Source organism: Rhodococcus sp. 14-2470-1b, from assembly GCF_002259415.1.
Classification (GTDB): Bacteria; Actinomycetota; Actinomycetes; order Mycobacteriales; family Mycobacteriaceae; genus Rhodococcoides.
Window position 1 is genome coordinate 1 of sequence record NZ_NPFY01000034.1, and the last position, 57671, is coordinate 57671.

General features: G+C 64.5%; 51 protein-coding genes, 1 pseudogene and 1 riboswitch (1 of these 53 running past the window's edge). Of the genes and pseudogenes, 31 read left to right on the plus strand and 21 right to left on the minus strand.

What is annotated here, in order from left to right; translation table 11 throughout:
- Nucleotides 1–196 (plus strand): annotated as a pseudogene (locus tag CH293_RS28285) (hypothetical protein); the annotation flags it as partial.
- Here CH293_RS28285 and CH293_RS22835 read toward each other — a convergent pair.
- Together CH293_RS22835 and CH293_RS22840 are read right to left on the minus strand one after the other, a co-directional pair.
- On the minus strand, nucleotides 185–1339 hold the full coding sequence (locus CH293_RS22835) for an alpha/beta fold hydrolase (protein WP_094721578.1): 1155 nt from the start codon (nucleotides 1337–1339) through the stop codon (nucleotides 185–187). The pseudogene CH293_RS28285 and the gene CH293_RS22835 overlap by 12 nt on opposite strands.
- A gap of 180 nt (nucleotides 1340–1519) precedes the next feature.
- The gene (locus tag CH293_RS22840) at nucleotides 1520–2287 is read right to left on the minus strand and encodes a PIG-L family deacetylase (RefSeq protein ID WP_094721579.1); all 768 of its coding nucleotides are present in this window, start codon (nucleotides 2285–2287) and stop codon (nucleotides 1520–1522) included.
- A 199-nt stretch (nucleotides 2288–2486) separates the two neighbouring features.
- On the opposite strand from CH293_RS22840, the gene CH293_RS22845 reads away from it, so the two are divergent.
- Complete coding sequence (locus CH293_RS22845) at nucleotides 2487–2771, plus strand: DUF1490 family protein (protein WP_019667971.1); 285 nt, start codon at nucleotides 2487–2489, stop codon at nucleotides 2769–2771.
- 2 nt (nucleotides 2772–2773) lie between these two features.
- A complete protein-coding gene (locus tag CH293_RS22850) occupies nucleotides 2774–5023 on the plus strand; it encodes a cation-translocating P-type ATPase (protein WP_094721580.1) in 2250 nt (749 codons plus the stop codon).
- Nucleotides 5024–5051: 28 nt separating this feature from the next.
- Here the strand turns inward: CH293_RS22850 and CH293_RS22855 are convergent, their stop codons facing one another.
- Together CH293_RS22855 and CH293_RS22860 are read right to left on the minus strand one after the other, a co-directional pair.
- Nucleotides 5052–5348: a protealysin inhibitor emfourin gene (locus CH293_RS22855; RefSeq protein WP_019667969.1), complete on the minus strand. Its 297-nt coding sequence runs from the start codon at nucleotides 5346–5348 to the stop codon at nucleotides 5052–5054.
- Nucleotides 5349–5365: 17 nt separating this feature from the next.
- Nucleotides 5366–6553 carry a M4 family metallopeptidase gene (locus CH293_RS22860; protein ID WP_037112714.1) on the minus strand — a complete coding sequence of 396 codons (1188 nt, stop codon included), beginning with the start codon at nucleotides 6551–6553 and terminating at the stop codon, nucleotides 5366–5368.
- A 148-nt stretch (nucleotides 6554–6701) separates the two neighbouring features.
- Here CH293_RS22860 and CH293_RS22865 point away from each other — a divergent pair, with 148 nt between their 5' ends.
- From CH293_RS22865 to gcvP, 12 genes are all read left to right on the plus strand, one after another.
- A complete protein-coding gene (locus tag CH293_RS22865; RefSeq protein ID WP_217900783.1) occupies nucleotides 6702–8363 on the plus strand; it encodes an FAD-binding dehydrogenase in 1662 nt (553 codons plus the stop codon).
- Between the two features lie 138 nt (nucleotides 8364–8501).
- The gene (locus CH293_RS22870) at nucleotides 8502–8906 is read left to right on the plus strand and encodes a nitroreductase family deazaflavin-dependent oxidoreductase (RefSeq protein WP_094721582.1); all 405 of its coding nucleotides are present in this window, start codon (nucleotides 8502–8504) and stop codon (nucleotides 8904–8906) included.
- A 49-nt stretch (nucleotides 8907–8955) separates the two neighbouring features.
- Nucleotides 8956–9573 carry a CDP-alcohol phosphatidyltransferase family protein gene (locus CH293_RS22875; RefSeq protein ID WP_094721583.1) on the plus strand — a complete coding sequence of 206 codons (618 nt, stop codon included), beginning with the start codon at nucleotides 8956–8958 and terminating at the stop codon, nucleotides 9571–9573.
- A gap of 43 nt (nucleotides 9574–9616) precedes the next feature.
- Nucleotides 9617–10408, plus strand: a complete 792-nt coding sequence (locus CH293_RS22880) for a DUF881 domain-containing protein (protein ID WP_094721584.1) — start codon at nucleotides 9617–9619, stop codon at nucleotides 10406–10408.
- A 131-nt stretch (nucleotides 10409–10539) separates the two neighbouring features.
- Nucleotides 10540–10854, plus strand: coding sequence for a small basic family protein (locus CH293_RS22885; RefSeq protein WP_094653437.1), 315 nt, complete (start codon nucleotides 10540–10542; stop codon nucleotides 10852–10854).
- On the plus strand, nucleotides 10851–11621 hold the full coding sequence (locus CH293_RS22890) for a DUF881 domain-containing protein (protein ID WP_037112719.1): 771 nt from the start codon (nucleotides 10851–10853) through the stop codon (nucleotides 11619–11621). Before CH293_RS22885 ends, CH293_RS22890 begins: the two co-directional genes overlap by 4 nt.
- Before the next feature lie 51 nt (nucleotides 11622–11672).
- Nucleotides 11673–12077 (plus strand): glycine cleavage system protein GcvH, encoded by a 405-nt coding sequence (gcvH, locus tag CH293_RS22895; RefSeq protein ID WP_037112720.1) that lies wholly within the window; start codon nucleotides 11673–11675, stop codon nucleotides 12075–12077.
- 251 nt (nucleotides 12078–12328) lie between these two features.
- Complete coding sequence (gene garA / locus CH293_RS22900; protein WP_019667960.1) at nucleotides 12329–12826, plus strand: glycogen accumulation regulator GarA; 498 nt, start codon at nucleotides 12329–12331, stop codon at nucleotides 12824–12826.
- Entirely contained in the window at nucleotides 12823–13560 is a 738-nt protein-coding gene (locus tag CH293_RS22905) for a MerR family transcriptional regulator (protein WP_094721585.1), read from the plus strand. Before garA ends, CH293_RS22905 begins: the two co-directional genes overlap by 4 nt.
- A gap of 116 nt (nucleotides 13561–13676) precedes the next feature.
- Nucleotides 13677–14150: a bifunctional nuclease family protein gene (locus CH293_RS22910; protein WP_026348282.1), complete on the plus strand. Its 474-nt coding sequence runs from the start codon at nucleotides 13677–13679 to the stop codon at nucleotides 14148–14150.
- A gap of 269 nt (nucleotides 14151–14419) precedes the next feature.
- A complete protein-coding gene (locus CH293_RS22915; RefSeq protein WP_037112722.1) occupies nucleotides 14420–15136 on the plus strand; it encodes a MerR family transcriptional regulator in 717 nt (238 codons plus the stop codon).
- A gap of 12 nt (nucleotides 15137–15148) precedes the next feature.
- Nucleotides 15149–15246, plus strand: a riboswitch (glycine riboswitch).
- Nucleotides 15247–15429: 183 nt separating this feature from the next.
- On the plus strand, nucleotides 15430–18342 hold the full coding sequence (gene gcvP, locus CH293_RS22920) for an aminomethyl-transferring glycine dehydrogenase (protein WP_094721610.1): 2913 nt from the start codon (nucleotides 15430–15432) through the stop codon (nucleotides 18340–18342).
- Here gcvP and CH293_RS22925 read toward each other — a convergent pair.
- The 9 genes from CH293_RS22925 to CH293_RS22965 form a co-directional block, all read right to left on the minus strand.
- Nucleotides 18339–19478, minus strand: coding sequence for a metallophosphoesterase (locus tag CH293_RS22925; RefSeq protein WP_037112723.1), 1140 nt, complete (start codon nucleotides 19476–19478; stop codon nucleotides 18339–18341). The genes gcvP and CH293_RS22925 overlap by 4 nt on opposite strands.
- A gap of 3 nt (nucleotides 19479–19481) precedes the next feature.
- Nucleotides 19482–21224: a substrate-binding domain-containing protein gene (locus tag CH293_RS22930; protein ID WP_255122959.1), complete on the minus strand. Its 1743-nt coding sequence runs from the start codon at nucleotides 21222–21224 to the stop codon at nucleotides 19482–19484.
- A gap of 96 nt (nucleotides 21225–21320) precedes the next feature.
- A complete protein-coding gene (locus CH293_RS22935; protein WP_094721611.1) occupies nucleotides 21321–23510 on the minus strand; it encodes a malate synthase G in 2190 nt (729 codons plus the stop codon).
- A gap of 61 nt (nucleotides 23511–23571) precedes the next feature.
- Complete coding sequence (locus tag CH293_RS22940; protein WP_094721587.1) at nucleotides 23572–24471, minus strand: 3-methyladenine DNA glycosylase; 900 nt, start codon at nucleotides 24469–24471, stop codon at nucleotides 23572–23574.
- Nucleotides 24468–25574 (minus strand): hemolysin family protein, encoded by a 1107-nt coding sequence (locus tag CH293_RS22945; RefSeq protein WP_094721588.1) that lies wholly within the window; start codon nucleotides 25572–25574, stop codon nucleotides 24468–24470. The genes CH293_RS22940 and CH293_RS22945 overlap by 4 nt, the downstream gene beginning before the upstream one ends.
- Nucleotides 25567–26949, minus strand: coding sequence for a hemolysin family protein (locus tag CH293_RS22950; protein ID WP_037112727.1), 1383 nt, complete (start codon nucleotides 26947–26949; stop codon nucleotides 25567–25569). The genes CH293_RS22945 and CH293_RS22950 overlap by 8 nt, the downstream gene beginning before the upstream one ends.
- Nucleotides 26950–27255: 306 nt before the next feature.
- Nucleotides 27256–28692, minus strand: a complete 1437-nt coding sequence (locus CH293_RS22955; RefSeq protein WP_037112728.1) for a GuaB1 family IMP dehydrogenase-related protein — start codon at nucleotides 28690–28692, stop codon at nucleotides 27256–27258.
- 18 nt (nucleotides 28693–28710) lie between these two features.
- Entirely contained in the window at nucleotides 28711–29577 is an 867-nt protein-coding gene (locus CH293_RS22960; protein ID WP_037112731.1) for a DMT family transporter, read from the minus strand.
- Nucleotides 29574–30887 (minus strand): DEAD/DEAH box helicase, encoded by a 1314-nt coding sequence (locus CH293_RS22965; protein WP_094721589.1) that lies wholly within the window; start codon nucleotides 30885–30887, stop codon nucleotides 29574–29576. The genes CH293_RS22960 and CH293_RS22965 overlap by 4 nt, the downstream gene beginning before the upstream one ends.
- A 177-nt stretch (nucleotides 30888–31064) precedes the next feature.
- Here CH293_RS22965 and CH293_RS22970 point away from each other — a divergent pair, with 177 nt between their 5' ends.
- Nucleotides 31065–31589, plus strand: a complete 525-nt coding sequence (locus tag CH293_RS22970) for a DUF4262 domain-containing protein (protein WP_255122960.1) — start codon at nucleotides 31065–31067, stop codon at nucleotides 31587–31589.
- A 140-nt stretch (nucleotides 31590–31729) separates the two neighbouring features.
- Here the strand turns inward: CH293_RS22970 and gndA are convergent, their stop codons facing one another.
- From gndA to CH293_RS22990, 4 genes are all read right to left on the minus strand, one after another.
- Nucleotides 31730–33181 (minus strand): NADP-dependent phosphogluconate dehydrogenase, encoded by a 1452-nt coding sequence (gene gndA, locus CH293_RS22975; RefSeq protein WP_037112736.1) that lies wholly within the window; start codon nucleotides 33179–33181, stop codon nucleotides 31730–31732.
- 174 nt (nucleotides 33182–33355) lie between these two features.
- Nucleotides 33356–34978, minus strand: coding sequence for a DEAD/DEAH box helicase (locus tag CH293_RS22980; RefSeq protein WP_094721591.1), 1623 nt, complete (start codon nucleotides 34976–34978; stop codon nucleotides 33356–33358).
- 329 nt (nucleotides 34979–35307) lie between these two features.
- Nucleotides 35308–36270: a M56 family metallopeptidase gene (locus tag CH293_RS22985; protein WP_037110806.1), complete on the minus strand. Its 963-nt coding sequence runs from the start codon at nucleotides 36268–36270 to the stop codon at nucleotides 35308–35310.
- Nucleotides 36271–36294: 24 nt separating this feature from the next.
- Nucleotides 36295–36702, minus strand: a complete 408-nt coding sequence (locus CH293_RS22990) for a BlaI/MecI/CopY family transcriptional regulator (RefSeq protein WP_037110805.1) — start codon at nucleotides 36700–36702, stop codon at nucleotides 36295–36297.
- 173 nt (nucleotides 36703–36875) lie between these two features.
- Here CH293_RS22990 and CH293_RS22995 point away from each other — a divergent pair, with 173 nt between their 5' ends.
- Both CH293_RS22995 and CH293_RS23000 read left to right on the plus strand, forming a co-directional pair.
- Nucleotides 36876–38177: an esterase family protein gene (locus CH293_RS22995; RefSeq protein ID WP_094721612.1), complete on the plus strand. Its 1302-nt coding sequence runs from the start codon at nucleotides 36876–36878 to the stop codon at nucleotides 38175–38177.
- Nucleotides 38178–38308: 131 nt separating this feature from the next.
- Nucleotides 38309–40798, plus strand: a complete 2490-nt coding sequence (locus CH293_RS23000) for a bifunctional lysylphosphatidylglycerol flippase/synthetase MprF (protein WP_255122963.1) — start codon at nucleotides 38309–38311, stop codon at nucleotides 40796–40798.
- On the opposite strand, the gene CH293_RS23005 is transcribed toward CH293_RS23000, so the two are convergent.
- Genes CH293_RS23005 through CH293_RS23015 form a run of 3 tightly spaced genes read right to left on the minus strand, consistent with a single transcriptional unit; the run spans nucleotide 40795 to nucleotide 44242 of the window.
- Nucleotides 40795–41655 carry an ABC transporter ATP-binding protein gene (locus CH293_RS23005; RefSeq protein ID WP_037110803.1) on the minus strand — a complete coding sequence of 287 codons (861 nt, stop codon included), beginning with the start codon at nucleotides 41653–41655 and terminating at the stop codon, nucleotides 40795–40797. The two genes, CH293_RS23000 and CH293_RS23005, sit on opposite strands and share 4 nt — an antisense overlap.
- The gene (locus CH293_RS23010) at nucleotides 41652–42770 is read right to left on the minus strand and encodes an iron chelate uptake ABC transporter family permease subunit (protein ID WP_094721592.1); all 1119 of its coding nucleotides are present in this window, start codon (nucleotides 42768–42770) and stop codon (nucleotides 41652–41654) included. The genes CH293_RS23005 and CH293_RS23010 overlap by 4 nt, the downstream gene beginning before the upstream one ends.
- The gene (locus CH293_RS23015; protein WP_080732997.1) at nucleotides 42767–44242 is read right to left on the minus strand and encodes an iron chelate uptake ABC transporter family permease subunit; all 1476 of its coding nucleotides are present in this window, start codon (nucleotides 44240–44242) and stop codon (nucleotides 42767–42769) included. The genes CH293_RS23010 and CH293_RS23015 overlap by 4 nt, the downstream gene beginning before the upstream one ends.
- A 244-nt stretch (nucleotides 44243–44486) precedes the next feature.
- Here CH293_RS23015 and CH293_RS23020 point away from each other — a divergent pair, with 244 nt between their 5' ends.
- The 9 genes from CH293_RS23020 (at nucleotide 44487) to CH293_RS23060 (ending at nucleotide 52094) form a co-directional block, all read left to right on the plus strand.
- Nucleotides 44487–45203 carry a hypothetical protein gene (locus CH293_RS23020; RefSeq protein ID WP_241483807.1) on the plus strand — a complete coding sequence of 239 codons (717 nt, stop codon included), beginning with the start codon at nucleotides 44487–44489 and terminating at the stop codon, nucleotides 45201–45203.
- 257 nt (nucleotides 45204–45460) lie between these two features.
- Complete coding sequence (locus CH293_RS23025; RefSeq protein WP_255122964.1) at nucleotides 45461–45871, plus strand: PaaI family thioesterase; 411 nt, start codon at nucleotides 45461–45463, stop codon at nucleotides 45869–45871.
- A 41-nt stretch (nucleotides 45872–45912) separates the two neighbouring features.
- Nucleotides 45913–47190: an aldolase/citrate lyase family protein gene (locus CH293_RS23030; protein WP_255122961.1), complete on the plus strand. Its 1278-nt coding sequence runs from the start codon at nucleotides 45913–45915 to the stop codon at nucleotides 47188–47190.
- Between the two features lie 94 nt (nucleotides 47191–47284).
- Nucleotides 47285–47917 (plus strand): urease subunit gamma, encoded by a 633-nt coding sequence (locus CH293_RS23035; RefSeq protein ID WP_052059303.1) that lies wholly within the window; start codon nucleotides 47285–47287, stop codon nucleotides 47915–47917.
- Nucleotides 47917–49638, plus strand: a complete 1722-nt coding sequence (locus tag CH293_RS23040; RefSeq protein WP_037110712.1) for an urease subunit alpha — start codon at nucleotides 47917–47919, stop codon at nucleotides 49636–49638. The genes CH293_RS23035 and CH293_RS23040 overlap by 1 nt, the downstream gene beginning before the upstream one ends.
- Nucleotides 49639–49667: 29 nt before the next feature.
- A complete protein-coding gene (locus tag CH293_RS23045; RefSeq protein ID WP_170945337.1) occupies nucleotides 49668–50291 on the plus strand; it encodes an urease accessory protein UreF in 624 nt (207 codons plus the stop codon).
- Nucleotides 50292–50354: 63 nt separating this feature from the next.
- Entirely contained in the window at nucleotides 50355–51047 is a 693-nt protein-coding gene (gene ureG / locus CH293_RS23050; protein WP_037110716.1) for an urease accessory protein UreG, read from the plus strand.
- Entirely contained in the window at nucleotides 51037–51714 is a 678-nt protein-coding gene (locus CH293_RS23055; protein WP_037110718.1) for an urease accessory protein UreD, read from the plus strand. Before ureG ends, CH293_RS23055 begins: the two co-directional genes overlap by 11 nt.
- Nucleotides 51711–52094, plus strand: a complete 384-nt coding sequence (locus CH293_RS23060; protein WP_019667625.1) for a helix-turn-helix transcriptional regulator — start codon at nucleotides 51711–51713, stop codon at nucleotides 52092–52094. Before CH293_RS23055 ends, CH293_RS23060 begins: the two co-directional genes overlap by 4 nt.
- Before the next feature lie 77 nt (nucleotides 52095–52171).
- Here CH293_RS23060 and CH293_RS23065 read toward each other — a convergent pair whose 3' ends face one another.
- Complete coding sequence (locus CH293_RS23065; RefSeq protein ID WP_094721594.1) at nucleotides 52172–53581, minus strand: NAD(P)/FAD-dependent oxidoreductase; 1410 nt, start codon at nucleotides 53579–53581, stop codon at nucleotides 52172–52174.
- A gap of 285 nt (nucleotides 53582–53866) precedes the next feature.
- Here CH293_RS23065 and CH293_RS23070 point away from each other — a divergent pair, with 285 nt between their 5' ends.
- The 4 genes in view from CH293_RS23070 to CH293_RS23085 are tightly spaced (each overlapping or abutting the next) and all read left to right on the plus strand, a layout consistent with a single transcriptional unit that may run on beyond the window.
- Nucleotides 53867–55765 (plus strand): hypothetical protein, encoded by a 1899-nt coding sequence (locus CH293_RS23070; RefSeq protein WP_094721595.1) that lies wholly within the window; start codon nucleotides 53867–53869, stop codon nucleotides 55763–55765.
- Nucleotides 55762–55995, plus strand: a complete 234-nt coding sequence (locus tag CH293_RS23075) for a hypothetical protein (protein WP_094721596.1) — start codon at nucleotides 55762–55764, stop codon at nucleotides 55993–55995. The genes CH293_RS23070 and CH293_RS23075 overlap by 4 nt, the downstream gene beginning before the upstream one ends.
- Complete coding sequence (locus CH293_RS23080; protein ID WP_094721597.1) at nucleotides 55992–56435, plus strand: hypothetical protein; 444 nt, start codon at nucleotides 55992–55994, stop codon at nucleotides 56433–56435. Before CH293_RS23075 ends, CH293_RS23080 begins: the two co-directional genes overlap by 4 nt.
- Nucleotides 56432–57671, plus strand: partial view of a hypothetical protein gene (locus CH293_RS23085; protein ID WP_094721598.1) — the 5' portion only. It continues 86 nt past the right edge of the window; the window shows 1240 of its 1326 coding nt (coding positions 1–1240); it begins with the start codon at nucleotides 56432–56434; its stop codon lies off the right edge, out of view. Before CH293_RS23080 ends, CH293_RS23085 begins: the two co-directional genes overlap by 4 nt.

Below are 57671 nucleotides of genomic sequence, written 5' to 3' on the forward strand. Positions count from 1 at the left end.
GCTGCCGGGCATCGTCGAACAGACGCCGGTGTCCTACGCGGGCTCGGATTTCGAACGTGACACTCTCGCCGTGATCTACGGCGGGGCAACGGGAACCGCCCCCGAGGACGTTCCCTCCTGGGTCACATCAGCGACAGCGCCCGCACTCCGAGGCGCCGAAGTCCGGATGAGTGCAGCCGGAAACTCACCGCGGTGATACCTCACCCCGCTCGGTGGGGTCGGGTCCGGCCGAGGACTTCCACGCGCGCGAACTGCTGGCGTCGACCATCGGCACGACCCGCGTCGTGATCGCCGAGTTGTACGTGTCGGCGGCCTGACGCGGATTGGCGTGACCGGTACCCGGCATGCGGACCACGCGGAGGTTCCCGTCAGGCCCACCCGATCGCTCGAACAGAATGCGCTGGGAATAGTCGACGTCGACCACGTTGTCCGCAGCCCCGTCCCGCGGACGCAAGAACACGATCGCCGGAGCGGTCTTGCCGTCGACTTCGTCCGACAACGCGTCGAGGTTGTCCAGCGCACCCGAGGCGACAATTGTCTTGAACTGCGATTCGATGAAACCGTTGCTGGCCGCCGACGGATTCAACACCTTGTCGCGCATCACTTCGTCGAACGCCGAAGCAGCCTCCCCCCACTCGATATGCGGGAGCCACGACGACTGCCTGTCCACGAACCTGTCCTGTCGCGCAGCCATCTCGACGATCGTCCGTAGCGATCGGCTCTCACGCGCCCCCGGTAACCATCCGATCCACCGCAGCAAGTCCTCGCCCGCGTCTCGACTGGCCTCTCGAACAGCGTGCAAGTCGACCGGTGTGCAATCGAGCACGACACCCCCCACGGTCTTGTCGGAGTCCTCGTACAGATGCTGCGCAGCCTCGAGTGCGACGACTCCACCCATGCTGTGTCCGACGAGAACGATGTTGCTCACTCCCACAGCAGTTGCGCGTCTGTCGATGAGGTCGCTGATCACCCGCGTGTCGAGGCCACGATTGTCGTACCGAACGGACCAGACCCGGCCGAGGTCCGCCAACGCAGGCAGAGTCGCCGCCGTGGGCGCCGCATCGAGATTACCCAAGCCGACCAGGTCCACGACAGCCGTCGTGGCGTCCGCAGGATCACGTGGCCCGTAGATCTCGTCGATGCTCGGGCGGGTGTCGGCGAGGCGCCGTTGCTCCGGCGCGACATCGACACGCCAGTACACACCGAACAGGAGGAGCAATGGAATCGACGCGAGCGACACGCGAAGCAGGCACCGACGCGTTCTCCCCAGTACTCGCCACTCGCGTCCCCATCGAGTCTCGATCAACCGCGCCTTCCGGCGCTCGTCGTCCCAGTCCACGGGAAGAATCTCCGGTTCGTTTCTCGACCGACGCCCCCACGTCGAGTCCTGATCAGATACATCGTCCACCGTACGCGCCGATGTCCCGACCGCACCCGGTCCAAGAACGCGGTCGACTCGATACCCGATGCGCTGCAGAGTGATTCGACTGTCGACGCGGTGTGCTGCTACGACGGAATCCTAACTAGGCAGGAACGGATCCCTCGTGGGGTCGACCCCGACGGGCGCTCGATGAACGAACCACTCGGTACCGAGCGCTTCCAGACGAGTCGCAACGTCCATGTTCGCGAACTGCGACGCACCACCACCGCGTTCGATCTCGGAACGGTGTTGGCTGAACGCCGACCACTTGGTGTCGAACCAGGCGCTGACGTCGATCGCCAGGTCGACGTCACTGTCGGCAATGCCGGGGACTCCTGGCCCGGGGGCCGGGGCCGCCGTCCCGAACAGGGTCTGCCACTTCGACTCGATGGCGGTTCGAGGAAAAGTCGCGAAGCACAGATGGGCCGGACGCCACGGCTCGCCGGCCTCGGGAAACAGCTGCTCGTAACCGGACGCCTCGAACGCAGCCAGTGTCACCCTGTGCGCGTGAACATGATCCGGATGCCCGTAAGACCCGAATCCGTCGTAGGTGACCACGATGTCGGGCCGAAACGATCGTATGTGCGCAACCAGTTTGCCGACCGCCTCGTCGAACGGCGCAGCGCAGAAGAGAACACCGCCTGACAGGGCGTTGTCGGTGTAGCCGAGCAAGCGAGGTTCACCAGCACCCAGAATCTCGAGAGAACGGCGCAGTTCCTCGACACGTTCCTCGCCGTCACGCCACGTACACGTCACCACGGCTGTGCGTGCACCCGCCGCAGCGCTTCGCGCCAGAATCCCGCCGGTGAACAGTCCCTCGTCGTCGGGATGAGCGTGAACGCACAGGACACTGGGAACGCTGGGCACATCCGAAGAATATCCCCACCCGTCCGGTGCGCGTCCCCGACCGAGAATGTCGGCCGACAGATCACAACACCGCGAAGCGCCGCTTGTGCACGATCCAGTCCGCAGGGTATCCCCGCATGCGTCGATGCGCACGTTCGCACACGAGAAACGCCAGCACACGGGTGGGACAGCACGCCTACGCCGGTCATATAGTGAACGAATGGCATTCCAGATACTTCTGTCGAAGGCACTGACCACCGTCGTCACGGGAGCAGTCGGCGTCGCGGCGTACAACGGCGCAAGAACCTTGATCGCGAAAGCACCCATCAGGGGAGCGGCTGTGACCGCAACCGAGTGGGGCCTTCGCGGTGTGCGCAAGGCCGAGGAGGGTGCCGAGTCGGCACGTCTGCAGGTATCGGACGTCGTCGCCGAGGCCAAGGAACGACTCGGGGAAGAAGTTCCGCCGCCCGCTGTCGGCGAGACCGGTCACGGACACAGCCACTGACCGTGGCGACCGAATCCGACGTCATCGACTTCGCCCCGAACCGGGCGGGCAACAGCACATCGGCAGCAACGTCGTCGGCTGACATTCGTGTGCTGTCCGACGCGGCAGGACGAATCAGATTGGACGTTCCCTGGCTCCGTTCGAGCCCGGGCCGGGCAGTGGCAATCGAGAACGCCCTCGACAAAGTGGTCGGTGTCCGTGCAGCGCATGCATATCCGCGTACCGGCTCCGTCGTGGTGTGGGTGTCTCGTACTCGGGTCGACCGCTATGCCGTGATCGCCGCGGTCCAGGAGGGCAAGTCGACGGCTCGGTCCGCCGTGCCGGACCGCACACCACGGTCCGCCGACATCGCCAGCGCCGAAGTTCTCCGCATGGCCGTCGGCGGCGCCGCGCTGGTTCTGCTGGGCATCCGTCGCTACGGACTCGGACGTCCACCGATTCTGGGTCCCACCAGTCGGCTCGTGGCCACGGGAGCCACCGTCTTCACCGGATACCCGTTCCTGAAGGGTGCCCTCCGGTCGATCACGGGGAACAAGGGCGCAGGCACCGACGCTCTGGTGTCGGCCGCGACCGTAGCCAGCTTGGTTCTGCGCGAGAACGTCGTCGCACTGACCGTCCTCTGGTTGCTCAACATCGGTGAGTATCTGCAGGAGTTGACCCTTCGGCGGACCAGACGCGCCATTGCCGACCTCCTCGGCGGGACTCAGGACACCGCATGGATACGGTTGGCCGACGGCAGTGAGATCTCCGTCGACACCGAGTCCTTGACCGTCGGCGACGAGGTCGTCGTGTACGACCACGTGGCATCCCCGGTCGACGGCATCGTCGTCGACGGTGAATCCATCGTCGATCAATCGGCCATCACCGGAGAAACGCTGCCCGTGTCCGTCGTTCCGGGCGCACGCATTCACGCCGGATCGGTCGTCGTACGCGGACGCCTCGTCGTACGCGCCACTGCCGTCGGCAAGGACACCGCAATCGGCCGCATCATCTCGCGGGTGGAAGAAGCTCAGGAAGATCGAGCACCGATTCAGACCGTCGGCGAGAACTTCTCGCGGCGCTTCGTGCCGACGTCCTTCCTGCTCTCGGCTCTCACGCTGATCGTCACACGGGATGTGCGGCGCGCCATGACAATGCTGCTCGTTGCGTGTCCCTGTGCAGTCGGTCTGTCCACACCCACCGCTATCAGTGCGGCCATCGGAAACGGTGCCCGCCGCGGCATCCTCATCAAGGGCGGGTCGCACCTCGAACTTGCCGGCCGCGTCGACGCTGTCGTGTTCGACAAGACCGGCACGCTCACAGTCGGCCGACCGGTTGTGACCAATGTAGTTGCCTTCGCCGACGATTGGCTCCCGGAACAGGTCCTGGCGTACGCCGCGAGCTCCGAGATCCACTCACGACATCCTCTGGCCGAAGCCGTCATTCGCTCCACCGAAGAGCGTCACATCGAAATTCCTCCACACGAAGAATGCGAGGTGCTCGTCGGACTGGGAATGAGGACATGGGCCGACGGACGGACCTTGCTTCTCGGAAGTCCGTCCCTGCTCAGGAGCGAGAACGTCGAGGTGTCCGAAGACGCCGCATCGTGGGTGAAGAAACTGCAGCGCCAAGCCGAAACGCCGCTTCTGCTCGCGGTCGACGGAACCCTCGTCGGGCTTATCAGTCTGCGCGACGAAGTCCGCCCCGAAGCGCTGAACGTGCTGACTCGGCTGCGCGCAGACGGCGTCGAACGCATCATCATGCTGACCGGCGACCACCAGGACACCGCAGCTGCAGTCGCTGCGGAACTCGGTATCACCGAGTGGCGAGCAGAGGTCATGCCGGAGGACAAACTGACGGTCGTTCACGATCTTCAGCAGCAAGGTCACATCGTGGCAATGGTGGGAGACGGGACCAACGATGCGCCTGCACTGGCGGCCGCCGACATCGGCATCGCGATGGGTCTCGCCGGAACCGACGTCGCCGTGGAAACTGCCGATGTTGCACTGGCCAGCGATGATCTGAATCGCCTCCTGGACGTTCGTGACCTCGGCGGACACGCAGTCGACGTGATCCAGCAGAACTACGGCATGTCCATCGCGGTGAACGCGGTCGGATTGCTCGTCAGTGCTGCCGGCGGATTGTCACCGGTCCTGGCCGCGATACTGCACAACGCATCGTCCGTCGCCGTCGTGGCCAACAGCTCCAGGCTGATCACCTACCGGATGGATCCCCCGGGGTCGACGGGCCGGGTAGCGCGCCCGGCCACCTGAACCTCACCGGCTGCCCGAACTGAGACAATCAGGGTGTCCGACCCTCGCGCAGCGTGCGTTGCGCGAGGGTGCGGAGCGCCCCGGTGATCGACGAATCACCCAGACGGCACGTCGTGTCGTCCACCGACACAGTCCATTCGAACGCGTCCCGACGCCTCGACGCGCTCCCGGATCGGTCTTCGGTGGACGTGAGCATCGGCCGTGCCTGTTCGACGAGTTCCTGCCACTCGCGCACCGATGCGTCGTCGTCCAGCACATCGGTGTCGATCTGTGCTCGGCGAGTGAGGCCGGCCACGCCACCTACACGAACGACTTCGATGAACATGCCACCGTCCTCACGTCTCAGACTCGACGCGTGGACGACTCCGCCGGTTCCTGCGCGTCCACGACCACTCCCACGGTAGCCCAACCTGCGGCAACGGCCCGGTGAACATCGGACTCGGCGCCGTAACGCGTGACTGCCGCAGACACCGTGGCTGCTGCGAACCCTTCGAAATCGACGGTCGACGGCAACGACGAATCGGTGGCGACGTCGAACCACACCTGCCCCGCCCTGTCCCACGCCGGTCCGCCGAGCGCCCTGGCTGCAGACGCGAATGCGCGGTTGGGGATGGACGAGTTGATGTGGACACCTCCGTTGTCTGCCGTGGTCTCGACGTACCCGTCCATGTCCTTCGGTTGAGGGTCTCGCCCGAGGATGTCGTCGTCGTAGGCCGTGCCAGGGTCGATCATCGACCGAAGCGCCCGTCCCTCGACCGCAGGGAGAAACAGACCCTCTCCCACGAGCCACGATGCAGTCTTCGCGTCCTGCTTCGACGAATACTGTTCCACGAGAACGCCGAACACGTCCGACAGAGACTCGTTGAGCGCGCCCGCTTGGCCGAAGTACTCGAGCGCGGAAGTGTACTGAGTGAAACCGTGCGTCAGTTCATGGGCGATGACGCTGAGCGAGGCAGTGAACCGGCCGAACACTTCGCCGTCCCCGTCTCCGAACACCATTCGCTCGCCATCCCAGAACGCGTTGTCGTAGTCGCGGTCGAAATGCACGGTGGCGGAGAGGGGGAGGCCCTTTCCATCGAGACTTTCGTAGCCGTACACCTCCCGAAAGAAGGCGAACGTGGTGCCGAGGCCGTCGTAGGCCTCGTCGACCGAGACGTCCCCGGAGGCGGGCTCACCCTCGGACCTGACGAGGCGGCCGGGTAGCGCGTCACGGTTCTGCGCATCGTGGATCGACCGAACCGGACCCTCGGCAGCTGCGGCCGAGGAGGCGCGAACGGGGGACCGCAGGGGAGAACGTCCACGCGCGAGCTGACGGTCGATGGCGAGGGTGCGTGCCGCGCTCGACGACGCATGGTCTGCCACCACTCCCTGGCCGCGGCCGGACGACGCGCTCTCCGCGATCCGCTCCAGCAGGAACGGCGGTACGACCGTTCGCAGCTGCGAGGACGGGAAAGTGCCTGAGCCGAAGACGTTTCGGTTGAAGGGTGAACCAGAACCGGATTCCGAGGACGAGTTGGATTCGATTGCCACACGAGCACCTTCCAGTCGAGTTCCGTAGACACTAGACGACGGCTACGACATCGTGTGGTCGCGCGATCCGACGGCCGGGTTAGAGTCGAGGCCGACATCGAAGTGATCGCCGACACAGGTGAGCATCCAGGACTCGGGGGCAACAGTGGTGAACGGAACCGCCAAATCGACACGCACCGCCGATGCGATAGTAGTCGGGGGTGGACTGGCGGGCCTTGTCGCCGCAGCCGAATTGGTCGACAAGGGAAAACGGGTGATCCTGGTCGATCAGGAAAACGAAGCCAACCTGGGTGGGCAGGCATTCTGGTCTTTCGGCGGCCTCTTCTTCGTCGACAGCCCCGAGCAGCGGAGACTGGGAATCAAGGACTCCTATGACCTCGCTCTCCAGGACTGGATGGGTACTGCGGGTTTCGACAGAGAAGAGGATCTGTGGCCGCGACGGTGGGCGCAGGCGTACGTGGAGTTCGCCGCGGGCGAGAAGCGTAGCTGGCTGCGACAGCGAGGGTTGAAGATATTCCCTCTCGTCGGGTGGGCCGAACGAGGTGGTTACGGGCCGGACGGTCACGGCAACTCCGTGCCGAGATTCCACATCACCTGGGGGACCGGTCCCGCTCTCGTCGACATGTTCGCCGCCACGGTGCGCGACGGCGCCGACCGCGGGTTGGTCGACTTCGCGTTCCGTCACCGCGTCGACGAGATTCTCGTGAGCGACGGTGTGGCGACAGGAGTCCGAGGGTCGGTGTTGGAGCCGTCGGACGTCGCTCGAGGCGTTCCGTCGTCGCGGCTCGCGGTCGGCGAGTTCGAGTTCACTGCCGGTGCAATCGTCGTGACCTCCGGTGGGATAGGCGCGAACTGGGATCTGGTCAAGAAGAACTGGCCGGCGCGCCTCGGCAACCCACCGCAGCACATGTTGACGGGCGTTCCCGCGCACGTGGACGGTCGGATGCTCGAGATCAGCCGTCGTGCGGGAGCCAGCCTCATCAACTCCGACCGGATGTGGCACTACACGGAAGGAATCACCAACTACGACTCGGTGTGGCCGAACCACGGAATCAGGATCCTGCCCGGGCCGTCGTCGTTGTGGCTCGACGCGACCGGCAAGCAGCTCCCCGCGCCGCTATTTCCCGGGTTCGACACGCTCGGCACCCTCGAACACATCGTCCGTACCGGATACGACTACTCGTGGTTCGTGCTCGATCAGAAGATCATCGAGAAGGAGTTCGGGCTCTCGGGCCAGGAACAGAATCCCGACCTGACGGGCCGGAGCGTGCGCAAGCTGCTCGAGCGCGTTCGGCCCGGTGCGCCCGGTCCCGTGGAAGCGTTCAAGCGTCGCGGAGTGGACTTCGTGGTCGCGGACTCCGTGCGTGAGCTGGTCGCGGGCATGAACAAGATCGGATCGGTCGATCTGGACGCGGACGCCATCGAGGCCACATTGATCGCCCGAGACAGAGAGATGGTCAACGGTTTCAGCAAGGACCTGTCGGTGTCGGTCATTCATGCTGCACGCAAGTACAAAGGCGACAAGGTCGTCCGCATAGCAAGTCCGCATCGACTCCTGGATCCGGCGTCGGGCCCGTTGATCGCGGTCAAGCTGCACTTGCTCACGAGGAAAACCCTCGGCGGACTCGAAACCGATCTCGATTCACGGGTGTTGCGCACCGACGGAACGCCGTTCGACGGATTGTTCGCGGCCGGCGAGGTCGCCGGCTTCGGCGGCGGCGGTGTCCACGGATACCGTTCGCTGGAAGGCACATTCCTCGGCGGCTGCATCTTCTCGGGCCGCGCGGCCGGACGCGCCGCTGCACGGTGACGTCGACCGTCCGCCCCGCGGTAGGACTGTGCGAACGGAGTTTCCGGCATCGACTCCGGCGGTAGGGTAGTCACACTGGACAGCGGACGCGGTGGCGGCGGATCACCGTGGACGACAGCAGCGACGTCAGGAGAACCGATGCCGGATTTCAACGATCAGGTCGTTGCGGAGTTCCGTGCCAATCACGGTAAGGTCGGTGGCCCCTTCGAGGGCGCGCCGCTGCTGTTGCTACATACCGTCGGCGCGAAATCCGGTGCGGACAGGCTCAGCCCTCTCATGTACCTTCCCGACGGTGATCGGTACGTCATCTTCGCCTCCAAGGCAGGGGCGGACACCAACCCGGCGTGGTACCACAACATTCTCGCCAACCCGGCCGCACGGATCGAGGTGGGAGACGACACGTTCGATGTCGTGGCCCAGGAAATCCGAGGCGACGAACGCGACGCCCTGTACCGGAAGCAGGCGGAGCTGTACTCGGGATTCGCCGATTACGAGAAGAAGACCACGCGCGTCATACCGGTGGTTGCGCTCTCGGCGTCGTGATTGCACGTTCGCCTGCACAGGTGGTCGACAGCGGGAACGGAGGTGATCGGTGAGCGGCGTCAACGAGGACGGAGTTCTGAGCGACCGCGTGCTCACGCTCCCCAACGCCTTGAGCGTGATTCGGCTACTGCTGATCCCGCTGTTTCTCTACCTGCTCTTAGGTTCGCAATCCGACGGATGGGCTCTCGTCGTGTTGTTGACCAGCGGTGCCACCGACTGGCTCGACGGCAAACTTGCCCGTGTTCTGGACCAGTCGTCACGGCTCGGCGCGTTGCTCGATCCTCTCGTCGACCGTCTCTCGGTCGTTACGGCCCTGGCCGCCTTCGTCGTCCGCGGGATCATTCCATGGTGGGTCGCGGTGATTCTCGTCGGCCGGGATCTTGTTCTCGCCGGCACCATGTTCATCTATCGCCGACGTGGTCTGCCGCCACCCGAGGTGATCTACCTGGGCAAAGCCGCCACCTTCGTCATCATGATCACTCTCCCGGTGCTGCTCGCTTCCACGGGTGATTCCGCAGTCGCGGATCTGTTGTGGCCTGTCGGCGCGGCACTGCTCGTCTGGGGGACCGCGCTGTACGTGTGGACTGGCGGCCTGTACGTGTACAAAGCCGCATTGGTCGCTAGGCACACGGCGCCACCCACACGTGAGGAAACACGCAGTGCGTGAACCGGTTTCTCGAAACCCAGTTCCGTCACTGCTCCGCTCGCTGATGTCCGAGCACCTCGACCCCGGTTACGCCGCAGCGGCGGCGTCCCGGCGCGAATCGACCCGCGGCGGCAAAGACATCGCGATGCTGGTGCTCGGTGCCGTACTGGTCGGTTGCGTGTTCGGCATCGCGCTGTCCCAAGTTCTCGACACCTCCGGTGGCGAGTCTCGGCAGGACACCCTCCACCGTGTCCGGGACGCCGAATCGCGCGCAGCGGACCTCGATTCCATCCGACAGGACCTCAGCGCGCAGGTGGACCGCGCACGCGACGACGCACTCAGGAACGACGATCGCGGCGCAGCAGTCCTCACCGATCTGCGCGCGCTCGAAGTAGCCGCAGGCGCCGACAGTGCGACGGGACCCGGAATAGTGGTGACGGTCGCCGAACCGCCCGCACCGTCGGACCTGTCCGACGTGTCCGTTCCCGTTCGAGGTTCATCGGATTCAGCCGTGCTGGACCGAGATCTCCAGACAGTGGTGAATTCGCTGTGGGTCAGCGGAGCCGAAGCAATCGCCGTCGACGACGTTCGGATCGGTCCGGGAGTCACGATCCGCCAAGCAGGTGGTGCCATGCTCGTGGACAACCGGCCGGTGTTCTCGCCTTACACGGTCACTGCGATCGGGTCGCCGACGCGCCTGGAGGCACAGTTCTCGGTCAGTGATGCATACCTACGTATTGCCGGTCTCGCCCAGCTCTATCGAATCGGTTTCGAGATACGCTCCTCGGACTCTCTGAGCGTGCCCCCCGCAGTCGTGCGTGCAGTCGGCACATCCGGACAGGAAGCAGGACGTTGAGCGACCACGAGCAGGCCGCGAATCATCGCGCGGACAAAAAGGACACAGGCGATTCGACCACCGTCGAAGACCGTGATCGGCGGCGTTCTCCGAGCCGAGGGTCCGGACTGCTGGTGTTGGCGGCGGTAGCGATGATCGTGGGAATCGTCATCGGGTCGGTGTCCGGCCCGGAGGTCCCCGTCGGCGTCGCACCGTACCTTCCGATCGCTGTCGTTGCCGCACTCGATGCGGTGTTCGGCGGCGTACGTGCGTTTCTCGACGGAATCTTCGACGCCAAGGTCTTCGTCGTGTCCTTCGTGTTCAACGTCCTCGTCGCGGGGCTGATCGTCTGGCTCGGTGACCAACTGGGCGTAGGTACGCAACTGTCGACTGCCATCGTCGTCGTACTGGGCATCAGAATCTTCGGCAACGCCGCAGCTCTCCGTCGACGACTGTTCGGCGCGTGAGCGAGCGAATGAACACCCGGTCCGCACAGGCTTCCGACGGACGGCACAGATTCCGACGGAAGGGCTCGTCCCGCGCGTTCGGCGCCCTCGCCGTCCTGTTGATGGCGGTTCTGGGAATAGGGATCGTGGTGCAGGTCAGGGAGACGGACAGCGGTGATGCACTCGATGCTGCCCGACCGGCGGATCTCCTGGTCGTCCTCGACAACGTCGGTAGGCGAGAGGCCGCGCTGCGCAGCGAAATCGCCGAGTTACAGACCACACTGTCTGCGCTGCAGCAGTCCGACGGCGGATCGGGCGCTGCCCTCGCCGAGGCGCAGGACCGGCTTGCGTCGTTGTCCATTCAGGTCGGCACCGTTGCGGCCACCGGTCCGGGTGTCACCGTCACCGTGACAGATCCGGACACGGGGGTCGGATCCGAAGTTCTGCTCGACGCGCTGCAGGAACTGCGGGCGGCGGGAGCGGAAGCTGTGCAGCTCTCCGGCGGTGGACAGCCGCCCATCCGCATCGGCGTCGATTCGTGGATCGCGGGCAAACCGGGTGGTGTGATCGTCGACGGTCGACCCACGACCGCGCCCTTCGTGTTCTCCGCAATCGGTGACCCGGCGACACTGGCCGCAGCGCTCGACATCCCCGGCGGTGTCGTGGACACGGTGTCTCGCTTCGGCGGACGGTGCGACATAGCTCAGTCTCCGCAGGTGAGTGTCTCCGCCTTGCGGGATCTGCGGTCACCTCAATACTCTCAGCCCGGAAACCAGCCGGGAAACTAGTGTGGACGTCGGTGCGCCAGCACCTGCCCTCCTCGAAAGGACAGCCGAACAGTGACCGACACCGAGCCCTCGGGCGACTTGCTCTACACCCCGGAACACGAATGGGTTCAGCGGATCAGCCCCACCGCCGTACGAATCGGAATCACCGATTACGCACAGGAACAGCTCGGTGACGTGGTGTTCGTTCAGCTGCCGTCGATCGGGGACGACGTGACGGCCGGATCGTCGCTCGGCGAGGTCGAGTCGACCAAGAGTGTCTCCGACGTCTTCTCGCCCCTCACCGCGAAAGTCATTGCAGTCAACGCAGATCTGGATACGTCCCCGGAGAAGGTCAACTCGGGGCCGTACTCGGACGGGTGGCTCGTGGAGCTCGAGACAGAGACATCGGAGGCATTGGACGCGTCGCTGTCTCAGATGCTCGATGCCGCCGGATATGCTGGAATTACGGCTGAGTAACCACACGCGAACGCAGCGTGAGCAACCGTATGCGTCCGCGCGGGCGGGCAAGGTACGGTTTGTGTAGCTGCACGCGTGGTTGCCGTGGCGAGTCGGCTGCGCCGTGGTGGCCTGTAGTCCCTTCCGGGGCAACCGTGGGTTGCCAATCGGCTGAGGCGACGTAGGTCCGCAAGAAGTACAGAACGTGCAATTTGGTTACTGCGTAACTCGGGTGCAATCGACCCGGGCGATCGGACTGAGAAGGAGAAACGGTGAGCGAGAACGACAACGACGGCATCTACGGAGAGTCGCCGGCGGAAACCACTTCGGTTTTTCGTGCAGACTTCCTCCAGGAGCTGGACAACTCGGCGACCAGCCAGAGCTCCGAGGCTCCGGTGTCGGGCGTGGAAGGCTTGCCGGTCGGTTCGGCTCTTCTCGTCGTCAAGCGCGGACCCAATGCCGGGTCGAGGTTCCTGCTCGATCAGCCGACGACCTCGGCGGGACGCCATCCCGACAGCGACATCTTCCTCGACGATGTCACCGTGTCTCGTCGCCACGCCGAGTTTCGCCAGGAAGAGGACTCCTTCCAGGTCGTCGACGTCGGCAGTCTGAACGGCACCTACGTCAACCGCGAGCCTGTCGATTCGGCAGTCCTTGCCAACGGTGACGAGGTCCAGATCGGCAAGTTCCGTCTCGTGTTCCTCACCGGCCCACGCGCGGGTGCCGATGCACCTGCAGGCGATTCGTCGGCGGGTGCAGGCAGCCAGTGACCGCCGTCGGGCAGCAGTCTCCCGGGGGGATGTCGATAGGCTCCGTCCTGGATCGACTTCGGCCCGACTTTCCCGACGTCACGATCTCCAAGATCAGGTTCCTCGAGGCAGAGGGCCTGATCTCCCCGGAGCGCACGCCGTCGGGATACCGGAGATTCTCCGTTGCGGATTGCGAGCGTCTTCGGTATGTCCTCACTGCTCAACGAGATCAGTATCTGCCGCTCAAGGTGATCAAGGAGCAGTTGGAGGCGATCGACAGTGGGGTGGCACGCGTCGAGAGCGCTGAGCCCGCACCGCGAAAGCCGCGCGCTCTGTCGATCGCTCCGGGTGAGGTGTCTCCCGAGGAGTTCCTCGTCGACCGGGAAGTGCGTGTGTCCAAGGTGGACCTGCTCGAACGTGCGGGAATCGACGACACCTTTCTGACGGAGTTACTGCGCGCAGGGCTCGTGGTTCCCGGCCAAGCCGGGTTCTACGACGAGGGCTCCGTGATTCTGGCTCGAACAGCACATGCGATGTCGCGCTTCGGCCTGGAAGTGCGGCATCTGCGGGCGTTCAAGTTGGCAGCCGACCGCGAGGCGGGTCTGGTTGCTCAGATCGCGGGTCCCGTCGCAAAGGGCCGAGATGCCGGTGCACGCGACCGCGCGGAAGAAATGATTCGCGAATTGGCTGCGTTGTCGTTGACCCTGCATACCTGTCTGGTCAAAGCAGCGGTGCGCGGCGCGCTGGACAAATGACCTGACGCAGAACCGTGGGTGGCGCCGCATGGTCATCGATTCCAATAGAATCGGCTGTAGTCGGGTCGAGCCACAGCCGGGGCCGAATCTTCAAGCGCATGTGGGAGGCAATCGCCATGAGTGAAATGCGTGTAGTCGGTATTCGCGTGGAACAGCCGCAGAACCAACCTGTGCTTCTGCTCCGCGAGTCCGACGGTGAGCGTTACCTGCCCATCTGGATCGGGCAGACAGAGGCTGCGGCGATCGCGCTGGAACAGCAGGGTGTGCAGCCTGCTCGTCCCTTGACGCACGACCTGATCAAGGAGCTGATCGGTGCCCTGGGACACCGCCTGAAGGAAGTGAGAATCGTCGACCTGCAAGAGGGCACCTTCTACGCGGATCTGGTGTTCGACAAGGACATCCGCGTGTCGGCACGTCCGTCGGATTCGGTCGCGATCGCCCTCCGAGTCGGCGTGCCGATCATCGCCGAAGAACCCGTTCTGGCAGAAGCCGGTCTGCTCATGCCGGACGAGCGTGAGGACGAGGTGGAGAAGTTCAAGGAGTTTCTCGAGTCCGTCTCGCCCGATGATTTCAAAGCGACGGACGGCTGACACCCCGCGTTGGTAACGGAAGAGTCTCAACCTCAACTTTAGGTTCAGGTTTACGGCGCGTTGCGTTGACCTTGCCTCGGTGGACCCATAGCGTTCCCGTCGTGAGGTAAGCAGTCCTCGATCGTGTGTCGCGCGTCCCTACCTGGGCGTAGTCTGGCTCTCGAACGCGGAGTGGAACTTCACGCGAGAACACCGCCGGGATTCGTCCCGGTCGACCTGGGCCAACCGGGACGTACGCAGTGTCGAGACATCCGAAGAGGGAGCAGTCAGTGGGAGATCAGCCGCAGGATCGCCTCGTGCGAGATCAGCCGCAGGATCGTCAGGTGTCGGAGTCCGCTGTGTCGGAAACGGCAGCGCCGGAGCACGACACCACGCCAGACGAGTCCGTGACCGCCACCCCTTCCGAATCGACTCGACCTGAACCGTCCGGCCCGCCCGCCCGCGAATTCCAGCCAGGGCTGTTCCCGGACGATTCGGTACCGGACGAGCTGGTCGGATACCGAGTGCCGAGCGCATGCCAGATCGCGGGCATCACCTACCGGCAACTCGATTACTGGGCACGTACCGGACTGGTCGTACCCTCGATCCGAAGTGCTGCCGGATCTGGCAGCCAACGGCTGTACTCCTTCAAGGACATGTTGGTCCTGAAAATCGTCAAGCGCCTCCTCGACACCGGAATCTCCCTTCAGAACATCCGAGTCGCCGTCGACCACCTGCGTCAACGCGGTGTGGGCGATCTGGCCAACATCACCCTGTTCTCGGACGGCACCACCGTCTACGAATGCACGTCCGCCGAAGAAGTCGTCGACCTTCTTCAAGGCGGTCAGGGAGTATTCGGTATCGCAGTCAACGGCGCGATGCGTGAATTGACCGGCCTGATAGCCGACTTCCCCGCAGAACGCGCCGACGGCGGAGAATCCGAGCCCAGTCCCGAAGACGAGTTGGCGTCACGCCGCAAGAGTCGCGCAAATCGAAAGACCGGCTAGGATCGAGAGCGTCGCGCTCGCGCGGGAGAGTTCCGGGGCAGCCAGCTCCGGACGCCGAAGGAGCAATACCTCCCCGTCAATCTCTCAGGCACACGGACCGTGTGAGCTTGGACGTCTCTGGAAAGTGGTGGGATCACCCACCCGCCCAAGGGGAAAGTACCTCCGAGCGTCGCGTGCGCGGAGTGCGAATCTCTCAGGCGCTCGCCCGGGTGAGCATGCGACAGAGGGGGAGGATCGACCGCGCAGTTCGCGTGGTCATTCCACCCGTCAGCATGCATCCACCGGAGCGTCCCATGACCGAACAGAGTCCTCGCCCGTCGTTTTCCGACCGACATATCGGACCGGACAGCGCAGCGCTGTCCCACATACTCGATGTCGTCGCCGCTGGATCGCTCGACGAACTCGCACAGCGCGCGGTGCCTGCCTCGATCCTCGATGGGACCGTCGACGGCATTGCCGACGGTCTCGCAGGACTCCCGCTTCCACTCGGAGAACATGAAGCGCTGGCCGAACTCGCGGCCCTCGCTGCAAAGAACGTGGTCGCGACATCGATGATCGGGCTCGGCTACTACGACACCCTGACACCGCCTGTCCTGACTCGGAATATCCTCGAGAACCCCGCGTGGTACACGGCGTACACCCCGTATCAACCGGAGATCAGCCAAGGCCGACTCGAGGCGCTCCTCAACTTTCAGACCATGGTGTCCGACCTGACCGGGTTGGACGTAGCCGGTGCGTCGATGCTCGACGAGGCCACGGCGGCCGCCGAGGCCATGACGTTGCTCAGGCGGGCCAACCGTGGCTCGACGTCCCCGCGATTCGTGGTGGACGACGACGTCTTCCCGCAAACCTGGGCAGTCCTCCAGACGCGTGCGGAGCCCCTCGGAATCGAGCTAGTACGGCACGACGTCACCGGCGGACTTCCCGATGGAGAGTTCTTCGGCGTTCTCCTTCAGTTCCCAGGCGCATCGGGGGCCGTCGTCGACCACTCCGCCGTGATCGACGACGCGCACGCCCGTGGTGCTCTGGTGGCCATCGGAGCCGATTTGTTGGCGCTCACCCTCCTCACGTCTCCGGGCGAGATGGGAGCGGACGCATGCTTCGGCACCACCCAACGATTCGGTGTTCCGATGGGATTCGGTGGCCCGCACGCCGGTTACCTCGCCGTGCGGAACGGCCACGCGCGTCAGCTTCCGGGACGGCTGGTCGGCGTGTCGGTGGATGCAGACGGCAACCTCGCCTATCGACTGGCGTTGCAGACCCGCGAGCAGCACATTCGTCGTGAGAAGGCGACCAGCAACATCTGCACCGCGCAGGTCCTTCTCGCGATCGTGGCCGCCATGTACGCCGCCTATCACGGAAGTTCGGGACTCCGCGACATCGCTCGCCGAGTCAACTCCCACGCTGTCGCGCTGGCCGACGGGCTCGCAGCGTCGAACATCTCCGTCGAATCCACGTCGTTCTTCGACACGATCACCGCACTCGTGCCGGGGCGAGCTCGTGGCGTCGTCGAGGCAGCACAACGCTCCGGTATCAACCTGCGCTTGGTCGACGACGACCGTGTTTCGATCGCGTGCGACGAAGCGACCACCACCGACATCGTCGAGCAGGTGCTCGCCGCGTTCGACGCTGGGCCGAGCACGAAGTCCGCCCGTTCGTCGCTACCCGACTCACTGATTCGAACGTCCGAGTTCCTCACTCATCCTGCGTTCACCCGGCACCGCACCGAGACGTCGATGCTTCGCTACCTTCGGATGTTGGCAGACAAGGACATCGCTCTCGACCGCAGCATGATTCCACTCGGGTCGTGCACGATGAAGCTCAACGCGACCGCCGAGATGGAATCCATCACCTGGCCCGGATTCGCCCGGCTGCATCCATTCGCGCCCGACAGCGATACCGAAGGAATCCGCGCCGTCATCGCCGACGTCGAGAAATGGCTGGTCGACATCACCGGATACGACGCGGTGAGCCTGCAGCCGAATGCGGGAAGTCAGGGCGAATACGCAGGCCTTCATGCAATTCGCGACTATCACCTCGGTCGCGGTGATTCTCACCGCGACATCTGCCTCATCCCGTCGAGTGCGCACGGCACCAACGCGGCATCGGCGGTCATGGCAGGTATGAAGGTCGTCGTCGTGACGTGCCGCGCCAACGGTGACGTGGATGTGGACGACCTGCGGGCCAAGATCGGCACGCACGCGGATTCCCTCGCCGCGATCATGATCACCTACCCGTCGACTCACGGCGTGTACGAACACGACATAGACGAGATATGCGCTGCTGTGCACGACGCGGGCGGTCAGGTGTACGTCGACGGCGCGAACCTGAACGCATTAGTCGGACTCGCACGTCCTGGGCGCTTCGGTGGCGACGTCAGCCACCTCAACCTGCACAAGACCTTTTGCATCCCACACGGCGGAGGAGGACCGGGAGTCGGTCCGGTCGCCGTGCGATCGCATCTTGCGCCGTACCTGCCGGGGCACCCGCTCCGACCGGAACTGGGCAGTGGAGCGACCATCTCGGCTGCTCCGTTCGGAAGCGCGTCCATTCTGTCGATCACGTGGGCGTACGTACGGATGATGGGCGCCGAGGGTCTGCGACGCGCAACCCTCACTGCGATCGCGTCGGCCAACTACATCGCCCGACGCCTCGACGAGTACTTCCCCGTGCTGTACACGGGGGAGAACGGGATGGTTGCGCACGAGTGCATTCTCGACCTACGCGGACTGACGAAGGCGACCGGCGTGACCGTGGACGATGTTGCGAAAAGGCTGGCGGACTACGGATTCCATGCTCCGACCATGAGCTTCCCGGTGGCGGGAACATTGATGGTCGAGCCGACGGAAAGTGAGGATCTGGACGAGATCGACGCATTCTGCGATGCCATGATCGCGATTCGCGGCGAGATCGATCGAGTCGGTTCGGGGGAGTGGCCGTCGACGGACAACCCGTTGCGCGGTGCTCCCCACACGGCTCGGTGCCTGGTCGGGGAATGGACCCACCCGTACACACGCGAAGAAGCCGCCTATCCGTGGGAAGCCAACGCGAAGAGAGGATCGATCTCCGCGGCGCGGGCGAAAGTGTGGCCTGCAGTACGCCGGATCGACGGTGCCCACGGCGATCGGAACCTGGTGTGCTCGTGCCCGCCGGTCGCGGACCTCGAGTGGAGCCCGCAGAGCGACTCGGCGTCTCCTCGAGGCTAGCTGGACGTCAGGTGCAGCATCGCGATCTCGGGCGGTGCTGCAACCCTGACGGGCGGACCCCAAGCGCCGGCCCCACGCGTGGTGTACAGCGTGGTGTCACCGACACGATCGAGGCCTTCGACGCTCGGTTGCTGCAACGGCACGAGATACCGTAGTGGCCAGATCTGTCCGGCATGCGTGTGACCGGAGACCTGGAAGTCCACTCCCATGTCCGACGCCTCGAACGCCTGCAGCGGCTGGTGTGCCAACAGCAACACGAACCGAGACGCATCCCTCCCGTCGAGCGCAGCACCGAGATCGGGTTCGTACGGCGCCGGTGCGGTGGCGTCGTTGATACCGGCGATGTCGATGGAGGCACCCGACTTGCTGATCGTCTCGTGTTCGTTCCTGAGAACGGTCACACCGAGCGTCTCCCACAGGTCCAACCATTTCCCGCCGTCGTCCGCATAGAACTCGTGATTACCGCTCACGGCGAACACTCCGAGGGGAGCCTCGAGCTGCTGCAGCGGAGCGAGGTCTGTTCCAACGAGTTCGACGGTGCCGTCGATCAGATCGCCGTCCAGGATCACGACGTCGGGCGACTGCGCGTTGACGTCGTCCACCACGCGTTGAACGAAGCCGGCTCCACGAGCCGGTCCGACGTGCAGGTCGGATACCAAGGCCACGCGCGTTCCATCGAATTCGGAGGGCAACCGATCGAGTGCAACGCGAGTGTCGGTCACCTTCGGCAGTGCCGCTTCGACGAGGCCGTACCCGACGGCCACCACAGCGACGGATGCCGCGATCGCGGAGCCGATTCTGTGAATGCGCAGCCGAAGTGAGTGCGACTCACGACGGCGTGCCGCCGACACGATCCGCACGACGAGGGTGACGGCGCCGACCAGCACAGTGCCCAGCACCAGGTACAGCACCACGGCGAGCCAACTGAGACCGACGAACGCCGGAACCCGCGCCCATGCCGGATCGAAGACCTCACCCGATCCGATGCCGATCAGGGCCAGGAGCCACATGAAGACCAGCACAGTGTCCGCGGCAGTGGAGTACGGACGGCGAAGCTTCGTGGCCCGCACGTAGCGAAAATGGAGCACAAGACCGATGACGGCAAGGAACGTGCCGAAGGCAAGAAGGCGAATCATGTTTCAGTACAGCAACTTTCGAAGAAGGTTGGGGAGTTCTTCACCGTCCGACGACGCAACGGTGTTGAAGGAGCCGCCCGTGGCATCGGACACTGATTGCAACGTCGAACTGTCCGGATTGGTTCCTAGCGCGACGACATCGACTGCCACCGGACGCTCCGGATCGATCAGGTCCGACACCATCTCGAGGAATCGACTCGCCGAGATGGTCGGATCGTCGTTCGGACCGTCGGTGACCAGGACGACGCTGTTCGGCTTGCCGGGGGCGTAGGTGGACAGAGCGTCGAGATAGGCCGCGAGGACCGACTCGTACGTCGACGTCGCAGTCGCGGGTCGAACCCCGGCGGCCTCGGCCACCAAACGTTCTCGACGAGTCTCGTTGCCCATGACGTCCGCGACCGGGCCGGTGGGGACGAGAGTTCGGAACGCGCGTGTGCCGTCCAGATCCTTGCTGTAGATCCACAACCCCAGTTCGGTGGCGTCCACGACCGAGTCGAACTGGCGATCCAATGCTGCAACTGTGTTCTGCAACCGAGTCCCTGGACCCTCCGAAGTGTCCATCGACCCGGATGCGTCGAGAAGTGTCGTCACCCGCCGAGGTGTAGCAGGGTCGAGAACTGCGTCGACGAGTGTTCGACCGAACTCGGAGTTCTGCGGCGGCAGCGACGCCGGCGACCGAGCGGCAGCGTCGAACCCTGAGTCGGAGAAGAGCGATGTGTTGTCCGGCCCGGACATGAAATCGACGAACTGTGCTGCGGCGCGGCTCGCCGTGTCGTCCGTCCACGCTCCGGACAGCACGACGGCCGGGTGGTCGAACACGGGCCCGTCACCTCGCGGAGTGAATCCCGTGACACCACTCTGGGACGACGCGGCGAGTTGTCTGGCAGACACCGGAACGGTGTGCGCGACGGCTGTCGGTGAAGTGTCGGCGCTCAGCCGGGCAAGTGCCGAATCGGTCGAATCGTTCGTCGTGGAGGGCGTTCCGAGATCAGTCGTCGCGAGCGCGGACATCGCGGAGACAGTGGGCCCGCTTCGGGCGACGTCCGCACTGGCAGAGCCCGATTCGTCGTACACGGAGGAGTCGTACGTGGTTGCCGCTACCGCTCGCAGCGCCGCCGTCGACGCATCGGATTCCGGCCCGAGCGGAAGCAGAAGGCGAAGCCCGCGCCACCCGGGTAGACCGATAGCGTCGAGTCCGTCGGGTGCCGCCTGCAGGCGAGGAATGTCGGCCCACCCGATGTCGGCGGCCTCGAGTGCATCGGCGACGGCGATGGGGGCAGCCAGGACCACCGGTGACGACGCGACCGAACGAGGCGTGCCGTTGACTGCGCCGGCGGGTAGATCGGCAACGAAATCCGACGATCGCGGGATCCACAACGCCGGCTGCGGACCCAAGACGGCAGCGTCCCACGCGCTTTCGCCCGCAGCCAGGGCAGGTCCCACCAGAGCGGAATCGTGAGTGGACACCTCGAGCGACACGCAGTGATCGCGTACCACCGGAGAACTGTCGGTGAACGCCGCAGCCAACTCTGTCACCTGCGACGAGATGTCCGGGTCGACGACGATCGGCACCACCGCCGGACCTTCGACACAGGTATCGGCCGCTTCCGTGCCTTGATCGGCAATGCGGTCGCGAAGTTGGAACCAACCGAACACAGCGAGCACCATCACAAGGATGGTGCCCGCTGCGATGACCGGTCCCTTGCTCACTCCACGGGATCCGCCGGAGGTTCGATGTTCGCCCACGACAAGAGGTTACTTGTCGCGCGCCAAGTGAACGAACAGTGCTGTCCGGTCACTCCGCAGGCTCCGCTCCTGTGCTGTCCGGTCACTCCGAGCTCGTCAGCGTGTTGCGGCTTTGTACTCGCGGCGGCGGCGGTGCAGGATCGGTTCGGTGTAGCCGTTGGGCTGGCTGGTGCCCTGGAAGATCAGGTCACTGGCTGCTTGGAAGGCGATGTTCGAATCGAAATCCGGCGCGAGGTTCTCGTACGTCGGGTCCGATGCGTTCTGTCGGTCCACCACCGGCGCCATCCGCTCGAGCGAAGCACGCACCTGATCTTCGGTGACGATGCCGTGCCGCAACCAATTCGCCAGGAACTGACTCGAGATACGCAGCGTCGCCCGATCTTCCATCAACGCGATGTCATTGATGTCGGGAACCTTCGAACACCCCACACCGTGATCGATCCACCGCACCACGTACCCGAGGATCGACTGAGCATTGTTGTCGAGCTCGCGTTGCTTCTGCTCCTCGGACCAGTCGGTCGCAGGTGCCAACGGAATCTCGAGGATCTCCTCGACAGTGGCACGCTTGGACTTCGCGATCTCTTCCTGACGAGCGAACACATCGACCTTGTGATAGTGCAAGGCGTGCAGCGTCGCTGCCGTCGGCGAGGGCACCCACGCAGTGTTGGCACCGGACTGCGGATGCCCGATCTTCTGCTCGAGCATGTCGTGCATCAGATCCGGCATCGCCCACATGCCCTTGCCGATCTGCGCTTTGCCTTCCAACCCGGCAGCCAAACCGGTGTCGACATTGAAGTCCTCGTACGCCTTGATCCAGCCCTGGGCCTTCATCTCACCCTTCGGCACGACCGGTCCGGCCTCCATCGAGGTGTGGATCTCATCGCCCGTCCGGTCGAGGAAGCCGGTGTTGATGAACACCACGCGTTCCTTCGCAGCCTCGATCGCAGCCTTCAAGTTGACCGTGGTGCGGCGTTCCTCGTCCATGATGCCGACCTTGAGGGTGTTGACCGGCAACCCGAGAACCTGCTCCACCCGGCCGAACAGTTCCGCAGTGAACGCGACCTCGTCGGGACCGTGCATCTTCGGCTTGACGATGTACAACGACCCGGTGCGGCTGTTCTTCAGGACATTGTCCGCACCGAGGGAATGCAGACCCGCGAGCGAGGTGAACAGGGCATCGAGGATGCCCTCGGGAACCTCGTTGCCGTCGGCGTCGAGGATCGCATCGGAGGTCATCAGATGCCCGACGTTGCGGACGAACAGCAGCGACCGACCGTGCAGGGTCAGCTCGGACCCGTCGACCGCGGTGTAACTGCGGTCCTGATTCAAGCTGCGGGTGAAGGTCTTGCCGCCCTTGGAGACCTCTTCGGTGAGATCACCGCGCATCAAACCGAGCCAGTTGCGGTAGCCGAGAACCTTGTCGTCGGCATCGACCGCCGCGACCGAATCCTCGAAGTCCATGATCGTGGTCACCGCAGATTCGAGGAGGACATCCTTGACGCCGGCGGCGTCGGTCGCCCCGATCGGAGACTGCGGGTCGATCTGGATCTCGAAGTGCAACCCGTTGTGCACGAGAAGAATCGCCGTCGGCGCATCCGGGGCGCCCTGGTATCCGAGCAGCTGCGCCGAGTCTGCCAAACCGACGGTGGAACCGTCGGCGAGAGTGACCGTCAACGATGCGGCCCCGGTAGCGGAGGTGTCGACAACGTACTCGGTGGTACCGACATGCGAACCGGAGGACAGGGGAGCAGCCTCGTCGAGGAACTCCCGAGCGAAGGCGATGACCTTGTCGCCGCGGACCTTGTTGTAGCTGGTGCCCTTCTCCGCACCGCCGTCCTCGGCAATGGCGTCGGTGCCGTACAAGGCGTCGTAGAGCGATCCCCAGCGTGCGTTGGATGCGTTGATCGCGAAGCGGGCGTTGAGAACCGGGACCACGAGCTGCGGGCCCGCGGTGGAGGTGATCTCGGTGTCGACACCGGAGGTGGTGATGTGGAAGTCCGCGGGCTCGTCGACAAGGTACCCGATTTCCTTCAAGAACGCCGTGTACGCGCTCCTGTCGTAATTCGGTCCGGCGTGCTCACCGTGCCACGCATCGACCTTGCCCTGGATTTCGTCACGAACACCCAGCAGGGCCTTGTTCTTCGGGGCCAGATCCGTGATCACGGCCTCCACGCCGCTCCAGAACTTCTCCGAATCCACACCGGTGCCCGGAAGCGCTTCGTTCTGCACGAAGTCGTACAAAACCTGGGCAACCTGAAGACCACCAACAGAAACACGATCGGTCATGAATCCCTCGCTCTTTCCGGTCAAACGCGCACAAGGCGCCTCGGCGACAACTCCGCCTATGTTACTCGGCGGTAGCTCGGGCGGTGGCACCGCCGCTCACCAGTAGATTCTGGCATCGGCGGATAAGTTCCGAGCGGAGAGGGGCAGCCCTGTCCATCAGTCGAGTCTGGGCACGCACGTATTCCGCGCGTCCTGACGGGGTTTCGATCTCGATGGCGGCGAAACCGTAATCCGACAGGTCGTAGGGACTGGCACGCATATCGACGGTTCGTGCGTCCAGTGCGAGCTCGAAACAGTCTGTCACCAGGGCCGAGTCCACGAGAGGTGACAGCTTGTAGCTCCATTTGTACAGATCCATGCCGGCGTGGACGCACCCCGGTTGTTCACGGTCCATTCTCCCGCTCGGTTCGAGACGCAGTGTGTTGCGAGGTACCGCGTCGTCGGTGAAGAAGCGAAAAGCGTCGTAATGCGTGCACCGAAGGTTCATCTTCTCCACGACGCTGTCGGTGCCGGTGTGCCCGAGGCGTAGCGGAACCGTTCCGTGCCGGAGGGCGGCTGCGCCGCCCCGGTAGACCATCGCCCACTCGTGCAGGCCGAAACACCCCAGGTTCGGTGTGCGAGTAGTCGTCGCGGACAGCAGGCCGTGCGTGAACTCGACGGCGGACAGCCTGCGCTCGAGCAGGGACTCGCGCACCCGATAGCCTCCGCCGGGCGCCGGTTCGTATGCCGCGAACTGGGCGTACTCCTCGGCTCTCGGCCCCGTCAGCGTGACGCCGTAGCCGGGACTCCATCGCTTCAGGTGTCCCGGCTTGAAGCTGTAGTACGTGAACAGAAAGTCGAGGACCGGGTGGTATGCACCCTGCGCGCGCTGCACCAGATAGTCGCCGATCAGGTGCTCGACCCGCGCGGAATGCATCGCCCTCGACGCCGTCCACTCCGCCTCGCACAACTCCGATGTCATGGTCGCCGAAGAACTCCGCCGGGGGCAGGACCCGCGATCCGGTGAGTGCCGTCTCGAACGGTACCGACGAACTCCTCGACCAAATCCTCCAGCGCGACGATCCCGATGGTCGAGCCAGTCGAATCGTGTACGACACCCAGGTGGCTACGCGTCCGCCGCAGACGCGTCAGTGCATCGTCGAGCGTCGTATCGGACAAGACCACAGGCAGGGGTCGCACCTCCGAGCGCGGAATCACCGACTCGGGGCCGGCCGCGTCGTCGACCATGTACTCCAGAACATCCTTCAAGTGCAGGTATCCCACCAACGAACCGTCGGACGCCTGGACCGGATACCGCGAGAATCCTGTTGCGGTCACCGCTTCCTCCACGGAACCGAGCGTCGGTCCGGCAGCATTGTCCGATACCGCGAGACGCACAGTACGCACCTGCGAAGACGGAATGAGAACATCCGCGACGGTCCGGCCCGACGTGTCCAAAGCCTGCGTCAGACGCCGATGCTCTTCTTCGTCGATGAGACCTTCCGATCGCGACTCACCGATCATCTGTGACAGCTCGTCCGCGGAGACCGAGGAATCGAGTTCGTCCTTGGGCTCGATCCTCAACGCACGCAGCGTCAGGTTGGCGCACACGTTGTAGAACGAGATCAGCGGCTTGGCCAACTTGATGAACATGAGATGGATCGGCACCAGAATCATGGCAGTCCGCTCCGGACCTGCAATGGCGATGTTCTTCGGAACCATCTCACCGATCAGGATGTGCAACACCACCACGAGACCGAGCGCGATGGCGAACGAGATGGGATGAAGAAAGGCATCGGGAATGCCGACCCACTCCATCGGTTTCTCGAGCAGATGCGCGACCGCCGGCTCACCGACCCTACCGAGCAGAATCGAGCAGATGGTGATGCCGAGCTGAGCGGCCGCCAACATCAGCGACAGGTTCTGACCGGCTTCGATGACCGACTTCGCCCGATTCTTGCCCTGTGCAAGAAGAGATTCCAGACGATCACGACGCGCCGAGATCAGCGAGAACTCGGCGCCGACGAAGAAGGCGTTGCCGGCGAGTAGAAAGACGGCGAGCAGAACAGCGAATATGTCACCCACGGATTCTCGCCTCCTTACCCACCGTCGCGATGCGTTCGGCATCGACCGGCTGAAGCAGAATTCGGTCGATTCGTCGGCCGTCCATGCGCGTGACCTTCGCAATCCAACCACCGTCCGACTCCGACGGTTCGTCGAACGGACCAGCAGGAAGGACAGTGGTGTCCCCCTCGGTGGGAATCCGACCGAGTCGGGTCAGAACGAGTCCGCCGATGGTCTCGTACTCGCCATCGGGGGCGCGATACCCGGTAGCCGTCGCTACCTCGTCGATGCGGAGCAGCCCGGAACAGATCCAGCTGTCACCCACCCGTTGCACGTCGACTTCCGGTTCGTCGTGCTCGTCGCGGACGTCTCCGACGATTTCTTCGATGAGGTCTTCCATCGTCACCATCCCGGCGGTACCGCCGTATTCGTCGACGACCAGGGCCACCTGCATTCCGTCCGCCCGCACCCGCTCCATCACCGTGTCCCCGTCGAGACTCGAGGGCACGACCGGTACGTCCTGCGCCAGATCGGCCAGTCGGGTGGAGCGGCGGTGTGCGCTCCCGACAGCGAATGCGTGCTTGATGTGCACCACTCCGACCGTGTCGTCCAAGTCTCCGTCGACGACGGGAAAGCGTGAAAAACCGGTACGCGCGGCAGTTTCGATCAGGTCGAACGCCGTGTCCGACACCGACAGCGACTCCACCTTCACTCGGGGAGTCATCAATTCCTCGGCCGTACGTTCACCGAACTGCAACGACCTGTCCACCAGACGGGCCGTTCCCTCGTCCAGCGCTCCGAGCTGCGCCGACGTGCGCACGAGCGATCCGAGCTCCCGCGGTGAACGCGCGGACCTCAGCTCCTCGGCAGGTTCGATACCGAGCCGCCGAACCAGCCAGTTCGCCGAACCGTTCAAACCCTTGATTGCCCATCGGAAGACTGCCGAGAAACCCGACATGGCTCCGGCAGTGGCACGGGCAGTTGCCATCGGCATCGCAATGGCGATGTTCTTCGGTACCAGCTCACCGAAGATCATCGAGAACGACGTGGCGATCAACAAGGCTGCGGCCAGAGACACCGCAGAGGCGACGGTGTCGGAGGCACCGACCGCCGTCGCCAACGGTACGAAGAATCCGGCGAGGATCGGCTCGGCCAGGTAACCGGTGATCAGGGTCGTGATCGTGATTCCCAATTGTGCACCGGACAGCTGGAACGACAAGGTCTTGTGCGCACGCTGGACCTGCCGAGCGCGTGTGTCACCGAGATCGACGGCCGCCGAATCCACTGCACTTCGCTCGAGCGCGGTCAGCGAGAATTCGGCGGCCACGAAGAGTGCAGTGCCGGCGGTCAAAGCTACGAAGCCGAGGAGGCCGAGGATGCTGATCACAATTTCCACCGGTCACCGCCGCCGGAGTTGCGAGAGGCGCATCGCGCCGTGTGTTTCGCCGGGTCGTTCACCCGGCTCGATAGAGGAGCCCTCCGAAGTGGAGCCCTCGTCGTTGGACTCGCCCTGAGCGGTCACAACATCGCTGATAACGGGTGCCTCGGGCACCTTGGTCCTTTCTCTCGCTTCCCCCAGTCCGCCTCGAGCGGACACTGCGCGGAGGAAGTCCGCGGTATTGCCGAAGCCCTGATCTTAACGGTTTCGCGCAGAGAACACGGCTCGGGCAACGCCCACGGACAGACCAGCCATTCGGTCCACTCACCAACCTGTCGGTAAGGGCCTACCCTCGGCGAAACCTGCGGCCGACTGCACCCCGAGCACGGCGCGGTCGTGCAACTCGGAAAGAGTACGAGCGCCCGCGTATGTGCAGGTACTGCGCACACCGGCGCAGATGTGGTCGATCAGATCCTCGACGCCGGGACGGTCCGGATCCAAGCGCATCCTCGAACTGGAGATTCCCTCCTCGAACAAGCCCTTTCGAGCACGATCGAACGCACTGTCGGTCGCCGTACGCGCAGCAACCGCACGCTTGGACGCCATTCCGAAACTCTCCTTGTAGGCGCGGCCCGACGAATCGGTACGCAGATCACCGGGAGACTCGTACGTCCCGGCGAACCACGACCCGATCATGACGTTCGCAGCACCTGCAGCCAGCGCAAGAGCCACGTCCCGTGGATGCCGAACTCCGCCGTCGGCCCAGACCGACCCACCGAGATCGGCCGCGGCAGCGGAGCATTCCGCGACGGCGGAGAACTGTGGACGACCCACACCCGTCATCATTCGTGTGGTGCACATCGCGCCAGGTCCGACACCGACCTTCACGATGTCTGCTCCGGCTCCGATCAGATCGCGAGTGCCCTCTGCGGACACGACGTTGCCGGCAGCCAGAGGAACTCCGAGGTCGAGCGCGGAAATCGCCGCCAGCGCGTCCAGCATCTTCTCCTGATGGCCATGGGCAGTGTCGATGACCAGAACGTCCGCTCCGGCCTCGACGAGAGCCCGGGCCTTTGCGGTGACGTCACCGTTGATGCCGACCGCGGCGGCGATACGCAGTTGACGGTTCTTGTCGACAGCCGGTGCGTAGATCCCTGCGCGCACCGCGCCCGTCTTGGTGAGCACCCCGGCGAGTGTGCCGTCCGCATTCACCAGCACGGCAAGGTTTTCGTGGGCGGCTTCGAGTGCGTCGAACACCTCGCGCGGCGATGCATCTGCCGGTGCCGTCACGAAATCCGTCGCGGCGACCGACTGCACGCGCGCGAAACGGTCCACATCGGTGCAGGACGCTTCGGTGACGACACCGACCGGACGCCCCTCCGATGTGATGACGACGGCGCCGTGAGCACGCTTGTGCACGAGAGCAAGTGCATCGGACACCGAGGCGTCGGGTGCCAGCACCACCGGGGTGTCCGCGACGAGATCCCGGCTCTTGACGAAGGCAACCGTGTCCGCGACTGCCTCGATGGGCAAATCCTGCGGAAGGACGGTGATTCCACCCCGTCGCGCAACGGTCTCCGCCATCCTCCGGCCGGATACTGCAGTCATGTTCGACACGACGATCGGAATGGTCGTGCCCGTGCCGTCGGAGGTCGAAAGATCGACGTCGAAACGGGAGGTGACATCCGTTCGATTCGGGACGAAGAACACGTCGTCGTACGTCAGGTCGTATGGGGGCCGGTGGCCATCGAGAAACTGCACGTTGCGCCAGCTTACCTGTCAGGCACCGGTTACGCTCTCGGTCAGTTGGGCCTGTGACCGAGACAGCGCGATCGTTGCGACGATCATGACCACCACCGAGCAGCCGATGATCACCAAAGCTCCTGGGTCGTCCCGGACCCGCTCGTCGAGCACAGTGATTCCCAGGAACGCCGCTCCGAACGGTTCTCCTATGGTCACGGCGGGGAGTGACGCGGAGAGCGGACCGGCCTGGAACGCAACCTGCTGCAAGTAGAAACCCAGGACGCCGCACCCGACGAGTGCGTAGGTCTGCCACGCGGTGAGGGCAGAAACCAGATCTTTCTCCACGAGATCGGTCACGAACTTGGTGAACGCCACCGCCACTCCGAACAGAAGGCCGCCCGCGGCGCCGAGCAGCAGCGCACGGTGCCCGGGGTTCTGCAGGACGAGCCCGGCGACCGCGAACACGGATATCACGACCGTCGTCACCAGTAGCGGAACCAGCCAGTCGGCGAACGGTGCATTGGAGTGACCTTCGGTCGGGTCGCCGACGACGATGAAGACCGCAAGGGCCAGAGCCAGAGAAATCGCCAGCAGCCACGTGGATCCGGTCATCTTGAAGCCGGAGAACTTCGCGGACAGTGGGAGCGCGAAGAGCAGCATGGACACAACCAGTGGTTGGACGATCAGCACGCTTCCCACCCACAAAGCTGCGACCTGAACGGCATAGCCGCCTGCGTCGCCGACAACCCCTGCCCACCACCGAGGGCTTCGGAGCAGCGTCGACATCAACGACTTGCCTTCCGGGACCGCGGCCGCGGCACTCTGTTGCGCCACCGAAGCGCACGCGAACAGCATCGCCGCGACGAGCGCGAGAACAACGGTCAACACCGGAAACCCGCTCATCGGCGCCCGCTGCGACGGCCGGTCGCGCCTCGGCGCGGCGAACGTGAAGAACCAGGTGCTCGGCCGGGACGCGACCCGCTGGTTGCAGCCGCGCTCGTTCCGGTCGCACTCGCCGGAAAATGTTCGGCGACCGGTCGGCCGGGAGGACGCCGCGCGCCGATGACGGACACGAGAACCGGATCGTCTTCGGTCACAGCGACGAAGTGCGCGTCGATGCCCGCCGCGGTAGCAACCTCTATGGCGGCGGGCATCTGCGAATCGGTCGCCAACGTCACCACAACGCCGGAGGCACCGGCTCGTGCTGTTCTACCGGCGCGGTGGGTGTACTCCTTCGCATCGGCGGGTGGATCGACGTGCACGACGACCGATACGGAGCCGACGTGGATTCCCCGTGCCATCACATCCGTTGCAACCAGAACCGGGACACGTCCATCCTCGAACGACGCCAGCGTTCGGGTGCGATTGGCCTGGGATTTGTCTCCGTGAAGCGAGGCTGCGTTCACGCCGACCGATCGCAGTGAATCGGTCAGGCGATCGACCGCGAACTTCGTTCGGAGGAACAAGATGGTCCGTCCGTCCCGCGCAGCGATGGACGCCACCACGGAATCCTTTTCCGGTCCCGCAACGCGGAAAAAGTAGTGCTCCGCTGTGCGCTCCGCGATCGGAGCCACGTCGACGGTGTGCGTGACGGGGGAACGTAGGTAACGACGAATCAGCTCGTCGACGTCGTGGTCGAGGGTGGCCGAGAACAACATTCGCTGGCCGTCGGCGTCGGTACGATCCAGCACCGAGACGACTTGAGGCAGGAATCCCAGATCCGCCATCCTGTCGGCCTCGTCGACCACGGAGATCGTGACCGAACTCAGATCGACGGAGCCTCGCGCGGCCAGATCTTCCAGACGCCCGGGTGTCGCCACCACGACGTCCACACCTCTCGCGAGGCGGTCCACCTGACGCCGGACAGGAACGCCACCGACGACAGCCGCGACTCGTACCCCCAGTGCCAGAGCAGGCTCGTCGAGGGCCTGCTCGATCTGGAGCGCCAGCTCTCGGGTCGGAGCCAGTATCACCGACCGCGGACGTGAAGGTCGGCTACTGCCCCCGCTCAGCCGCTGGAGCAGTGGCAACCCGAACGCCAAGGTCTTGCCCGACCCGGTCGGGGCACGCCCGAGAATGTCCGAGCCGGCCAACGCATCCTGCACCACCGCGGTCTGAATCGGAAACGGTGACTCGACACCGACCCGTCGGAGAGCGTGCACAACGACAGGTTTCAGCCCCAGGTCCGCAAATGTCGAGTGGTGGTCGGGCATAGCGGAACAGTACCGCTCCGAATCGATCCCGCTGAGGGTCGTTCCCATCCGTTTTCGCCTCGGCCGAACTTCGTCCCTGTCGGCGTTTCTGTCGGACCCGTGCGTCATCATCTACGAACTCGAACATACATTCGAGTACAACCCGATTACAGGACTACAGGGGGCAGCATGTGCGGGATGTGCAACGGTCAGTCGATCGACGACTACGTCGACTCGGTGGAGACCTTGATCGGACGATACGGGTGGGCGCTGCAGTACGTGTCGTCCAACGCGGCCACCGCCCTGGACGACGAATTCGAAGGGGGTGACGTCATGGATGACGATTACGCCGGTGACGGAATGGTCGATCCCGCGTTCTGCTACACGGTGGGACTTGCCGGTCTCGGCCACCCCGAGATCGTGATGACGGGTCGGTCGCCGGGGGAGTCGGCAGCAGTGCTGAACGTACTCGCTCGTCGAATTCAGTTCGGCGGGCAGCACTTCGAGGCAGGCCAGTACTGCACCGCCGGCGGGTTCGAGGTGTCGTTCGTCGACGTCGCGTATCCGGAGGAGTGGCTGTCGATGTGCCGACGTCTTTATCCCGACGGAGCGCTCCGAGCCGTACAGGCTGTCTGGCGTGATCGAGACGGCAATCTGCCGTGGGAGGGGGAGTACCCGTCGACGATCGTGCAACCGGTACTCGGTCCGCCCCCGGGATGGTAGTAGCGCTCGAGCTGAAAACATCGCCGGTCACGGCGGTGAAGATCGTGGTGCACCGAACCGTACACGGTTCGGTGCACCACGATTGGAACGCGGCGTGTCCCGACAGTCTCGGCGGCTCGTCGTCGGCGCACGCCTGAGCGTCAGGCTTGGACTTCGCTGCGGTCACCGCTCCAGAGAGTGTGGAACTTGCCCTCTGCGTCGACGCGCTCATACGTGTGGGCGCCGAAGAAGTCACGCTGGCCCTGCGTCAGGGCAGCGGGCAGACGCTCGGCACGAAGCGCGTCGTAGTACGCGAGCGAGGAAGCGAACGCCGGGACCGGAATTCCGAGCGAGGCTGCCGTGACGACAACGCGTCGCCAACTGTCGATGGCGTTCTCGATCGCTTCACGGAAGTACGGCGCGAGGATCAGACTCGGCAGCTCGGCGTTGTCGTCGTACGCGTCCTTGATCCGATTGAGGAAACGAGCGCGAATGATGCAACCGCCGCGCCAGATGGTTGCGAGGTCACCCGGGTGAAGGTTCCAGTCGTACTCGGTGCTTCCGGCTGCGATCTGGTCGAAGCCCTGCGCGTACGCGACGATCTTGGATGCGTAGAGAGCACGGGAGATGTCGTGGGTGAACTGCTCGACGTCGGTGGGCTTGGCCGCCAGTTCACCTGACGCGAGACCGACGGCTGCTTTGCGCTGCCCACGCGATCCCGAGAGCGCGCGTGCGAACACAGCCTCGGCAATGCCGGTCACGGGAACGCCGAGATCCAGGGCGGCCTTGACAGTCCAGCGACCGGTGCCCTTCTGCTCGGCTGCGTCGACGATGACGTCGACGAGCGGCTTGCCCGTCTTGGCGTCGACCTGGTTCAGCACCTCGGCCGTGATCTCGACAAGGTAGCTCTCGAGGTCGCCCTTGTTCCATTCGGTGAAGACGTCCGCGATCTGCTGCGGCGTGTAGTCGAGCGCATCGCGGAACAAGTTGTAGGCCTCGCCGATCAACTGCATGTCGGCGTACTCGATGCCGTTGTGCACCATCTTGACGAAGTGACCCGAACCATCGGGGCCGATGTGCGTGCAGCACGGCGTTCCATCGACCTGAGCGGCAATCGACTCCAACAACGGACCGAGTGCCTTGTACGAGTCCACGGGCCCGCCGGGCATGATCGACGGTCCGTTGAGTGCACCTTCTTCACCGCCGGAGATTCCCGCTCCGACGAACAGGAGGCCGCGCTTCTTCAGCGCAGCTTCGCGGCGAATCGTGTCCGTGTACAGAGCGTTTCCACCATCGATGATGATGTCGCCCTCTTCCATCGCTCCGGCGAGCTCCTCGATCACAGCGTCGGTTGCGTCACCGGCTTTGACCATGATGAGAACCCGACGCGGCTTCTGCAAGGCCGCGACGAACTCCTCGATGGTCTCGGTGCGAACGAAGTTGCCGTCGCCGCCGTGCTCGGCAAGAAGAGCATCGGTCTTGGCGATGCTGCGGTTGTGAAGGGCAACGGTATGACCGTTGCGCGCGAAGTTGCGGGCGATGTTCGAACCCATGACGGCAAGTCCGGTGACACCGATCTGGGCGAGGTCTGACGATTCCACTCCTGAAGTCATGGGTACAGCTTTCCCTGCGACGCCCGGCAATGGAAGTTGGGGGCGATATCCGTGGTGCGAGTGTCGTCACCCCGGACAAGTTTCCGGCTGAAACGCCGGAGGGCGCCGCCACGAGAATCGTGACAGCGCCCTCCAGTGTCGAAATGCGTTACCCGTCAGTAACTTCGAGACCGATCAGCGATTGCGAGCCGGCCCGTCGAAACCTTCGTACTCACGGCGATCAGTGCGACTCCGGAAACCACCGGACCGCGGAGCGTCCTGCACTGCGCTGGTGCGGGGGCGGTCGCCCTGGTAGCCGCCGGTGCGGGGGCGGTCGCCCTGGTAGCCGCCGGTGCGGGGGCGGTCGCCTTGGTAGCCGCCGGTGCGGGGGCGGTCGCCCTGGTAGCCGCCGGTGCGGGGGCGGTCGCCCTGGTAGCCGCCGGTGCGGGGGCGGTCGCCCTGGTAGCCGCCGGTGCGGGGACGGTCGCCCTGGTAGCCGCCGGTGCGGGGGCGGTCGCCTTGGTAGCCGCCGGTGCGGGGGCGGTCGCCCTGGTAGCCGCCGGTGCGGGGGCGGTCGCCTTGGTAGCCGCCGGTGCGGGGACGGCTGTCACGGCGGTCACGGGGAGCGGAGCTCACCGCGCGCAGTGGCTCGCCGGATGGCTTCTGCGCTCCCGTGATCCGAGCGAGTTCGTCGGATCCCGGTGACACGTTCACCGACGTCGACTTCACGCCTGCCATGCCGGTCAGGCGCTGAATCTGGCGACGCTGGTTGGGAAGGACGATTGCAACGACCGTGCCCTTCTCGCCTGCGCGAGCGGTACGCCCGGCGCGGTGGAGGTAGTCCTTGTGGTCGGCGGGCGGGTCCACGTGAACGACGAGGTCGATTCCGTCCACGTGAATTCCACGTGCAGCGACATCGGTAGCGACGAGCACAGGCGTACGCCCGCTCTTGAAACGTTCGAGGACCCGCGTGCGCTGATTCTGCGCCTTGCCACCGTGCAGGGACTCGGCTGCGATGCCGAGTGCTCGGAGGCGGTCGGTGATGCCGTCGCAACCGAGCTTGGTGCGAGCGAACATGATGGTGCGACCTTCGCGTGCACCGATCTCCGAGAGGACGATGTCCTTCTGGCCGCGGTCGACCATGAGCATGTAGTGCTCCATGGTGCGGACGCTGGCCTTGCCGTCCTGAGTGGAGTGCTCGACGTGGTCGGGCAGGAACTGACGGACGAGTGATTGCACTTCGCGATCGAGTGTGGCGGAGAACAGCAGGCGCTGGCCGTCCGACGGAGTGTCGGCGAGGACTGCGCGCACCTCGGGCAGGAAGCCCATGTCGGCCATCTGGTCTGCTTCGTCGAGGGCGGTGATCTCGATGGAATCGAGGATGCATGTGCTCTGACGGAGGTGATCGGCGAGGCGCCCCGGGGTCGCGACGAGTACGTCGACACCACGGCGAAGCTGTTCTACCTGCTTGTTGAACGGCATACCGCCGACGGCTGCACGCACCGTGAGGCCCAGTGCGCCTGCGTAGGGAGTCATGGACTCGACAACCTGGAAAGCGAGTTCGCGCGTCGGGACGAGAACGAGCGAACGGGGACGCTTGGCTGCGGGCCTGTCGGTGTGGCGAGCGAGCCTGGCCAGGATGGGTAGGCCGAAGGCGAGTGTTTTGCCCGAGCCGGTCTGAGCCCGACCGAGGACGTTCTTGCCTGCGATCGCGTCCGGGAGTGCCATTGCCTGGATGGGCGAGGGCACGGTGATGGAATTGCGCGCCAAGGCGGCTACCACAGGTTCGGGTAGTCCGAGTTCGGCGAAGGTGACCACGGCGGGATCGCTCGTGGCGTCCGACGTGGCGGGGGTGGATGTACTAGTCGAAACAGCGTGAGTCACGCAGTTGAACCTCTCCGGTTTACGGGCGCGCCAAGAAGCACAAGCTGGGAGAACGCCCACGGAAGAGGGCACAAACAACAGCTGGAACAAATATCTGACGAGCCAGGGCACTGTCACCTGGCCATCCGTGCGCTGAATCGAATGCGCAGAGTGGGGCTGTTTGTGCCTTTTCGAGTTGCTCGGCCGCAATGGCGACCGATTATCGAGTCTACTAGACGAGTGTTCGATTCGCCGATTCGAACGACTGTGAGCTGGCCGACCCTTCAGGAATGGCGCATGAGGCGGCTGAGTTCTTCCAGCCAGGGCATGGCGACAAAGATCGTGGGTACGACCAGGATCACCGCAGCGGCGGCATACGCAGCCACCGACGTTCTGACGTCCGTTCTGGGCCCGTTCAGGCGCTTCACCCTGATGAGAGTGCTCGGCCCACCGGCGGCCATTGCGCCGCGCGGTGCGGTGGAGCCTGCACACGTGACGAGCGCTCGGGCGAGCGGAGTGGGTCCGGTTACTTTCACGGCCGAATCGTCCGCGAGAAGTTCGACGAGCAGCTGTACGCTGCCCAGAGCGGACTTACTACGCACGATCCGAGGAAACGCCTCGTTGACTGCGGTGAACGCTTCGAGTACCAGATCGTGCCGTGACCGGAGATGCGATCGCTCGTGGCTGAGAATCGCCTTCACCTCGGACCGGGTCAGGTTCGTCAACACACCCTCACTGAGGACGACTCTCTGCCTGAGTCCGGGAAGGCAGTATGCGATGGGCTCGACGGCGTCGAGGACACGAACATCGGCGTCTCGGATTCCGGGGAACGGCCGCTCGTCGTCGCTGCCACGGTCGAGCAAGTCGACGAGCATGCGGTGACGGGCGCGGCGCCGCCTGGTCTTCACCGCAACCTGGACGATGGAGAACATCAATTTCGCGCCGATTCCGAGTGTGATGGCCAGCACCACCACGTACAGAATCCACAGCGGGAGACCCAGCGCTTCTATTTCGTCGGTGGGCGCCGTCGTCGGCCGCCCGTCCGGGCCTGGAACCAGCAACAGTCCACCGATGGCGAGGCCGGAGCTGAATGCGGAGAACACCGCGGCCACGGCGATTGCTTGCCACAGCACAAGTGCAGCCCGCGGAGCGCGATACGGCCACGTGGCTTTACTCAGGAATGCGGGAATCGGACCCGTCAGCAACAGGGCGAGAACCGCGAAGACCAGTGCTGTGGTGGAGTTCATTTCCTCACTAACCGAGGGCAGGAATCAATTCGTTCGGCGATCTTCGATCGTGGGCGATTCCGATTGTGCCACTTCCAGTGCGGCAAGTGCTTCGCGGAGGGCTGCGGCCTCGTCTGCGCCTACCTGCCCGACGAAATGAACGAGGGCGGCCGCGCGGCCACCGGACTCGGGGGCCTGCGCCAAGGCGTCGACCATGAGGCTTGCGACCAGTTCATCCCGCCCGTGCAGAGGAATGTAGCGGTGCGCGCGGTCGTCTCGCTGCTGCACGACGAGCTGCTTCTTCGCCAGACGCTGGAGAACCGTCATCACGGTGGTGTAGGCAAGTTCACGATGAGTCGCGAGCGCCTCGTGGACCTGCCGCACCGTTTGCGGTTCCGATGAATCCCACAGGTGATCCATCACTGCACGCTCGAGTTCGCCTAGACCTGCCATTCGTCCGAGTCTACGGCTAGTCCGACACAAATGCGTACTACTGCCGGTAGTAAGGTCGCCCTGGGCATGTGGGATGCGTCATATCCGACGTTCCGCCCACCCGGAGGATGACTTTCCGGGGAAGTTCGATCGCGTTCACCGAACCGCATCGACTCTGTGCCTATTCTGCATTCATGAACTGGTTCGTGTCAGCTTCGCTTGTCGATGACACGACGTCGTGGATCACCCTCGGCCTGGGTGTACTCGGCGCGCTGTGGCTGATCGTCAGCAGCACGACGTGGTACGTCCGCCGAGCTCTTCCGATCTGCCTGCTCGTCGCGGCACTCGTCGCAGTGGTGCTCTACTACGTCGTGGAGAAGGTGTGGCGACCGTTCCCCGATCCGATCGAGATCCTCATCTACGTATGGATCGGCGTGGGACTCGCGGCTGTGTTCGCGGTGGTCCCCCGCGCCGTCGCATCCAGTGGGCTCATCGGCAGGATCGTGTCGGTGGTTGCTGCCGTTCTGGTGGTCGTGGCGGCCGCCGCCCAGGTGAATCTGGTGTTCTCGGCCTACCCGACGGTGGGAACACTGCTCGGTGTAGAGGACTCGGATCGAGTAGATCTGAGCACTGTGCCAGGAATGCAATCGAATCCGGTGACCGGCGATCCACTCGACACTTCGTGGGCCGCGCCCGCGTCCATGCCGTCGCAGGGCCGGTTGACGTCGGCAACTATCCCCGGGACCGTGTCCGGTTTCTCGGCGAGACCCGCACAGATCTACCTGCCCCCGGCCTACTTCGCCGATCCACGCCCCCTGCTGCCCACCCTGGTGCTGATGGCAGGCCAGCCGGGGGAGCCGGAGGATTGGCTGAACGGCGGCCAGCTCGCGAGCACGATGGACGCATTCGCTGCCGATCACTCCGGTCTTGCGCCGGTGGTCGTCGTCGCCGACGCCACGGGCTCGACGCTGGCCAATCCGTTGTGCGTCGACTCTCCTCTCGGAAACGTCGACACGTATCTCGCGACGGACGTTCCGAACTGGATCGGATCGACGCTCCAGGTGAATCCGGATCCGAAGACTCGCATCATCGGAGGCCTGTCCTACGGCGGCACATGTTCTATTCAGATGGCGACCAACCACCCCGACGTCTACCCGACCTTCCTCGATCTCTCCGGGCAGGCCGAGCCGACGCTCGGTGACCGCGGCCGCACCGTCGCCGAGGCTTTCGGCGGGAACGAGGCCGCATTCGTTGCCGTGAATCCGATGGACCTTCTGAAGACCCGGCAGTTCTCCCAGTCGGGTGGGGCATTTGTCGTCGGTGCCGACGACAACGACTACAAACCCGGACAGAAGGCCATGTACGAGGCCGCGAAAGCCGCAGGAATGGACGTGGTGTATCTCGAAGTGCCGGGAGGACACAGCTTCGCCGTGTGGTCCGAAGGACTGAAGCAAGAACTGCCCTGGCTGATGCAGAGAGTAGGACTCATCTCGTGAACGACATCATCGACGCCGCGCAGGCGACCGAACCGTCGGGGCCGTCCGGACCGTCGTGGACGGCGAAACGTCGAGAGCGACTGTCCGCGGCGTGGCGCGGATTCAGCCGGCAGGCCGTTCGGCTAGCTTCCCTGATCGGCTTCGGAATCAAGGGGGCACCGGTCAGTCTGGGTTTGCTCGTCGTGGTGCTCGCGCTCGGTGTGGTCGCGGGGGCTGTCGGCGGAAACACGGTCCACCACGCCGTGGCCCTGGGGATCATGCCGGTCGAGGAACTGAAACTGTGGACGGTCCTGACCGCCGGTCTGCTCGCCCCGGGAGTCTTCGGCTATGCGGTGTTCGTGGTTGCGGTCTTCGTCGCGGCCGCACCGATCGAGCGGCGGATCGGCTCGGCGAAGTTCGCCGTCGCAGCCGTGTGCACCCAGGTCCTCGGTGCCGTGTTCGGCCTCGGGATCGCAGCGCTGGCGAAAACGTTCGACGCGGACTGGGGTTTCCGGTTGCACGTAGGGACGGCAGTGGGCCCGACGACGTGGATCGTCGGAGTTCTGATGGTGGCCAGCGCCCGCATGGACACGTTGTGGCGCAGGCGGATACGCGTCGGGCTTCTGGCTCTGTTGATCACGTCCGCACTCTTCAGCGGACACCTTCAGGATGTGGTTCGACTTGCCGCGGCGGTCGTCGGACTCGTGCTCGGACCGGCGATCGTCGGGCGGTCGGCTCGTGGACCGCGCCTGGCAGGCACCCAGCGGGAGGGCCGCGTCCTGGTGGCGCTGGTCGTTGCCGCCAGCGCGCTCGGTCCCGTACTCGCTGCACTGAGCCCGGACGCGGTCGGGCCGTTCGCAGTGCTGCGGGACGTGGTCAGCGGTGTGCCGTACACGCCGGCAGAGGTCCGTGAAATCTGTGCCGATTCGGCAACCGACCCCGAATGCCGAACCGGCCTCCTCGAGCTGAGACTCGGTGGTGTCGGTCCGACGATCCTGTCGTTGATGCCCTCGATTTTCCTGCTGTTCCTCGCCGACGGACTTCGCCGGGGCCGTAGGTTCGCATGGGGTGCGGCGGTGGTGGCACAAGTGGTGTTGCTGATCGTGTCCGTCGCGAACTACGCCATCAGGTTCATCGACGCAGGTGACGACGAATCGGTGTTCTACGGGCTGGAGTCGCCGACCGCGTATCGCACCATCGTGCCGTTTCTGCTTCCGTTGGCAATTCTCGTCGTTCTGGCGCTCACGAGAAGATATTTCGACGTCCGTGCACCGCGCGGGACCTATCGAAAGTTCACGATCTCGGTACTGGGTACTGCGGTGATTCTGTGGGTTCTGTACGTGCTGTTGGGGTTCCTCGGACGCGGTGGTTTCGATCAGAAGGCGTCCCTCCTCGGCTTGATCGAGGACTTCCCGCAACGTCTGGTGCCGCCGGTGTATCTGCAATGGCTCGAACCGAGGCTGCTTCCGGACAGCATCTTCACGACGTTGCTGTTCGAATGGACCGGGGTCATCTTCTGGGTGTCGTTGTGCGTGTTCGTGCTCTCGACGTTCCTGACTCCCGTCTCACGAGCGGACAGCGCCGCTGCCGAACGTGCACGCGCCCTGCTGACCAGCAGTTCCGGGAGCGCGCTGTCGTGGATGACGCTGTGGAAGGGAAATTCCTACTGGTTCTCCGCCGACGGGTCCAGTTTCGTTGCGTACCGCGTGATCTCGGGGGTGGCGCTGACGACGGGTGATCCGGTGGGACCACGGGGGGAACTGCGGTCGGCAGTCGTCGACTTCGCGGAGTTCGCATCGAAGAACGGGTGGATCCCGTGCTTCTACTCGGTGACACCGGACGTTCGTGCCATCACGGACAGCATCGGCTGGGGCGGGATCCAGGTGGGGGAGGAGACTGTTCTCGATCTCGCGGACCTGGCCTTCACCGGCAAGCGATTCCAAGACGTCCGCACCGCGCTGAACCGGGCGAAGAAGGTGGGAATCGAGGCCGAGTGGATCAGTTTCCCCGACGCACCGCTTGCCATCACGGATCAGATCACGGCGATCTCCGAGGAATGGGTGGCGGACAAGGGAATGCCCGAGATGGGATTCACGCTCGGGGGCCTCGAGGAGGTGGACGATCGACAGGTACGCTGCCTCGTCGCAATCGACGAACACCGCACCGTTCACGGAATCACGTCGTGGATGCCCGTGTACGAGGACGGCGTCGTCGTCGGCTGGACTCTCGACTTCATGCGGCGCCGGTCCGAGGGTTTCAGACCGACCATGGAGTTCTTGATCGCGTCAGCTGCAATCCTGTTGAAGGAGGAGGGCGTTCGATTCCTCAGCCTGTCCGGTGCGCCGCTCGCGAAGGTGAGCGACGGGAACTCGTCCGATGCACCCTCCGATGAGGAAGTCACCTTCTACACGCTGCTCGATCGACTGCTCGACGTGCTGGGCAAGACACTCGAACCCGTCTACGGTTTCAGGTCGTTGCTGGCCTTCAAGTCCAAGTTTCAGCCGCGGTACGAACCGATGCACATGACGTTCGCCGACCCGGCCGCATTACCGAGCATCGGCAACGCGATCGGACGGGCCTACCTTCCCGATGTGTCCCTCGGCCAGGGCTACCGGTTGGTGCGGACGATGATCGAACGTTAGGCGTCCGGCTCGGCGGGTGCGGCCGCCGACTTGGTCGGACCTCCGACCGCTCCGTACACGTGGCGCGTTCCTATCGGGACGATCAGGGGACGGTCGGAGACCGGGTCCTCGATGACGCTGGCTTCGAGACCGAACACGTCCATCAGAAGTTTCTCGGAGATGATGTCCTGAGGCTTTCCGGACTCGACGATCTTGCCCTGCGACATGACGATCAACTGGTCGCTGTAACGCACGGCGAGGTTGAGATCGTGCAGCACCATGATGACGGTGCGGCCCATCTCCTCGTGCAGACGATCCACCAGGTCGAGAACCTCGACGGAATGCGCGAGGTCGAGGTAGGTCGTGGGCTCGTCGAGCAGCAGGATATCGGTGCCTTGTGCGAGCGCCATCGAGATCCATGCTCGCTGGCGTTGACCGCCGGACAACTCGTCGACCGGCCGGTCCGCCAGGTCTCCGACGCCGGTCAGTTCGAGCGCGTTGGCGACCTCGGACTCGTCGTCGGACGACCACTGCCGTACCCAGGACTGGTGCGGGTGCCGGCCGCGGGACACCAGGTCGCCGACTGTCAGTCCTTCAGGCGCAGTCGGTGCTTGCGGCAGCATGCCGAGGACACGGGCGACGTCCTTCGTGCGCATCGACGAGATCGCTTTGCCGTCGAGTACGACTTTGCCCGCTTTGGGCTTCAGCAGTCGTCCGAGGGATCGGAGGAGGGTGCTCTTGCCGCAGCCGTTGGGTCCGATGACCGTGGTGATCAGGCCGGTGTGCACGTTGAGATCGAGGTTCTCGACGATGATCCGGTCTCCGTAGCCGAGCGTGAGATCTTCGGCAACGAGGCGGGACGGTTCGGTTGTGGTCATGCGGAGACCTTTCGGTTACTGCGGACGAGCAGGTAGAGGAGGAACGGACCGCCGAGCGCGGAGGTCACGATTCCGACAGGCAACTCGACCGGAAGGATCGTGCGGGCGATCAGATCGCTGCCGACGACGAGCAAGCCGCCCATCAACCCGGACGCGATGATCGGTGGGCCGGGAGTGCGCAGAATGCGCAGCGCGATCTGCGGTGCCGCCAACGCCACGAATCCGATGGGACCGGCAGCGGCGGTAGCAATGGCCGCGAGCGCCACCGACGCCAGAAGTAGCGTGGCCTGACCTGACTGGAGGCGCACCCCGAGCGAACGGGCGTTGTCGTCGCCGAGCCGGAGGGCGCCGAGGGTGAACGTGGAGATGATGGTGATGCCGCCGATCAGCACCAGTGCACAGAGAACCGGCCAGACCTTGCTCCAGTCCGCACCGTTCAGGGATCCGTTGAGCCACAACTGAGCACGGGAGACGTCGTTGATGTCCGCACTGATCAGCAGCCAGCCGATGGCCGCAGTGAGCATCGCATTGATGGCGATACCGACGAGGATGAGCCGGAACCCTTCGACGCCGCGCTTCCATGCCAGCGTGTAGATGAGCACGGCGGTCAGGACACCACCGACGAGCGCTGCCAGCGGAAGGCCGACGGTGGCCAGGATCCCGACGAACGTTCCGCCGCCACCGAGAACGATGAGCGCAACTGCGGCCGCGCTCGCACCGGCTGTGATGCCGAGAATGTCGGGGCTGGCCAGCGAGTTGCGAGAGATCGACTGGGTCACGGCGCCGGATATGCCCAGAGCCATTCCCACCAGGAGTCCGGTGAGTGAACGAGGCAGCCGAAGGTCCATCACGATGAACCTGTCGATGCGAGATCCGCCTCCGAACAGCACTTCGGTCACCTGAGGTATGGACAGCGGGAAGTCGCCGCGGCCGATGTTGATGCAGACAACCAGGAACAGCGCCGCGAGCATCACGAGGTTGACGAGAACCATGAGCGGACGCCGAACCAGAGACAGCGGCCCGACCCGGAACGGCGGACGTGACGGGACCGTACGGACGGCGTCGGGTGCGGCAGCGCCGTTCGCCGACGCGTTCTCGGTCGAGGACGGGGTCACAGGCTTGCCAACTTCCGACGACGAACGAGAGCGATGAAGAACGGAGCGCCGAAGAGGGCAAGCACGATACCGACCTGCAGTTCTCCGGGGCGAACGACGACGCGGCCGATGACGTCGGCGATCATCAGCATGACGCCTCCCATGAGTCCCGCGTACGGAACCAGCCATCGATAGTCCGGGCCGGTTACCACCCGCGCGACGTGCGGCACGACCAGACCGATGAAGGCGATCGGACCGCAGGCAGCAGTGGCAGCACCGGTCAGCAGGGTGATGGCGATGATGCCGACGGTGCGGGTGAGCGCGATGTTGGTTCCCAGCGAGCGTGCAACGTCCTCACCGAGACTCATCACGTTGAGGCCTGGGGTGCTGGCGAGTGCGATGAGTACTCCGACGACGAGGAACGGCAGCACCTGCCAGAGGACGTCGAGCCCACGCCCGGCGACCGAACCCACCGACCAGAATCGGTAGCCGTCGAGGCTTGTCTGGTCCAACAGGACGATGGCATTGGTCATCGCGGACAGGAAGAACGCGACGCCTGCACCGGCGAGCGCGAGGTTGAGTGGGCTCGCTTTGCCGTTTCCGGCCGAGGACAGTCCGAACACGACGACGCTGGCGATTGCCGAGCCTGCGAACGCGAACCAGAGGTACTGGCTGGGCGAGTTGAAGCGGAACAGGTAGATCGACAGCACCACGAGGAACGCAGCGCCGGCATTGAGTCCGAGCAGACCCGCGTCGGCGAGTGGGTTTCGGGTGTGGCCCTGGATGAGAGCGCCTGCGATGCCGAGTGCAATTCCCACCACGAGCGCAAGAAGCGTGCGGGGGATACGCAGGCTGCGCACGATGATGTCGGTGTCGGTTCCCGTCGAACTCCACAGTGCGTGGCCGATCTCGGCGAACGTCAGCGGCCGAGCTCCGATCGCAATGCTCGCGAGGATCGCGGCGGCGAGAGCAACGGCCAGAATCACCAGGCCGAGAATGCGCCGTTTACGAATGCCTGCAACGGAGTTGTCACGTGCTATCGGCTCGAACAGTTCGTCGGCGGCCGTCTTCTCGCGTACGACCTCGGTCTCGCGTCGCCCGATGCCGAATTGGCGAAGCATCGCCCGACGCACGCCGAGTGCGTTGCCACTGCGCTCGTCACGAACGATCAGGTTCGTCCACCGCTTGCCGGTGCTCTGTCCGTCCTTACCTTCTCGGTATCCCTGATTCCACAGGAAAAGACCGACCGCAACCGCGACGGCGATGCCACCGAACACGAACCGGTCCGCTTGCCCTCCGCCGTTGTCGTCACGGAGCGAGTCGACGATCGACCACCCGATACCCAGTGGCAGCAGCACGATCGCGAGGTCCACTACGGTCGCGGCGATGCGCGGAGACCACGGTGCTGGTCCGCGGGGTATGTCTTCCTTGGCGTAGTCGTCGTCCGGATTGGGGTGAAGGTTTCCCGAACCCAGCAATGGTGCCGTCGTCACTGTGTCCGTGACTCCTCACTGTGGTTTATGGATCAATCGTTAGGTTACGGAACCCTTCTTCATTCTGCGCGGCCAGGTAAGGCAAGCCAAGCCGAATGGGTGACGCGTCGTACATTGCGCGACCTTCTCGTCGGATTGGCACATGGTTAGGCTAACCTATCTAAACAATGCAACGAAGATCGACCGTCATGAAAGGAGTGTTCCGGTGTCACTTGCAACAGCTGCGTCCGATGCCTGGGCCGATGTGCACCGTTCGTACGAACACAACGGAGAGGGCAGCCCCCTGGCGCGCTCGTGCACGCGCCTTCGGGCGCTCAATCCCGACTACCCGCGCATGTATGCAGTTGCCGCGATGGCCAACGAAGGCAAGCGACGGTGGTGGCACCTCGAGACCGGACTCGAGGACGGCCGGATCGACTCGATGCTCGGTAGATCACTGGAAGATCTCGGCTCGATGGAGGCGGCCGCCCATCAGGTCGCGACGGCACTGGTGCATGCGGTCGTCGGCCGCGTCGCCGCGCTGGTGATGCTCGAAGGGCGCGCGTGGGATCCGGGAATCGACAACCTCTGGATTCACATGGACAGCGACGGAGGTATCGACTGGGCGGGCGTGGGGTCGCCGATTCTGCGCGTGCTGCCGGACGACTCGCTCGAGTCGACGCCCGGCACGGTGACGCTACCGTGCGAAGAGGCACTGCTCGTATGGACCGCGCACCGTTGCATCACCTCGCTGACCGCCGTCTTGCGGTCCGTCTCCGCCCGCGCACCGTTCGACGCGTCCACGTTCTGGAGCCTCGTCGGCGACTCCATCCTCGGTGCCTCGACGTACATTCCTGTACTTGCGAACACCTTTGCCTCCGACAGTGCGCGGCGTGGGCAGGCATTGCTCGATGCGTTCGTCGCCGCGGGCGCACCGGTCCGCGCCCGGCCCTGGCCGCGTACGAGACTGCGCGCCTCCTAGCCCTTGCCAAATCAGGTAAGGCTAGCCTACTGTTCTGAGTGAACCACCGGACCGCGCCGGAGTCCTGAGGGCTGCAGAGACTCCCGGTCCTTGCCACGGCGGGCCTCACATTCTTCGAATGTGAGGCCCGCCGATCTTTGTCTCGGCGTTCTGGTGTAGTCCTGATCTGCGCGTCGAACGTGACGACGCCAGCCGAATCAGGAGAGTCGATGAGCGAATCAACGAGCCCAGTTCCCCCGACCGTCGATCCCGCCGAAATGACGGAACTCTGCGCTCAGGGTTTCGACGGCGCAATCGGACTCGTCTACACCGAAGTGTCCGCAGATCGTGTACGCGCCACATGGGACGTGTCACCGAAACTGCATCAGCCAGCCGGAATCATGCACGGTGGCGTCCTGTGCTCGGTCGTGGAATCCATGGCCAGTATCGGAGCGAGTGTCTGGCTCGGGTCTCGCGGACACGTCGTCGGCGTGAACAACAACACCGACTTTCTACGGGCATCGAGAGAGGGAACTCTCGTCGCCGAAGCGCGTCCCATCCATCGCGGTCGCACCCAGCAGCTGTGGCAGGTCGACATCACGAACGAGGCCGGAAAAGCCGTCGCGCAGGGCAAGGTTCGATTGGCCAACATCGCCGACACCGCCTCGCTCGGTAACGCCAGAAGCTAGCCAGGGCAGCTCGAGGCGCGCGGTTCTGGGACACTGGCCCGGTGAGCAACGCACCCAGATCCGTGTCCCCGTCACAGCATGAACGCTTGTCCGAGGCTGCGCTCGACCGCATCGAGTCGATTCTCGGTCCCGTCGACGAGGCTCTCGCCGCAGATTTCCCCGGTGACCGGATCGGTGGGCAGCCGATCCACACGATCTACGTAGCCGCGTCTGCTGCCGGGGTTGACCTCACCGCGAGGTGGGGACAGCAGGCGCTGAGCTTGATCGACGAGAACCAGGACGTGTTCGATTCGATCGACACGGTCGGTGTGCTTCCACGCGTTCGAGAAGCACTGGCTACGCGGCCGATTCAAGATCTGCGCATCGACTTCGAAGACGGCTACGGCTGGCGTGCGGACGAGACCGAGGACGCGCACGCCCGCGAGGCGGGACGAACGCTCGCCTCCCTGGCTGTGGATCCGTCGGGCCCTCGATGGTGCGGCATCCGACCCAAGGGGCTGGCGCCGCACGAACGTCGCCGGGGTATCCGAACGCTCGAGCTGGTTCTCGACGGAGCCGGGGGAGTGCCGCCGGGTTTCGTGTTCACGGTGCCCAAACTCCGAGCTGCCGAGCAGGTCGATGGGGTGGTCGCCCTGTGCGAGGAGATCGAGCGCGCACATGGCCTGCCTGAGCGAGCGCTTCGCTTCGAGCTTCAGATCGAAAGTCCTCAGGCCGTCATCGGTAGTGACGGCACCGCAACGCTGGCGCGTGCCCTGGGACGCGCGGACGGGCGGTGCACCTCACTCCACTACGGCACGTACGACTACAGCGCGGCATGCGGAATCACGTCCGCTCAGCAATCCCTCGAGCATCCGGTGGCGGATCACGCGAAGGCGGTGATGCTGGCAGCCACGGCGCAGACGGGGATCTGGGTGAGCGACGGCTCGACGCAGGTGGTTCCGAGTGGGACCCCGGCCGAAGTGGACAGCGCCATCCGGCGCCACGCCGGCCTGGTGACGCGCTCCCTCCAACGCGGCTTCTATCAGGGGTGGGACATGCACCCGGCCCACCTCGCGACTCGGTGGACTGCAACGTTGTCGTTCTTCCGGTCGGCAATGCCGACGGCTGCGTCCCGGGTCGCGGCGTATCTCGACACCACGTCGAACGGCATGATGGACGAGCCTGCGACTGCTCAGGCCCTGGCCGCCGTTCTCGTCCGCGGTCTGGATTGCGGGGCGGTCGATGCCGCGGAGCTCGAGTCACTGTCGCCTCTCGTCACTCGGGAAGTTCTGCACGGACTCCTGGCTCGTACCGTGGGCGGCCCGTCGGCTCAGTCGTAGCGATCAGCAGCCGTACCCTGCCGCAGACGGGCACACGTGCCAGAATGTCCGGTACTGCCTGCGTCGGGCAGGACGGGTTACGGATGGAGATCGAATGCGGCTGACTCCGCACGAGCAGGACCGGCTGCTCCTCAGTTACGCAGCCGAATTGGCACGTAGGCGTCGTAGTCGAGGTCGGCTCCTCAATCACCCGGAAGCCGTCGCGCTCATCACCGATCACCTTCTCGAGGGCGCACGCGACGGAAAGTCCGTCGCCGAGCTCATGGCGTCGGGACGCGAGGTCCTGTCGGCCGACGACGTCATCAGCGGAGTTCCCGAACTACTTCCCGAGGTCCAGGTCGAAGCAACGTTCCCCGACGGCACCAAACTGATCACTGTCCATGAACCCATTTCTCCGAAACGAGGTGACGGGCACCTGATTCCAGGTGAAGTCCTCACCGAGGACGGCGTCATCGAACTGAACGAGGGTGCCGACGTCGTGACGATCGAGGTGGTCAACACCGGTGATCGCCCGGTGCAGGTGGGAAGTCACGTTCATTTCCCCCAGGCGAACGCGGCGCTGTCGTATGATCGCGCGCTGGCGCACGGACGTCGGCTGGACATTCCCGCCGGCACTGCGGTGCGGTTCGAGCCCGGCATCACCATGACAGTCTCACTCGTCCCTCTCGGCGGAACCCGAGAAGTGTACGGACTGAGTTCGAATCCTCCCGGAAAGCTCGATGTCTGATGGCGCAGCTCAGTCGTTCTCGATACGCGCAGTTGTTCGGCCCCACCACCGGTGATCGAATCCGGTTGGCGGACACGGACCTTCTGATCGAAGTGACCGAGGACCGAAGTGGTGGTCCAGGACTGGCCGGGGAAGAAGCAGTCTTCGGAGGCGGAAAGGTGATCCGCGAATCGATGGGGCAGTCGCGTGCAACGCGCGCCGACGGAGCCCCCGATACCGTCATCACGGGGGTTGTCGTCGTCGACTACTGGGGAATCATCAAGGCGGATATCGGCATTCGCGATGGGCGCATCGTCGCTCTCGGCAAAGCCGGTAACCCCGACACGATGACCGGTGTTCATCCGGACCTCGTCATCGGTCCGTCGACCGAGATCATCGCAGGTAACGGCAAGATCGTCACGGCCGGTGGAATCGACTGCCACGTGCATTTCATCTGCCCGCAGATCATGGACGAAGCGTTGGCGGGCGGAATCACCACCGTGATCGGCGGAGGAACCGGACCTGCCGAGGGCAGCAAGGCCACGACCGTCACCCCGGGTGCCTGGCACCTGTCGAGGATGTTGGAAGCACTCGACGGTTGGCCGATGAACGTCGTCTTGCTGGGCAAGGGCAACACCGTCAGCAAAGATGCAATGTGGGAGCAGCTGCGCGCCGGCGCATCGGGTTTCAAGCTTCACGAGGACTGGGGCTCCACTCCCGCCGCCATCGACGCGTGCCTACGCGTGTGCGAAGACGCAGGCGTGCAGGCCGCTCTGCACTCGGACACACTGAACGAGGCCGGGTTCGTCGAGACCACCCTGGATGCGATCGCGGGTCGCGGTATCCACGCCTACCACACCGAAGGCGCGGGAGGTGGCCACGCACCCGACATCATCACCGTCGCATCGTACGGACACGTGCTGCCGAGTTCGACCAACCCCACTCGGCCGCACACGGTCAACACGCTCGACGAGCATCTCGACATGCTGATGGTGTGTCATCACCTCAGTCCGTCCATCCCGGAGGATCTTGCCTTCGCCGAGAGCCGAATTCGGCCGTCCACCATCGCCGCCGAGGACTTGCTGCACGACATCGGTGCGATATCCATGATCGGCAGCGACGCACAGGCCATGGGCAGGATCGGAGAGGTCGTGTTGCGCACCTGGCAGACGGCACACGTGATGAAGAAGCGACGGGGGTACCTCCCCGGGGACACCCGCGCGGACAACAATCGCGTGCAGCGTTACATCGCGAAATACACGATCTGCCCTGCCGTCGCGCACGGTCTCGACGCCGAGGTCGGTTCCATCGAACCAGGCAAGCTGGCGGACCTCGTACTGTGGGATCCGGCGTTCTTCGGTGTCCGGCCGCACGCGGTGATCAAGGGCGGGATGATCGCGTGGGCGCAGATGGGGGACGCGAACGCGTCGATCCCTACCCCTCAGCCGGAGCTGCCCAGGCCGATGTTCGGCGCATCGCCCAAGGCCGCTGCAGCCACATCGGTGCATTTCGTCGCCCCGCAGGCGATCGAGGACGGTTTGGCGGATCGACTCGACTGCGACAGACGCCTGGTTGCGGTCGGGAACGTTCGGGCGGTGGGTAAGGCCGACATGCCGCTCAACGACGCGCAGCCCCGTATCGAGGTCGATCCCGATTCGTTCACCGTGAAGATCGACGGCGACGTCTGGACCGAGCAGCCTGCGACCGAACTCCCGATGGCGCAGAGGTACTTCCTCTTTTGAGCGCGGTCGTGAACGAAATCTCCACGATCATGTCGTTGGCGGACTCGCGGTTGCCTACAGGTGGCCATGTCCACTCGGGCGGTATCGAAGAAGCCATCGAACAGGGGCTCGTGCGGGACATCGGCTCCGTTGAAGCCTTCCTGATCCGTCGACTCAGGACGAGCGGTGCCGTGACGGCGTCCATCGCCGCCGCGGTGTGCGAGGCACTCCTCGATGTGGACGTCGCCGAGGACGAGTGCGACGCACGGATCCCGTCGCCTGCTGCTCGGGCCGCGTCTCGGGCGCAGGGGAGAGGGCTGCTCAGGCTCGCCCGCGCGAGCTGGCCGCACCAGCAGTGGGAGACGGTACCGCGTCGGCCTCATCTCGCCGTCGTCGCCGGTCTCGTCGGTCGCGCTGCGACCCTGCCCGGCCAGGCCATCGCATCGGTGCAGGTGTACACCACGATGACCGGGTCCGCGATCGCAGCACAGCGACTGCTCGCCCTCGATCCGTCGGACGTCGCGGCATGCACGTTGCGGCTCGCTCGCACCTGCGACGAGGTGGCGGACGAGGTGTGCGCCTTGCTGCCCACCCTGGTGGATCTGTCCGACCCGCTGCTCGACGTGCTGGCGGAGAACCACGCGGCGCGCGAGCGGCCGCTGTTCGTATCCTGAAGACCGACCCGTTCATTCGAACCACATCCTCCCTGTCACCGATTCACGAAAGGCCGAAATACAATGCCTCCGCATCTCATCGACGGCGAGCCGCACGACCACAGCCTCGACCGACCGAAGCGCACTCGAGTCCCCGGTGAGGCACTCCGCATCGGTATCGGCGGTCCGGTGGGATCCGGCAAGACCGCTCTGGTCGCTGCGCTGTGCCGGGAACTGCGCGACGAACTGTCACTCGGGGTGTTGACGAACGACATCTACACGACCGAGGATGCGGACTTCCTCCGTCGGCACGCCGTCCTACCCGACGAGAGAATCACTGCAGTTCAGACCGGCGGATGCCCGCACACCGCAATTCGCGACGACATCACGGCGAACCTCGATGCAATCGACGACCTCGTCGACGAGAACCCGCCACTCGATCTGATTCTGGTCGAGTCCGGCGGTGACAACCTGACGGCGACCTTCTCGTCGGGCCTCATCGACGTCCAGATCTTCGTCGTCGACGTCGCCGGTGGCGACAAGGTTCCGCGTAAAGGTGGTCCCGGTGTTACCTTCTCGGACCTCCTGGTGATCAACAAGACCGACTTGGCTCCGTACGTGGGTGCCGATCTGGAGGTCATGCGAGGCGATGCGGAGAAAGTACGCGAAGGCCGACCGACTGCGATGATTTCCCTGACGGACGACCCGTCGGCATCGATAGTGCTCGAATGGGTACGGGCGCGGCTGAAGGAGACGGCCACGGCCGATGCGCACTGAGCTCCTCATCGTCGCGAGTGCCGAGCGCAGTCCGCGGATCATTTCGTCCGGCGGCCTGTCCGGACGGTTGACCGGTCCGGACACGGTGCACATGATCGGCACGGCCGCAACACCTCTGGGCGGCGACGAGATGCGAATCCGCGTCGAGGTGGGTAAAGGTGCCAGCCTGACAGTCCACAGCGTCGCGGCGACCCTGGCGTTGCCGAGCGCCACGACTCCCGAGTCGCACTCGTGGTGGTCGTTCCACGTCGACGACGGTGGCACGCTGCTCTTCGACCCGGAACCGATGATCGTCGCCGCCGACGCACGGCACCACTCGCGCACCGATGTTCGATTCTCGGACTCGGGGTCGATCCACATCCGTGAGCGAATACAGATCGGCCGGGCCGGGGAGCGTGCAGGTTCCTGGTGCGGCACAGTCGTTTCGGATGTGGACTGTGGCGGGGGCCGAATCCGCCCACACTTGCGGCACCGTGTCGAACTCGGCGCTGGAACATCGGGACACGACGTGATTTCCGCACCGATGGCGATGTCGAGCACCATTCGTTTCCCAGACGATCGCAGTCCCGAAGCCGGACGATCATGGGTTCGGATGCCTCTCGCGGCCGGGGGAACTCTGTCGACCGCAACCGGCAGCAGAATCGACACGCTAGCGTTGCCCACATGACGGACGGAGATGTGCGCAACGCGCAGTCGCCCGGCACCGCCCCGTTCGAACCCGAGCACGTGGAGCAAGCACGCGCAGCGGTGGACGCCGTGCACAATCTGGACGATTGGGTACAGCGGTTCGATCTACTGGGCGATCCGACGCGGTTGCGCATTCTGCTCTGCATGCACCGCGCGCCAGGAATATGTGTCACCGACCTGGCGCTTGCCTTGTCCATGACGTCGACCTCGGTCTCGCACGCGCTGCGACTGCTCAGGAACGAGGGGTGGGTTGCAGTGCAGCGGGACGGCAAGAAGATGACGTACCGGCTCGACGACGACACGGTTCATCGCATGCTTCACGAACTCGGCGCCACCCATGCACATCATGTGCACGAGTGACGCCGAGGGGGAGTGAAGTCGGGAAGCAGTCAGGTCGGGAAGCAGTCAGGTCGGGAAGCAGTGAGGTCGGGAGGGACTCAGCCGGCCGCTTTCTCCTCTTGTTCGGTTCGAGCCTTGCGCCCGGAGTCGCTGTCACCCGGACTTTCCGACGCTTCGATCGAGTTGAGTTGTTCGATGGCCAACCTGGCGAAGACCTGCTGTTCGGTCGACGCCATCTGTGCGCGTCCGCGGCCGAGGAAGGTCACGAACCACGAGATGACGGTGGTGATGCGACTGCGGTACCCGACGAGGTAGTACAGGTGCAGCGCGAGCCACATGACCCACGCGATGAAACCGCCGAACTCGAGTTTGCCGACTTTGGCGACCGCATTGAAGCGCGAGACGGTTGCCATCGATCCCTTGTCGAAGTACTTGAACGGCTGACGCTGACTCGGATCCTCGCCCTTGAGCGACGCCTTGATCTGCTTGGCTGCGTAGTTTGCACCCTGGATCGCACCCTGTGCCATTCCGGGAACATCCTTGACCGACATCAGGTCACCGACGACGAACACGTTCGGGTGACCCTTGACCGTGAGGTCCGGCTCCACGATGACGCGGCCGGCGCGGTCGGTTTCGGATTCCGACTGGTCGGCGAGCTGCTTGCCCAGCGCGCTTCCCTGGACACCCGCGGACCACACCTTGCACTGTGCTTCGATGCGGCGCGTCGTGCCGTCCTTTTCCTTGACGGTGAGTCCGTCGTTGTCGACGTCGGTGACCATCGCGTTGAGCTGAATCTCCACGCCGAGCTTCTCGAGCCGGTCTGCGGCCTTCTTGCCCAGTTTCTCGCCCATCGGTGGGAGCACGGCGGACGCTGCGTCCAAGAGGATGACACGAGCATCCCGGGGGTCGATGTTGCGGAACGCCCCGTCGAGGGTGCGATCTGCGAGCTCGGCGATCTGGCCCGCCAGTTCGACTCCGGTCGGTCCGGCACCGACGACGACGAACGTCATCAGGCGGTCACGCTCTTCTTGATCGTCCGACAATTCGGCCTGCTCGAATGCGCCCAGGATGCGGCCGCGGAGCTCAAGGGCGTCGTCGATGGTCTTCATGCCCGGCGCGAACTCGGCGAAGTGATCGTTGCCGAAGTAGGACTGCTGCGCACCCGCTGCGACGATCAGGCTGTCGAAGTGCGTCACCGTCACGCGCTCGAGCAGCTTGGACGTCACCGTCTTCGCCGTCAGATCGATGTCGAGCACTTCGCCCATGAGAACTTCGGCGTTCTTCTGCTTGCGCAGGATGACTCGGGTCGTGGGAGCGATCTCTCCGACCGAGAGAATGCCCGTCGCAACCTGATAGAGCAGTGGCTGGAAGAGGTGGTGCGTGGTCTTGGCCACGAGGGTGATGTCGACGTCGGCCTTCTTGAGTGCCTTGACGCCGAAGAGACCGCCGAACCCGGAACCGATGACAACGACGTGATGGCGCTTCGATTCGACCGGTTGGATGCTCATTACCTGCTCCCTTGAAGATTAGATGTAGCTGCAACGGTAGTCGCCGCCGATCAGGGCGTCTCGGCAAGGTTCCCATGTGACGGCTCGTCACGCCCGGCAGTTCGGCTCGTACGTGCGGTGACCTGCGATGCATCGGCAGGCGATGGCTGCGGGAGTGACGGGATATGTGGTGAACCCGTTCTTGATCGCTTCAGTAACGGCACCGATTCTGTGGCGGAACACAAGGTGTCGACGTGATCGGCCGAAAGTCTGGTTTTTCGGTTCGCTTGGGTTCATACTCTGACCATGTTCGAGATAAGTGTTACCCAGAGTAACCTCAACACGTCGGTCATCACCGTCGCGCAGGGGAGCGGCGGCCAGGGCGGGGGAGCCGCACTCGACCAGGTCTTCGGTATGAGCGCCGCGGCGGGAGTTATCTCACTCGGTCTGCTCTACCTCGCCTTTCTGCACCGTACTCGCCGCATCACCTGGTTGGGCCGACTTGCGGACTATGCCGGTGCGAAGACAAACCTCCCCGGGTGGGCTGCCCTCCCACTGGTGATGTTCATTTCCACGATTCTGACTGCGTTCCTGGGGTTCATCTGGGACGTCAGCCTGCACATCGGACGTGGACGTGACGAGGGGCCGCTCGCCAACCCGGCGCACTACTTCATCCTGGTCGGACTGTTCTTCCTGTTCATCGCCGGTGCGCTCGCGATGATTCTGCCCCTCGATGAGAAGCCCGGTCGGGCCGCGATCAAGCTGACCCGCACGTGGTACGTCCCGACCGGTGGAGTGCTCATCATGGGGGCCGGACTGTACGCCCTCATCGGATTTCCGCTCGACGACATCTGGCACCGCATCTTCGGTCAGGACGTGACGCTCTGGGGACCGACTCACCTCATGTTGATCGGAGGTGCCGGACTGTCCTTGATCGGCGTGATCCTGCTGGAGCACGAGGGCAGGATTTCCATGGGTTCCGACGCCGACGGCCCCGACCCGCGGTGGCACCGAAGTCCGGTTCTGACGTGGCTGATCCGCAGCTCGGCGTTCGGTGGGCTACTCATCGGGCTGTCGGTGTTCCAAATCGAGTTCGACTTCGGCGTCGAGCAGTTTCAGCTGATATTCCAACCGATGCTCATCGCCGGTGCGGGGGCGTTCGCGTTGATCGCTGCCCGGTTGATGGTCGGTCCTGGCGCCGCTGTGTTCGCCGTAGCCTTCGCCGCCGTCGTTCGAGAGATCACCGCTCTGCTCGTCGGTCCTGTCTTCGGTGAGCCCCACAATGTGTTCGCGCTGTATCTGGGGGCTGCGATCGTCGTCGAGATCGTGGCGTTGACCCCATTGGTGAAGCGCCGCCTGCTCTTCGGTGCCGTCGGAGGGCTCGGAGTGGCAACGCTCGGAATCTGGGGTGAATCACTCTGGGTCGACGCCGTTCATCTGTTCCCGTGGACATCGAGCATGTGGCTGGACACGCTGATGATGACGGTTCCGGTCGGTGTCACGACGGGCCTCGCCGCAGGCCTGTTCGCGCAGGCACTGAGCGGCGACGGACTGCCCGGGCCGGCCGTTCGCCGAACCGTCGTATTCGCAATGATTCTTGCTCTCGGTGGCACCGTGGCGAACGGCCTTTCTTTCGAGGTGCCGACGGACGCGACTGCGACAGTGCGGTTGACGGACGCGGAACCTGTCGACGGTTTCCGCATGGTGACCGCCGAGGTCGAGATCGATCCGGTCGATCTCGTCAGCGACGACCCCGAATGGGTGTCGATTCTCGCGTGGCAGGGCGGGGGAGACACGTTGCGCGGCCTGGTGGTCGACCAGCTGGAGGCCACCGGACCCGGCACCTTCCAGTCGACGAAGCCGGTCCCGGTCGACGGCACATGGAAGACAGTCCTCCGCATTCACGACGGTCGCACACTGGCGGCGGCACCGGTGTTCATGGCGGCCGACGAGGGCATCGGAGCGGAGGAGGTATCCGCCGACGCCTCGTTCACTCGTGACTTGGTTTCCGAGATCACCCTGTTGCAGCGCGAACGCAACTTCGACCACCCGACGTGGTTGTTCGCCGCAGCGTCGCTCGTCGTTCTGGTGTGCACACTCCTGTTGGTCTGGGCTCTGTCCTGGGGAACGGTGCGCATCAGCTCGGTGACGCCTCGAAACTCGCTGCGCACCTCGAGTGAACACAGAACGCACAGCCGCACATGACAGTTCATCTTTCGAGCGCAGAAGACGTCGTCTATCTCGCAGATCACTCGGTCGTGCTGGCGTTGCCGGCTCTGATACCGGCATTCATCATCGTCGCGGTCGTTCTGTACATCGTCGCCAAGGACCGACGTGCGGAGAAAAACGAGAACGCCGAGAGCGAATCAGCCGACGTACCCGGCCGAGCCATGGACGACCTGCCCGGTGACCACGACGATGGGAAGAAGAAATGAAGTACGGCCGCTGCGCTGCCGTGACGGGCGCTGCGATGTTGTTCCTCGCTGTCGGATGCTCGTCCTCTTCGGACACCGGCAACACCACCGCGGGTAGCGGTGTCGCCGACAGCAGTACCGCCGCGACGTCCTCGGCGGCCGAGGACTCCTCGGCGGCCGAGGCAAGGCCTGTCGGCACGGTCATCGACGTCGCCATCACCGGCGGTGACATCACACCTACGAACGAGCGGCTGGACGCAGTCGTAGGTGAGCCCATCACCCTGCGGGTGGACAGCGACACCACGGACGAGCTGCACATTCACTCCGTGCCGGACCACACGTTCGAGGTGGAGGCGAAAGCCGATCAGACGTTCGAGTTCACGGTGGACGTGCCGGGTTCGGTTGCGATCGAGCTGCATCACGCCGATCGCACGGTCGCGACGCTCGCTGTCAGGCCGTGATCCTCGCCCACGGATTGGGTGGCTCCACCGATCTTCCCTTACCGGTCACGTTCGTCCTGATCGGTGGAGCCTGGGCATTGTCCATTTCGTTCGCCGTTGTGATCTTCGCGTGGCGCTCTCCACGACTGGATCCGCGCAGACGGTGGGCTACCGTCCCTCGTGCGGCGCAGCGCGCCGTCGATGCACCCGCATCTCGGTGGGCGCTACGTATTGTGACGCTTGCCTTCTCGGTATACGCCGGGTGGGCGGCGTACGCAGGGCCGGACGATGCGACGAACGCGCTTCCCGGGGTGTTCTACGTTCTACTGTGGGTCGGCCTGCCGATCGCGTCGGCGCTTCTCGGCCCGGTGTGGCGCATCGTCTCGCCGGTTCGGACGATTCACGCGGTCACGTGCAGAGTGCTACGCCGTCCCACGGGCACCGCGTTGATCGAGTATCCCGCCAGGTTGGGTGCATGGCCGAGTGTCGTAGGGCTGTTCGCATTCGTCTGGCTCGAGCTCGCGTACTCCGATCCTGGTTCCGTCGACGCCATCCGGACGTGGTGTACGGCGTACGTAATTCTGATGCTCGCCGGCGCGCTGCTGTTCGGAGACGCGTGGTTCGAGAACGGTGATCCGTTCGAGAAGTACAGCGACACGATCGCGCGCCTGGCCCCGCTCGCCAGATCACCCGAAGGCTCGCTCGTGCTGCGAAGTCCGCTCGACGGCCTGCCGACGTTTCCGATTCTTCCGGGTTCGGTAGGGGCGGTTGCCGTTCTTCTCGGATCGACTGCGTTCGACAGCGCCTCGCAATTGCCGGCCTGGCGCAATTTCGTCGACGACGTGTCGGGATCGAGCGACGGGGCGGTCGCGCTCCGCACAGCCGGGTTGTTCGCGCTGGTGTCGATCGTGGGGGTCGCCTTCTGGCTCTGTTGCCAGGCGACCGGCGGAGTGTCCCGAACCGAACGGCGAGCTCTCCCTGGTGCGTTGGCGCATTCGTTGATCCCGATCGCGTTCGGCTACGTGCTGGCTCACTACCTGACCTACTTCGTCGAGAAGGGCCAGAGCACCGTTCTGCTGTTGACCGATCCGCTCGGTGACGGGTGGGATCTGCTCGGGCAGCAGGGGTGGGAAGTGTCCTACGTGTTGTCCGAGCATCCCGGCGTCGTGTCCTCGATCAAAGTTCTGTGTGTTCTGCTCGGCCACATCCTCGGAGTCGCCGCTGCCCACGACGCATCGTTGCGAATACTGCCGCGCG

Excerpts from the sequence above, each read along its gene's own strand:
- ureG (WP_037110716.1), top strand. The coding sequence starts at position 50,355 with ATGCCTCCGCATCTCATCGACGGCGAGCCGCACGACCACAGCCTCGAC.
- CH293_RS22885 (WP_094653437.1), top strand. The coding sequence starts at position 10,540 with ATGATCGTGGGAATCGTCATCGGGTCGGTGTCCGGCCCGGAGGTCCCC.
- CH293_RS22990 (WP_037110805.1), bottom strand. The coding sequence starts at position 36,702 with ATGGCAGGTCTAGGCGAACTCGAGCGTGCAGTGATGGATCACCTGTGG.
- CH293_RS22940 (WP_094721587.1), bottom strand. The coding sequence starts at position 24,471 with ATGACATCGGAGTTGTGCGAGGCGGAGTGGACGGCGTCGAGGGCGATG.
- CH293_RS22845 (WP_019667971.1), top strand. The coding sequence starts at position 2,487 with ATGGCATTCCAGATACTTCTGTCGAAGGCACTGACCACCGTCGTCACG.
- CH293_RS23070 (WP_094721595.1), top strand. The coding sequence starts at position 53,867 with ATGTTCGAGATAAGTGTTACCCAGAGTAACCTCAACACGTCGGTCATC.
- CH293_RS22880 (WP_094721584.1), top strand. The coding sequence starts at position 9,617 with ATGTCCGAGCACCTCGACCCCGGTTACGCCGCAGCGGCGGCGTCCCGG.
- CH293_RS22910 (WP_026348282.1), top strand. The coding sequence starts at position 13,677 with ATGAGTGAAATGCGTGTAGTCGGTATTCGCGTGGAACAGCCGCAGAAC.
- CH293_RS23045 (WP_170945337.1), top strand. The coding sequence starts at position 49,668 with ATGTCGTTGGCGGACTCGCGGTTGCCTACAGGTGGCCATGTCCACTCG.
- CH293_RS23025 (WP_255122964.1), top strand. The coding sequence starts at position 45,461 with ATGACGGAACTCTGCGCTCAGGGTTTCGACGGCGCAATCGGACTCGTC.
- CH293_RS22870 (WP_094721582.1), top strand. The coding sequence starts at position 8,502 with ATGCCGGATTTCAACGATCAGGTCGTTGCGGAGTTCCGTGCCAATCAC.
- CH293_RS23005 (WP_037110803.1), bottom strand. The coding sequence starts at position 41,655 with ATGACCACAACCGAACCGTCCCGCCTCGTTGCCGAAGATCTCACGCTC.
- CH293_RS22970 (WP_255122960.1), top strand. The coding sequence starts at position 31,065 with ATGTGCAACGGTCAGTCGATCGACGACTACGTCGACTCGGTGGAGACC.
- CH293_RS22965 (WP_094721589.1), bottom strand. The coding sequence starts at position 30,887 with ATGCCCGACCACCACTCGACATTTGCGGACCTGGGGCTGAAACCTGTC.
- CH293_RS22855 (WP_019667969.1), bottom strand. The coding sequence starts at position 5,348 with ATGTTCATCGAAGTCGTTCGTGTAGGTGGCGTGGCCGGCCTCACTCGC.
- CH293_RS22935 (WP_094721611.1), bottom strand. The coding sequence starts at position 23,510 with ATGACCGATCGTGTTTCTGTTGGTGGTCTTCAGGTTGCCCAGGTTTTG.
- CH293_RS23035 (WP_052059303.1), top strand. The coding sequence starts at position 47,285 with ATGCGGCTGACTCCGCACGAGCAGGACCGGCTGCTCCTCAGTTACGCA.
- CH293_RS22985 (WP_037110806.1), bottom strand. The coding sequence starts at position 36,270 with ATGAACTCCACCACAGCACTGGTCTTCGCGGTTCTCGCCCTGTTGCTG.
- CH293_RS22995 (WP_094721612.1), top strand. The coding sequence starts at position 36,876 with ATGAACTGGTTCGTGTCAGCTTCGCTTGTCGATGACACGACGTCGTGG.
- CH293_RS23040 (WP_037110712.1), top strand. The coding sequence starts at position 47,917 with ATGGCGCAGCTCAGTCGTTCTCGATACGCGCAGTTGTTCGGCCCCACC.
- gndA (WP_037112736.1), bottom strand. The coding sequence starts at position 33,181 with ATGACTTCAGGAGTGGAATCGTCAGACCTCGCCCAGATCGGTGTCACC.
- CH293_RS23080 (WP_094721597.1), top strand. The coding sequence starts at position 55,992 with ATGAAGTACGGCCGCTGCGCTGCCGTGACGGGCGCTGCGATGTTGTTC.
- CH293_RS23075 (WP_094721596.1), top strand. The coding sequence starts at position 55,762 with ATGACAGTTCATCTTTCGAGCGCAGAAGACGTCGTCTATCTCGCAGAT.
- gcvP (WP_094721610.1), top strand. The coding sequence starts at position 15,430 with ATGACCGAACAGAGTCCTCGCCCGTCGTTTTCCGACCGACATATCGGA.
- CH293_RS23055 (WP_037110718.1), top strand. The coding sequence starts at position 51,037 with ATGCGCACTGAGCTCCTCATCGTCGCGAGTGCCGAGCGCAGTCCGCGG.
- CH293_RS22925 (WP_037112723.1), bottom strand. The coding sequence starts at position 19,478 with ATGATTCGCCTTCTTGCCTTCGGCACGTTCCTTGCCGTCATCGGTCTT.
- CH293_RS23060 (WP_019667625.1), top strand. The coding sequence starts at position 51,711 with ATGACGGACGGAGATGTGCGCAACGCGCAGTCGCCCGGCACCGCCCCG.
- CH293_RS23065 (WP_094721594.1), bottom strand. The coding sequence starts at position 53,581 with ATGAGCATCCAACCGGTCGAATCGAAGCGCCATCACGTCGTTGTCATC.
- CH293_RS22960 (WP_037112731.1), bottom strand. The coding sequence starts at position 29,577 with ATGAGCGGGTTTCCGGTGTTGACCGTTGTTCTCGCGCTCGTCGCGGCG.